The organism is Streptomyces sp. NPDC003697 (assembly GCF_053587115.1).
The window spans coordinates 1-57,671 of record NZ_JBSFNN010000018.1; the positions used below are offsets into that span (position 1 = coordinate 1).

Annotated in this window: 46 protein-coding genes and 3 pseudogenes (1 of these 49 running past the window's edge); 14 read left to right on the forward strand and 35 right to left on the reverse strand. The window is 69.2% G+C overall.

Annotated elements, in window-relative coordinates; all coding sequences use genetic code 11:
* Positions 1-635 precede the first annotated feature (635 nt).
* From ACWDNY_RS10150 to ACWDNY_RS10165, 4 genes are read right to left on the reverse strand one after another with little or no spacing between them, the layout of a single operon-like run.
* Complete coding sequence (locus ACWDNY_RS10150) at positions 636-1,472, reverse strand: phosphoadenosine phosphosulfate reductase family protein (protein WP_451645271.1); 837 nt, start codon at positions 1,470-1,472, stop codon at positions 636-638.
* 2 nt (positions 1,473-1,474) lie between these two features.
* A complete protein-coding gene (locus ACWDNY_RS10155; RefSeq protein WP_451645272.1) occupies positions 1,475-5,110 on the reverse strand; it encodes an ATP-binding protein in 3,636 nt (1,211 codons plus the stop codon).
* Positions 5,107-6,213, reverse strand: a complete 1,107-nt coding sequence (locus tag ACWDNY_RS10160) for a DUF4007 family protein (protein WP_451645273.1) — start codon at positions 6,211-6,213, stop codon at positions 5,107-5,109. Before ACWDNY_RS10160 ends, ACWDNY_RS10155 begins: the two co-directional genes overlap by 4 nt.
* A 51-nt stretch (positions 6,214-6,264) precedes the next feature.
* Entirely contained in the window at positions 6,265-7,425 is a 1,161-nt protein-coding gene (locus ACWDNY_RS10165) for a cysteine desulfurase family protein (RefSeq protein ID WP_451645274.1), read from the reverse strand.
* A gap of 511 nt (positions 7,426-7,936) precedes the next feature.
* Here ACWDNY_RS10165 and ACWDNY_RS10170 point away from each other — a divergent pair.
* A complete protein-coding gene (locus ACWDNY_RS10170; RefSeq protein ID WP_451645275.1) occupies positions 7,937-10,249 on the forward strand; it encodes a GmrSD restriction endonuclease domain-containing protein in 2,313 nt (770 codons plus the stop codon).
* Positions 10,250-10,551: 302 nt separating this feature from the next.
* Here ACWDNY_RS10170 and ACWDNY_RS10175 read toward each other — a convergent pair.
* From ACWDNY_RS10175 to ACWDNY_RS10195, 5 genes and pseudogenes are all read right to left on the reverse strand, one after another.
* A pseudogene (locus ACWDNY_RS10175) lies at positions 10,552-11,032 on the reverse strand (helix-turn-helix domain-containing protein); the annotation flags it as partial.
* Between the two features lie 100 nt (positions 11,033-11,132).
* Positions 11,133-11,638, reverse strand: a pseudogene (locus ACWDNY_RS10180) (DUF6584 family protein).
* 248 nt (positions 11,639-11,886) lie between these two features.
* Positions 11,887-12,882 carry an NUDIX hydrolase gene (locus ACWDNY_RS10185; RefSeq protein WP_451645276.1) on the reverse strand — a complete coding sequence of 332 codons (996 nt, stop codon included), beginning with the start codon at positions 12,880-12,882 and terminating at the stop codon, positions 11,887-11,889.
* Positions 12,879-18,950 (reverse strand): P-loop NTPase, encoded by a 6,072-nt coding sequence (locus ACWDNY_RS10190; protein ID WP_451645277.1) that lies wholly within the window; start codon positions 18,948-18,950, stop codon positions 12,879-12,881. Before ACWDNY_RS10190 ends, ACWDNY_RS10185 begins: the two co-directional genes overlap by 4 nt.
* 212 nt (positions 18,951-19,162) lie before the next feature.
* Positions 19,163-19,953, reverse strand: a pseudogene (locus ACWDNY_RS10195) (transposase family protein).
* 81 nt (positions 19,954-20,034) lie between these two features.
* Between ACWDNY_RS10195 and ACWDNY_RS10200 the strand changes: the two are divergent.
* A complete protein-coding gene (locus tag ACWDNY_RS10200) occupies positions 20,035-20,547 on the forward strand; it encodes a very short patch repair endonuclease (RefSeq protein ID WP_451645278.1) in 513 nt (170 codons plus the stop codon).
* 90 nt (positions 20,548-20,637) lie between these two features.
* Here ACWDNY_RS10200 and ACWDNY_RS10205 read toward each other — a convergent pair whose 3' ends face one another.
* The 3 genes from ACWDNY_RS10205 to ACWDNY_RS10215 all read right to left on the reverse strand — a co-directional run bounded on the left by ACWDNY_RS10205 (position 20,638) and on the right by ACWDNY_RS10215 (position 22,120).
* Positions 20,638-20,934 (reverse strand): tyrosine-type recombinase/integrase, encoded by a 297-nt coding sequence (locus ACWDNY_RS10205; RefSeq protein ID WP_451645279.1) that lies wholly within the window; start codon positions 20,932-20,934, stop codon positions 20,638-20,640.
* 90 nt (positions 20,935-21,024) lie between these two features.
* Entirely contained in the window at positions 21,025-21,231 is a 207-nt protein-coding gene (locus ACWDNY_RS10210) for a hypothetical protein (protein ID WP_451645280.1), read from the reverse strand.
* A 409-nt stretch (positions 21,232-21,640) separates the two neighbouring features.
* Positions 21,641-22,120 (reverse strand): GNAT family N-acetyltransferase, encoded by a 480-nt coding sequence (locus tag ACWDNY_RS10215; RefSeq protein WP_451645281.1) that lies wholly within the window; start codon positions 22,118-22,120, stop codon positions 21,641-21,643.
* Positions 22,121-22,272: 152 nt separating this feature from the next.
* Between ACWDNY_RS10215 and ACWDNY_RS10220 the strand changes: the two genes are divergently transcribed.
* Positions 22,273-23,076: an exodeoxyribonuclease III gene (locus ACWDNY_RS10220; RefSeq protein WP_451645282.1), complete on the forward strand. Its 804-nt coding sequence runs from the start codon at positions 22,273-22,275 to the stop codon at positions 23,074-23,076.
* A 149-nt stretch (positions 23,077-23,225) separates the two neighbouring features.
* Here ACWDNY_RS10220 and ACWDNY_RS10225 read toward each other — a convergent pair whose 3' ends face one another.
* On the reverse strand, positions 23,226-23,903 hold the full coding sequence (locus ACWDNY_RS10225) for a MerR family transcriptional regulator (protein WP_451645349.1): 678 nt from the start codon (positions 23,901-23,903) through the stop codon (positions 23,226-23,228).
* Positions 23,904-24,100: 197 nt separating this feature from the next.
* Here ACWDNY_RS10225 and ACWDNY_RS10230 point away from each other — a divergent pair, with 197 nt between their 5' ends.
* From ACWDNY_RS10230 to ACWDNY_RS10250, 5 genes are all read left to right on the forward strand, one after another.
* Positions 24,101-25,624 (forward strand): flavin-containing monooxygenase, encoded by a 1,524-nt coding sequence (locus tag ACWDNY_RS10230; protein ID WP_451645283.1) that lies wholly within the window; start codon positions 24,101-24,103, stop codon positions 25,622-25,624.
* 41 nt (positions 25,625-25,665) lie between these two features.
* The gene (locus ACWDNY_RS10235) at positions 25,666-26,616 is read left to right on the forward strand and encodes an alpha/beta fold hydrolase (RefSeq protein WP_451645350.1); all 951 of its coding nucleotides are present in this window, start codon (positions 25,666-25,668) and stop codon (positions 26,614-26,616) included.
* Complete coding sequence (locus ACWDNY_RS10240) at positions 26,613-27,497, forward strand: SDR family oxidoreductase (RefSeq protein WP_451645284.1); 885 nt, start codon at positions 26,613-26,615, stop codon at positions 27,495-27,497. Before ACWDNY_RS10235 ends, ACWDNY_RS10240 begins: the two co-directional genes overlap by 4 nt.
* Positions 27,498-27,573: 76 nt before the next feature.
* Complete coding sequence (locus ACWDNY_RS10245) at positions 27,574-27,801, forward strand: hypothetical protein (RefSeq protein WP_451645285.1); 228 nt, start codon at positions 27,574-27,576, stop codon at positions 27,799-27,801.
* A gap of 179 nt (positions 27,802-27,980) precedes the next feature.
* Complete coding sequence (locus tag ACWDNY_RS10250; RefSeq protein WP_451645286.1) at positions 27,981-28,268, forward strand: hypothetical protein; 288 nt, start codon at positions 27,981-27,983, stop codon at positions 28,266-28,268.
* 72 nt (positions 28,269-28,340) lie between these two features.
* Here the strand turns inward: ACWDNY_RS10250 and ACWDNY_RS10255 are convergent, their stop codons facing one another.
* Positions 28,341-31,610, reverse strand: coding sequence for a S41 family peptidase (locus ACWDNY_RS10255; protein WP_451645287.1), 3,270 nt, complete (start codon positions 31,608-31,610; stop codon positions 28,341-28,343).
* A gap of 178 nt (positions 31,611-31,788) precedes the next feature.
* On the opposite strand from ACWDNY_RS10255, the gene ACWDNY_RS10260 reads away from it, so the two are divergent.
* The 4 genes from ACWDNY_RS10260 (at position 31,789) to ACWDNY_RS10275 (ending at position 36,222) form a co-directional block, all read left to right on the forward strand.
* The gene (locus tag ACWDNY_RS10260; protein ID WP_451645288.1) at positions 31,789-32,421 is read left to right on the forward strand and encodes a TetR/AcrR family transcriptional regulator; all 633 of its coding nucleotides are present in this window, start codon (positions 31,789-31,791) and stop codon (positions 32,419-32,421) included.
* Positions 32,422-32,544: 123 nt separating this feature from the next.
* Positions 32,545-34,749, forward strand: a complete 2,205-nt coding sequence (locus tag ACWDNY_RS10265; RefSeq protein ID WP_451645289.1) for an MMPL family transporter — start codon at positions 32,545-32,547, stop codon at positions 34,747-34,749.
* A gap of 210 nt (positions 34,750-34,959) precedes the next feature.
* Complete coding sequence (locus ACWDNY_RS10270) at positions 34,960-35,805, forward strand: EamA family transporter (protein WP_451645290.1); 846 nt, start codon at positions 34,960-34,962, stop codon at positions 35,803-35,805.
* Positions 35,806-35,946: 141 nt separating this feature from the next.
* Entirely contained in the window at positions 35,947-36,222 is a 276-nt protein-coding gene (locus tag ACWDNY_RS10275; protein ID WP_451645291.1) for a DUF1876 domain-containing protein, read from the forward strand.
* 51 nt (positions 36,223-36,273) lie between these two features.
* On the opposite strand, the gene ACWDNY_RS10280 is transcribed toward ACWDNY_RS10275, so the two are convergent.
* The 4 genes from ACWDNY_RS10280 to ACWDNY_RS10295 form a co-directional block, all read right to left on the reverse strand.
* The gene (locus ACWDNY_RS10280) at positions 36,274-37,509 is read right to left on the reverse strand and encodes a serine hydrolase domain-containing protein (RefSeq protein ID WP_451645292.1); all 1,236 of its coding nucleotides are present in this window, start codon (positions 37,507-37,509) and stop codon (positions 36,274-36,276) included.
* Between the two features lie 84 nt (positions 37,510-37,593).
* Complete coding sequence (locus ACWDNY_RS10285; RefSeq protein WP_451645293.1) at positions 37,594-38,391, reverse strand: energy-coupling factor ABC transporter ATP-binding protein; 798 nt, start codon at positions 38,389-38,391, stop codon at positions 37,594-37,596.
* The gene (gene cbiQ, locus ACWDNY_RS10290) at positions 38,379-39,164 is read right to left on the reverse strand and encodes a cobalt ECF transporter T component CbiQ (RefSeq protein ID WP_451645294.1); all 786 of its coding nucleotides are present in this window, start codon (positions 39,162-39,164) and stop codon (positions 38,379-38,381) included. Before cbiQ ends, ACWDNY_RS10285 begins: the two co-directional genes overlap by 13 nt.
* Before the next feature lies 1 nt (position 39,165).
* Positions 39,166-40,251: an energy-coupling factor ABC transporter permease gene (locus tag ACWDNY_RS10295; RefSeq protein ID WP_451645295.1), complete on the reverse strand. Its 1,086-nt coding sequence runs from the start codon at positions 40,249-40,251 to the stop codon at positions 39,166-39,168.
* 219 nt (positions 40,252-40,470) lie between these two features.
* On the opposite strand from ACWDNY_RS10295, the gene ACWDNY_RS10300 reads away from it, so the two are divergent.
* Positions 40,471-40,824 (forward strand): SsgA family sporulation/cell division regulator, encoded by a 354-nt coding sequence (locus tag ACWDNY_RS10300; protein WP_451645296.1) that lies wholly within the window; start codon positions 40,471-40,473, stop codon positions 40,822-40,824.
* A gap of 18 nt (positions 40,825-40,842) precedes the next feature.
* Here ACWDNY_RS10300 and ACWDNY_RS10305 read toward each other — a convergent pair whose 3' ends face one another.
* From ACWDNY_RS10305 to ACWDNY_RS10340, 8 genes are all read right to left on the reverse strand, one after another.
* Entirely contained in the window at positions 40,843-42,510 is a 1,668-nt protein-coding gene (locus ACWDNY_RS10305) for a penicillin-binding transpeptidase domain-containing protein (protein WP_451645297.1), read from the reverse strand.
* Positions 42,511-42,700: 190 nt separating this feature from the next.
* Entirely contained in the window at positions 42,701-44,323 is a 1,623-nt protein-coding gene (locus ACWDNY_RS10310; RefSeq protein ID WP_451645298.1) for a penicillin-binding transpeptidase domain-containing protein, read from the reverse strand.
* Positions 44,324-44,473: 150 nt separating this feature from the next.
* A complete protein-coding gene (locus tag ACWDNY_RS10315) occupies positions 44,474-44,725 on the reverse strand; it encodes a hypothetical protein (RefSeq protein WP_451645299.1) in 252 nt (83 codons plus the stop codon).
* A gap of 210 nt (positions 44,726-44,935) precedes the next feature.
* Positions 44,936-46,201, reverse strand: coding sequence for a tyrosine-type recombinase/integrase (locus ACWDNY_RS10320; RefSeq protein ID WP_451645300.1), 1,266 nt, complete (start codon positions 46,199-46,201; stop codon positions 44,936-44,938).
* Between the two features lie 82 nt (positions 46,202-46,283).
* On the reverse strand, positions 46,284-46,529 hold the full coding sequence (locus ACWDNY_RS10325; protein ID WP_451645301.1) for a helix-turn-helix domain-containing protein: 246 nt from the start codon (positions 46,527-46,529) through the stop codon (positions 46,284-46,286).
* 515 nt (positions 46,530-47,044) lie between these two features.
* Positions 47,045-48,520, reverse strand: a complete 1,476-nt coding sequence (locus ACWDNY_RS10330; protein ID WP_451645302.1) for an ATP-binding protein — start codon at positions 48,518-48,520, stop codon at positions 47,045-47,047.
* A 2-nt stretch (positions 48,521-48,522) separates the two neighbouring features.
* Entirely contained in the window at positions 48,523-49,362 is an 840-nt protein-coding gene (locus tag ACWDNY_RS10335; protein WP_451645303.1) for a DNA primase, read from the reverse strand.
* Positions 49,359-50,171, reverse strand: coding sequence for a deazapurine DNA modification protein DpdA family protein (locus tag ACWDNY_RS10340; protein ID WP_451645304.1), 813 nt, complete (start codon positions 50,169-50,171; stop codon positions 49,359-49,361). The genes ACWDNY_RS10335 and ACWDNY_RS10340 overlap by 4 nt, the downstream gene beginning before the upstream one ends.
* Positions 50,172-50,359: 188 nt before the next feature.
* On the opposite strand from ACWDNY_RS10340, the gene ACWDNY_RS10345 reads away from it, so the two are divergent.
* The gene (locus ACWDNY_RS10345; RefSeq protein WP_451645305.1) at positions 50,360-51,373 is read left to right on the forward strand and encodes a hypothetical protein; all 1,014 of its coding nucleotides are present in this window, start codon (positions 50,360-50,362) and stop codon (positions 51,371-51,373) included.
* An 8-nt stretch (positions 51,374-51,381) separates the two neighbouring features.
* Here ACWDNY_RS10345 and ACWDNY_RS10350 read toward each other — a convergent pair whose 3' ends face one another.
* The 9 genes from ACWDNY_RS10350 to ACWDNY_RS10390 all read right to left on the reverse strand — a co-directional run.
* A complete protein-coding gene (locus ACWDNY_RS10350; protein WP_451645306.1) occupies positions 51,382-51,834 on the reverse strand; it encodes a hypothetical protein in 453 nt (150 codons plus the stop codon).
* A gap of 15 nt (positions 51,835-51,849) precedes the next feature.
* Complete coding sequence (locus ACWDNY_RS10355) at positions 51,850-52,044, reverse strand: hypothetical protein (protein WP_451645307.1); 195 nt, start codon at positions 52,042-52,044, stop codon at positions 51,850-51,852.
* A complete protein-coding gene (locus ACWDNY_RS10360) occupies positions 52,041-52,310 on the reverse strand; it encodes a hypothetical protein (RefSeq protein ID WP_451645308.1) in 270 nt (89 codons plus the stop codon). The genes ACWDNY_RS10355 and ACWDNY_RS10360 overlap by 4 nt, the downstream gene beginning before the upstream one ends.
* A 140-nt stretch (positions 52,311-52,450) precedes the next feature.
* Positions 52,451-54,601, reverse strand: coding sequence for a cell division protein FtsK (locus tag ACWDNY_RS10365; RefSeq protein WP_451645309.1), 2,151 nt, complete (start codon positions 54,599-54,601; stop codon positions 52,451-52,453).
* Between the two features lie 88 nt (positions 54,602-54,689).
* Positions 54,690-55,505, reverse strand: coding sequence for a phosphoadenosine phosphosulfate reductase (locus tag ACWDNY_RS10370; RefSeq protein WP_451645310.1), 816 nt, complete (start codon positions 55,503-55,505; stop codon positions 54,690-54,692).
* The gene (locus tag ACWDNY_RS10375; protein ID WP_451645311.1) at positions 55,502-56,116 is read right to left on the reverse strand and encodes a GGDEF domain-containing protein; all 615 of its coding nucleotides are present in this window, start codon (positions 56,114-56,116) and stop codon (positions 55,502-55,504) included. The genes ACWDNY_RS10370 and ACWDNY_RS10375 overlap by 4 nt, the downstream gene beginning before the upstream one ends.
* Complete coding sequence (locus tag ACWDNY_RS10380) at positions 56,113-56,973, reverse strand: protein spdB (RefSeq protein WP_451645312.1); 861 nt, start codon at positions 56,971-56,973, stop codon at positions 56,113-56,115. The genes ACWDNY_RS10375 and ACWDNY_RS10380 overlap by 4 nt, the downstream gene beginning before the upstream one ends.
* Complete coding sequence (locus ACWDNY_RS10385; protein ID WP_451645313.1) at positions 56,970-57,314, reverse strand: hypothetical protein; 345 nt, start codon at positions 57,312-57,314, stop codon at positions 56,970-56,972. The genes ACWDNY_RS10380 and ACWDNY_RS10385 overlap by 4 nt, the downstream gene beginning before the upstream one ends.
* On the reverse strand, positions 57,311-57,671 hold the 3' portion of the coding sequence (locus ACWDNY_RS10390) for a Pycsar system effector family protein (RefSeq protein WP_451645314.1). Its footprint extends 89 nt past the window's final position; 361 of the gene's 450 nt are visible here — the last part of the coding sequence; the start codon falls outside the window, past its right edge — the gene reads right to left on this strand; it ends in the stop codon at positions 57,311-57,313. Before ACWDNY_RS10390 ends, ACWDNY_RS10385 begins: the two co-directional genes overlap by 4 nt.

Here is a 57,671-nt window from a genome sequence, read left to right on the forward strand (position 1 = left end):
GCCGCCAACACCGGGGAATGATCAACATCAACTGACGCAGCGGGGGTCGCTTTTCACCCGTCGGATGTGGGTCACGATTCACGCGTCGCCGACACGGGGCCGCAGGACGCTCGATGCGAGCGATTGAGAGGCGACGCTCCGTCCGGACGGCAGGCGAATCGTGCATTGGCGGTACTGCCAGACGGCACCCCACGACTGACCCCCATCGCAACGGATGGCCGGCAAAGCGGTGGGCGGATAGGCGGATGGCTGCTTCCGCATAGGTCTCCCGAGCGTGCACCGTGCACTCGGGCAACGCCCATGCCGAGGCGCCACGCGAACACCCGAGGAGGGCCACACGTTCCTCGTCATCGATGACCACCAACGTCGCCAGGCGGCGAAAGGCAGGACTGGGCAGAAGCATGTACGCAGCATGACGCGTGGCTATACAAATAGCCGCACGTCTGGTCCGTACGGCGGAACGCGGTAGGACGCAACTGATGGCAGTATTGACGGCACTGGGCAAGCCCAAGCCCTGGCCCCTGCTGGCTGCGGGGTCGGGACAGGCTGCAGAGCAGGAAGCCGGTGCTCGCTAGTAGAGGACATGACGGCGCCCCGGGTGCGAATGCACCCGGGGCGCCGTCACTCAGTCAGGACTAGAGATGGCAGACCGCGCACGCAGGCGAGTCATCGTCCTCGTCGTGCGCGTCGGAGAGGATCTCCAACAAGGGACGGTTGGGCTTCATGCGCTTCGCGGCCCGTTCCATCGCATCCCTGTGCTTGGCCTCGATCTCCTCGCGACGTCCTATGAGTTCGGCGAGGGACTCGCTCTGGGACCAGGTGTACTTGCGTCCCGCGGTCGCAGCGTGCTGGTGCTTGACCTTCTCCTCGTACTCGACGGCCTTCTGGAAGAGGTCGGGGTGGCGGTCCTTGAGGCCCACCCACTCGTGCTTGCGCTGGAAGAAGCAGAAGTAGCAACCGGAGCGAGTGCGCCACTCGTAGTAGTCGGGGAGGCCGATGCCGGCCTCGTCCAGGATCCGGTCGACGCCCTCGCGGTCGATGCCGTCCTCACGGAAGGGGAAGACCGCAGTGATGTTGGGCTTGGTGCTGACGTAACCGAGACGGTTCTCGTCGGCACGGATGGCGACGTACGAGACGGCCTCGTCGTCGCCGATCCATTCCTCGAGCGGCCTTATCTTCAGGTTCTTCGTGCACCAGCGCATCTGCGGGCTGGGCAGGGTGCCCTGGTAGACCTCCAGCCAGTGGTCGAAGTCCCGGGAGGAGTTGAGCCGTTGGATGGGCTTACCGAGGGCTCCTTCAAGTCGGTTGAGGTACTCGTAGGTCTCGGGCAACTCGGCGCCGGTGTCGCAGAAGAAGTACTCCATGTCCGGCACGCGGTCACGCATGTAGATCGCGAGGGCCGAGGAGTCCTTGCCCCCCGAGATCCCGAGGACGTGGCGCTTCTTGCTGCTGGAGCCGTCGGTGGCGGTCACGGCTACTCCTTCCTGTCGAATGAGGCGCCGTCCTGGCCGGACAGGCGCTCTGCCAGGGCGGCGAGCAGGATGCGCGCGCCGTCGGGGCCCAGTGCTTCCTCAGCTTGCCTGATGACACTGACAACGAGCTCGCCCACGGCATTCCGCGAATCCCTCGGGACGTGGATGAGGGTCCGCTCCTCGGTCCCCTGGGGAGTGGTGAGGGTCAGCAGGTGGGTGTCGATCTGACGCTGCCGCGGCAGCTCACTGTCGCGGGGGCCCTCGGCACCCTGCCTGGTCGCCTCTTCCTCCACGACGTTGTAGAGGTGGCTCACGCGGTCCAGCGCACGCGCCCTGTCCCGTACGACGCGGGGGAAAGCATCGGCGTCACGATCGGTCCAGTCCCCCAGGGCCTGGTTGACGAGCTGGACCACGACCGTGCCGAGCCAGTCGTCGTCCGGGAGCATCTCGTTGACCACCCGCGTCACGAAGCCGTGGAGGCTCACTTCGAGGGAGGCGTCGGCGAAGCCGCGCATGCGCTCTGCCAGACCGGCGCGCAGCTCCCCCGTGCCGGACGCGGGGATCCGGAACTCCTTCGCCAGCGTTTCGACCGCGTAGCCCCGCAGGCTCGCACTGGCACCGGTGAGCTCGTTGAGCGCGGCGGTGAGGCGCGCGACGTAAGCCTCCGCCGCCTCGGGGTCCTTCGGGGTGCTCGGAGTGATCCCCTCGAAACCGAGTGCTCGGGGAAGCTCTTCGAAGACCAGCCTGTCTGGGTCGGTCGCCCTGGACAACACTTCACGGATGGCAAGCGTGTCGGCGCCGAGCCGCCGGGTCTTTCGCGAGTACTGGTCCAGCACCATCACCCGTTCCAACATCCCACGCGTGACCGCGAGCAACGCGGGATTCCGGTTGGCGCGGCTGCGGGGGATGTCGACACCGAGTGATTTCACCAGGCTGTCGAGAACGAGCCGGCGCTGACCCCGGCCGACCGGAGTCGCCTTTACGGTGAAGCGTTCCGGATAGGGGACGTTGAGGCGCTCCATGATGGCGGCGGTGAGGCGGGGGCAGTAGTTGCCCTCCTCGAAGAGCGCTACGTCGTTGCCGCGCAGGATCAGCCCTGCCACCACCAGAATCGGGACGACACCGGCCTTCACGCCGTAGGGAGGGGCCATGAGCCGCTCGTAAATGTCCACGATGCTGATCGGTTCCGTGGCCGCGCTCAGGGCCTCTTCGAGTGCTTCCCACACCGGAACGGCACTCGCGTTCACATCGGCGCTGGGACGGGACATCCCGTGCGTGTGGAGGCTTCCGCCGGAACTCTGACCGCCGCTGACCTCTCCCGCCGCCCGGTGCAGCCCGAGGTGTTCGACCACACCGTCGTAGAGGGCCCGCTCCGCGGGGAACTTGTCCGCGGGCCAGCCGAGCCGCGGCAACCCGGTCTTCTCGATCATCGCGGTGAGGACTTCGCGGCGGGTGCGGACGGCGTTGCTGGTGAGCTGGTGGCGGCCGACCATTTCGTTCCGCACGTGCGGGGTCTGGTGGTAGACCACGTTGCACGCCGCGGAGACGAGCCCTGCGTAACTGCGGGCCTTGAGCTCCATGGCAGGAGGACTGTCGGTCTCCTCACCGCTCTTCCACAGGTACCAGCTCGATTCGTCACTGCCCGGCCGGAACGCCTCGGCGAGCATGGCGGTGATGCGCTGGGAGAACTCTCCGGCTCGCTCGCTGACCTCTCGGCGGGCGACGTGGTCCAGTTCCTCCTCGCCCATGAGGTCCTGGAGTGCCACGAGCGTGGTACCGGCCTCCAGCACTGCCTCGGGGTTCTTGGTGACCCCGACGACAACAGGAAGAGGAGAATCGACGCGCGGGCTGCTCTCCAGGGCGCCCAGGTGGAAGACGAGCATGCCGTCAGCTGCGTCCTGGACGATCCTCGGCCCGCGCAGCTTCTCGGTCTGGTGGCTCACAGCGGTCACGAAGTGCCGCTGCATCCCGGTGAGCTGGCTGTGTGCGCCGGCCGCGACCGCGTTCGGCAGGACGTTCGTCCCGAGGTGCTTGTTGAAGTAACGCACCACGTCGTCGGGTCGCAGCTGTGTGGCGATCTCTCGCACCCGGGCGTCGATGTCGACATCGGTACCCTGCCAGATCCGGTACTCGTTGCTGTACTCACGGTGAACGACGAGCCCGTCCTTCACGAGCTTGTCCAGCCGTTCCCTCAGCTCTCCGAACCGCTCGGTGTCGGCGACGTCGAGCGGATCGTTCAACGCGAACTGGATCATCGCGGGAGTGGCGCGGAGCAAGCCGTCGGCGTCGATGAGGTTCAGGACGCCGATTGCCTTGAGCAGTTCTTGGTCCGCTTCAGGAAGACCGTGTGCTTCCTCGAGGCGGGCGTTGATCTCCAGCCATCGACTGGCCTTGGAGGAGGCGAGGATCGTGGTGCGGCCTGCGGAGAAGAAGAAGTCGTAGAGCTGCGGGATCCTGATCGTCGTGGCCTGCTCCGGAGCCTCCTCGGAGAAGGCGTCGAGACTGCGACGCACCGTGTACGGCTCGTCGTTGACCAGGAAGCCGCTCAGGCTGCGGTCGTTCTGGCCGATCTGCGAGGCCATGAGGGGGCCGGCCACTGCGGTGAGCGGATGCAGCGGGTAGAGGTTGGCGAACGACTCGGCCGAGATGTCGACCACTGAGTGCAGTGAGTGATGCCGCCAGATGGTGTGCGCCGCCTCCGCCTGGGCTTCGATCAGCCTGCGACCCCGGCCCGGCACCTCGGTGTGGGACAGCTTCCGCTGGAGGAGGTAGACCGCGTCACCGAGGTTGGGGGCGAAGGTGACGTCCTCGAAGCGCCCCTGGATCTTGGCCCACTCCTGCGTCTGGACCGAGCTGGCCCGTGAAGCGTAGTCAGTGAAGGCCAAGTGCTGCAGGGTGAAAATGAACAGCGGCAGCCCGCTGGGGCCGGTGCCCCTCTCTGCGAGCACCTGCAGGAGGAAGGCGTCGCTCTTGGCGCTGCTGTTGTCACTGGTGGAGACGATGTACTCGAGTGACTTGCCGAACTCGTCGATGATCAGCAGGAGCGGTGCCTTGCTGCACAGCAGGGTGACCGCGTCGAGCAGATTGTCGGTGGGATCATCCGTCTCAGCGGCGCAGGCAGCCATGACGGCGGCGACGTCCTTCGGAACGTGCTGCTTCCACTTGCGCTCCACCGCAGTCTGAAGTGCCCGGTAGATCGTGGTGGCCAGCGGTTCCCGGCGTGCCGTGGTGACGGCCCCAAGGAAACCCTCGCCGGTGAACGCCTCACGGTTCTCGACGATCTCCTGGGCCAACGCGTTGTTCGTGGCGGCCACGGCCTCCTGCGCAGCGGCGCTGCGTTCGGCATCGTGGCCGAGGAGGGCGTCAATCAGGTTGGAGAGGGTCGACTTGCCAGAGCCGTACGGTCCGGTGAAGGACCAAGCTCGCGCCCTCTTGGGGTCCCGGAGTGCGGTGGCCACCCGGTCGAGCACGTCAAGGGCACGGGTCCCCACGTACGGGGCGTGCAGGTCCGGGTCCCGGACGTCGCGTTCCAGATTGGTGGAGCGGAACTCCGTGCCGACGAAGCTGATGCCCTCAGGGATGTGCGCCCCCGAGCCCTTCGGTGCGGTGCGGTGCGGGGTCGTGGCGGCCGTGGTCACGTGAGCTCCTCGAGCATGTCAGCCTGCTGGGGGATCTGTCCCCGCACGGCGGAGGCATCGTCCGTGGTCTTCATCAGACCGGGGTTCTGACGCGCCCACTCCTCCGGAGTGGGGAACCCGTCGCGTTCGCGCACACGGCCGTACTGCTCGTCGAGGATGTCCCAGGCGAGGCTCTCCGGGTTGTCCGCGAAGCGGAGGCTGCTCTGGCCCAGGGACTCGACGATCTCAAGCTTGGGGTGGCTCTCGACGAAGGCTTCGATCGACCTCAAGAGCTCCGGTTCGCGCATGTGGAAGGCGCGACCAGGGCCCCCGGGCTCGCTGGCGAGGCGGGCAAGGGAGATGGAGTCCGGCTTGCGGGTGAAGCGGGCCGCGTAGTCGAGGCAGGCGTACAGGAGGACGCGCGGCGGGAGGCTGGGGCGGATACCGCTGGTGAAGCGGTACGTGCGTTCCTTGCCGCGGCCTCCCTGGTACTCGAGCAGGCCGAGTTCCTTGAAGGGGCAGAGGAGGGAGTCCTCGAAACTGCCGGGCGAGAGAGGGTTCGCCTCGGAGTCCGGCGCGTACATCTTGATGATGCAGTCCACATCACGGGCGATCGACTCGGCAGCCGGCCAGTCCTTACGCTCGAAGCTGCTGTGCACCTCCCGGGTAATGAGGGCGGTCATCTCCTCGTACGTGACGCGGGCGAGCGGCGCGAGGTGGAACATCACGTACCAGCTCGGTGCGAGGCAGGGGGCGTCCTTGTCGCCGGAGACCAGCCACCAGTGCAGCAGCCACAGGCTTCCGGTGTCCTCGAGGTAGGGATCTGCCCCGTCCTCGTCCAGCAGCCACCGGGCACGCCACGTAGGAGCAGCAGCGTATGACCGCGCCTGCGCTTCCCCACTGCGGTACTCGTGGGTCAGTTTGAATGTCTGCGACCAGTAGCGCATGGAGTAGACCATGTTCTTGCCCACACCCAGGCGGACCAGGGCGTCCGGGGCGTGGAAGAGCATCTCGTCCTTCTTGACGTGCAGGTATGCCTTGTGCAGCCATCCGAAGCGCGGGGGAAAGCTCTCATGCCTGTTGAATTTGAGTCCGACGACGTCGGAGAGGCGGCCTTCTGGCATTGCAGTCGAGTCCTTCAGTTCAAAGTGTGCGTGCGAAGTCTTGAAGTGCGATCAAGAGCCGGCGGTGGCCTCCATGACCGCCCGTACTTGGGAGGCAGCTCGTACCGTGGCATCAATGGCGCGAAGGATCTCTTGCTCTGTTGTCGCGTGGCCCAGCGAAAAGCGGACGGTGGAGTCAGCTGCGTCTCGGCTCAGCCCCATGGCGAGCAGTACATGGCTCGGACTCGGTGCCCCCGCGGAACAGGCGCTGCCGTCAGATGCGGCTACGTGGGGCATCGAGGCGAGGAGGGCATCGGCAGGGGCGCCGGGGATGGTGATGCTCGAAACGCCGGGCAGCCTCGGGGCGCGGGAGCCGTTGACATGGCTTCCAGGGATCTGCGCCAGGAGCTTGCTCTCCAGGAGACCGCGTAGCTTGGCGATGCGGGGCGCCTCGTCGTCGAGCATTCGGTGCGCAGCTTCGGCGGCCGCACCCAGGCCGACGATGCCGGGCACGTTGAGGGTGCCTGCGCGCCAGCCGCGTTCGTGGCCCCCGCCGAAGATCAGCGGACGCTGAAGCAGTGGAGTACCGCGTCGAATGAACAACGCGCCAACACCCTGCGGCCCTCCGAACTTGTGAGCAGACAGCGACAGTAGGTCGGCAGCAAGATCACTTAGGTCGAGAGGAAGCCGGCCGACGAACTGCGTTGCGTCCGTGTGGACCAGCGCGCCGGCTGTGTGGGCAGCCTCGATGAGGGGGGCGAGGTCGGTGATCACACCAGTCTCGTTGTTGGCCAGCATGATGGAGACGAGAGCAGCCCCATGCTGCCGAATGGCAGCCCTGAACTCATCTGGATCGATCTGTCCATCTCTGTCTACGGGCACAGTGATGAGAGCCTCCGAAGCACCACTGGCGAGCGCTCGAGCGGTCTCCAAGACTGCTGGATGCTCGACGGCAGAGGTGACGATCAAACCATGCTGTGCGTAAGCGGCTTGCAGGGCAAGGTTGTTGGCTTCCGTCGCACCGGACGTGAAGATGAGCTCGCCGGGCGAGCAACTCAGCAAGTCAGCGAGTTGCCGACGGGCTCGGTCAACCTTGCTTGCGGCGTCACGGCCATGTTGGTGGATGCTGGAAGCATTGCCCACTGTGTGAAGTGTGTCACATGTAACCCTGAGTGCTTCTGGACGCATGGGAGCGGTCGCGTTGTAGTCGAGGTAGACAGGTGTCTCGCTCATCGCCGCTTCCACGTTTGCCCCCTAGAGGTGTTTTGCTCTCTTTGTCGCTCCTGGTGCTTACTCTCGGCCGGTAGCTCGTGATCCACCAGGAGCGCTCTGAGATCCTAACGAACGTCCGGGGCGAGTGGAGCAGGCGCACACAAGACATCTGTTCCGTGCGTGCGAGCGTCCTCACCTGAGCCGTGAAGCCTCCCCGGTGGGAGCGCTCTGCGTAGATGCGCCTCGAGCGAAGTCTGAAACCTGCAGATGGACTCCCGCTTGCCAGAACTCCGCTCTACGCTTGATCAAGCGTCGTGGCCTATGCACTCCTGTGGTCACGGCGCGGGTGCCGCGTAGGGGGGATTTGCTGTCGAAGAACCGAATGACTCGCACGTCGGAGCGCATCCGTGGCGAGCATGCGATCACAGAGGGTGAGGCTCTGCCTAGCCCTTCCTTTGGTGGCCAATCGCAACGGTGATGCAAGGCTATGTGAAAACGCGGCGCGGCCGCTTTAGATCACGGGAGATGATGAATGGAAACGCGCGAGATCTTCGATGCTGCGCCGCGGGCAGTAGCAGAGTTTCTCAGTGAAACTGGGCAGGGGCTCTATATTCCTCCGTATCAGCGGGCATACAGCTGGGAATCAGCGAAAGTCAAACGCCTTATTGCTGATGTCTCCCACGGTCTTGAACAGACAACTGAGCTCGAAGACTCGATCTGTTTCCTCGGAACCGTTATCGCCCTCCGTGACCTTCAGTACACCACGGTCGAGCCTATCGATCGGCCAATGGTGCCCCCTAAGGTAATGACGATCATTGATGGGCAGCAGCGACTTACAACACTACTTCTGCTGACTACGGTGCTCCACGAGGAAATCAGTGTTCGTGCTAGGCGGCTTCCGAAGAATAGCGGGGAGGCGCGAGATTGGTGCTATAACCAAGCGATCGACGTCACCAGTCGGCTGACGGACACTTTTGAGGAGGACATGCGATACGGGGAGGGGGACTTTCGCTATTATCCTCGCATGGTTCGCTCTTACCATGACGTGTGGTCTCGGCAGGCAGATCGTGCGAAATATGACTCGCCTATCGGGTATTACCTCCATCAGTACGGCCGTTATGCGCGAGATGGAGAGTCGACCAAGGACTACAAGCATGTCTCCTTCGTGGAGGGGGAAGCAACCGATGCCAATGCCCAGGCGCATAGAGGGCTAGAGGCCATCCGCTCCTTCGTGCGGCGCACTCTCCGCAACGCTGTATCGGCATCGCGGAACGCGAGGGAAGATGAGACTGAAATTCTTTCGGCTGGTGCAATCTGCGCGTCCTCGAAGTTGCAGGAAGCCCTGTTCAACAGCCCATTCCCTGAGTCGGTAATTGAGGACGCGAACGATGATCAGCGAATCGGCTCCCTGCTTCGCTTGATTGTCTTCGCCAACTACCTGCTCAACCGCGTTACCGTCGCTGTGGTTACAGCGAAGCGTGAAGACTATGGGTTTGACATGTTCGAAGCGCTGAACACAACGGGGCAGCCCCTCACCGCCATTGAGACGTTCAAACCAAAGGCCATTCAAAATGAAGGGCTTAATAGTTGGAACGGGTCGGAATCATACAACTACTTCGACACCGTGGAGAAGTATCTCGATCGGTCTTCATCGGCTGATCAGCGACAGACTGCAACCAGTAACATTCTCATCCCGTTCGCTCTGTTGCACGATGGTTCACGCCTCAGTAAGCGGCTAAGCGATCAACGTCGATACCTGCGCAACGCCTTCGATAAGGAAGCGGACCAGGCCGGTCGTCGTATTTTCCTTCACTCGTTGGCCGAAGTTACACGGTTCGTGTCAGGGCCATGGGCATCCCCCGGTAGTCTCCCTGAGCACAGTGACGACGAGCTCCACCTGCAGGCAGAGCTTTGCTTGCAGGTGCTCCGCGAGGTCAAACACGACATCGTGATCGCTCCGCTCACTCGCTACTTTGCTGCTCACCAGCTCAGCACTGGGGAGCAAATCGACAAGCGGGCGCATGAGTACCTCACCGCTGTACGTGCTATTGGCGCCTTCTTTGCCCTATGGAGGGGTGCGTTTGGGGGAACTCACGGCATAGACAACATCTATCGCAAGCTCATGGCACACGATCCCCAGGCCAGCGGGCCCAGGTTTGCACGCTTCGGTCAGGAACTGACCACTGTGCCTCCCGTAGAAGACATGCTTAGTTTTCTGCGCCAGCAACTTCAAAGCGAAGGGATCGCGGAGAAAGAGCAGTGGGTGGCAAAAGCTGCGGCCACGCCCGTTTACTCAAGCTCTCGGCACCTCACCAAGCTGCTGCTTTTGGCTGCTTCCAATGACTCTGCTCCGGATGATGAGCAGCAAGGTCTGATTGTTCAGGGAAGGGGCGGCCTGCTCAGCACGCTCAACCTTGACCGTTGGAACGATGCCAGCTTCTCCTCAATAGAGCACATCGCACCTCAGAACGCCAGCGTTAACGGCTGGGATCCTAAGATTTACGAGGATTCGGCGACTATTCATGTCCTGGGCAACCTGACACTCCTACCTAAGGTCGAAAACTCCTCTGCGAGTGACCGGTCGTGGGAGCTAAAGCGGCTCATGTTCAGGGCTCTCTCGGCGAGGACGGTGGAAGAAGCAGAGAAGACGCTTGCGCTGGCCTCTCGTGAAGGGATCTCGCTAGGCGATGGTGCTGAGGCAATTATCCGCCGAGCGCGCCACCTTCCGCTTGTCTCCTCCCTCGCCCAACGAGAGGAAGACTGGACGGAGAAATTCATCCGCGAGCGTTCGGAACGACTGTGTAGCCTTGCTTGGGATTCCCTAGCTCCGTGGCTTGGTATTTGAAACCGCGCGTGCTGAGTGCCAGAGAAATTGGGGCTCTGGCACTCAGCTATGGGATTGTTCGGGGCTGGGAATAATGTCATCCCAAAGAAATCTTATACGTGACGGTACCTCATACATAATCCGTCGTAGCGGGGCGCTTGCAGTGACGTATGCATGTGGTGTTCCTCGTTGCCAATGACCGGTAATGGGTCTCGGTAAACTGCACCAATCGACGAATTTCGCTGAAGGTGACCGACCTCCAGACTCTCAATAGAACCTGACCTGGGGAAACCCTTGCCAGAGTCGTGGACACGCGTCAACCCCCACGCCTTGCAGTCGTTGCGGTTGCCGGGCAGGGGCCGACCGACGGCGACGACCAGCCGGGTGTCGGCGTCGATGACGACCTGGTGGTTGGTGGAGTACCGGTAGTTCTTCGACTGCTCGGCGATGGTGTGGTCGCGGGTGGGGACCAGGGTGCCTTCCATGATGAGCACGGTGTCCTTGCGGAACCGCTTGCGGGGCCGCAGCGCGAGCGACGGGCCGAGGTGGTCGATGACGCGGTCCGCGGCCGACTTCGACACCCCGAACAGCGGCGCCAGCTGCCGCGGGGTGAGGTTCGTGCGCCAGTACGCGGCGATCAGCACGACCCGGTCCTCCAGCGGCAGGCTCCACGGCCGGCCGCTGGAGGACCGGGTCGGCGCCCTCGCGCCGCAGCGCAGTGATCAGCTTGCCGAACCGCCGCGGGCTCAGCCCAGTGAACGGAGCTGTCCAGGACGGCTCCGACGCCGTGAGCACACCAGACACAGCAAGATCATTTCACCCGTCGTCGGGTGTCCCGGTCACGGCAGTTCTGGACAGTTCACCGAACCTCGAACGGCGCCCCCACAGGCCCCGGCGACCTGAATCAGTCGAACAGGGCAACGAGTCCGTTCACCCAGATCGCGAGGAACGCAAGGACCGCCACCAGGCATCCACCCCCTGCCAGGAAGCCTGCGAAGGCGCTCTTCCTGCTGTCGGCCTTCTCGCCAGATGGCACCGTGTCCCAGGCGACGGGGTGTCCCATGGCACGGAGCAGGCTGCCCGTACCGCTGCCAGTTGCTCTCCGGCAAAGGCTGTTCGGGCAAGCGACTCCGGGCCCTGCCAGGCAAGTGCCCGCATGCGCTGCGGAGCTGTGCGGTATCTCGCCTCGAAGGCGGAGGTCTCAGCCACGTCCCGGTCCTGTTCGAGGTACATCCAGCGGCCCGCCTCTGCAGGCTCTCCGTACAGGCGGTACACCTCGGCCAGGCGCCGGCGAAACATCAGGTCGCTCGGAAAGGACGACACCAACCCGCGCAGGCGCTGGCGCGCGACGGGGACCCGGCCGGCGGACAAGTCTGCATCGACCCGAGCAGGGGTGTCCCTCAGAGGCATGAACGCATGATCGGGTACCACAGTGACCACCGTCGACCAGGTTTTGTCGCTCAGCACCCGCTCTCCCGCAATGACATCGACTGGCCTTCACTGAGACGGGACACCAACAGTTACGGGACAGCCCTTAAGGTTGCTACCCATCTTTGTTCGTGACCGCGACAACCGGAAACTTGTGCGAAGCTTACGGAGTATCTCATGACTGTTGGAAAAGACCCTGATCGGCTGTATCTACTGACGCTTTTGATTCCTCAAAGGAACAGCGGTATGAGTGATGCCACCAGTCCGATTATCCCCACCGCTAGGCCCGCTGCCTCCCAGGGACGCTCCCGGATTATCTCCCGAATGGTACGAGATATGGGCTCCGAGATGCTCAGCGGGAGGCCCTGGAGGCCGCCGGGAAGCGTGGCGTCGAGGTGGGAGAGGGCAGTGATGTTGAGTGTGGCACGGCCGATGCGGTAGGCAGGATCGAGGAGTCGGTCAGCCGGGGCCCAGCGTGCCCCGGGCCCCAATAGAAGGCGGTCCGCATCGGTTTTTAGGTGGAAGAACGTGACGTGGTAGGCGGTGACGGCTCCGTATGTGCGGGAGGGTTGAACGGCCTCAATCACGCCGATCTCGGTGAGGACGTCCTGGTCGGGGCGGTGGACATAGCCTGCCAGCTCCTCCTCGAGTTCCCGAATAGCCGCAGCCCGGTGGTTGGCGTCTGAGGAGCGGACATGGCCTCCGGGAAGCTGGTACTGGCGGGCTCGCTCGTCATACTGGAGTAGGTATTGGTCCCGCGTGCCCCGGCTCTGGTGCCGGGTCTTGATGACTACTTGGACAACGTCCACCTGACGCAGCGGCACGGCGTCGGAGTTTAGGGTCAGCCGACGGCTCTCCGCCAGGTAAAGGAACTGCGGCCCCGCGAGCACCTGACTGTCGCTGTAAGGCGGAGCTTCGGCACCCGCGCGCTCCCAGTTGTCGAGGATCACGTCGCCGGTGCGCAGGTAGGCGGCCAGGCTGCCGAGAAAGTAGGCGGCCTGGGGACTGATGACCGTCGCAGTCGGGGTGCCGTCCGACGCAGTCTCCTCACGCAGCACGCCGAACGCGGCCAACAAGGCCAGCACGGTGGGCGCCAATATGTCCGCCTCTGTGGGGGTGAGACCAGACCGATCTCCTAGCTCCCGCACCGTGATGGGGGCGGACTCGTATTGCTGCGCCAGGCACTCCAGCACGGCGGCCATCCGCGTCCGTGCCGCTTCGGTCACCGCATCCTCCTTGCCCGGTTGTGGGTGGCGTTGGGCTGACGCAGGCACAGCACCTCAGGCCGTACCTCAACGACCTCCCAGCCGTGGTGCTCAACCAGAGCCCTGAGCCTCCGATCGGCGATAACTTTGCGGTAGGTCTCCGTCCCCCAGCGCTTCCTGAGGAGGCCGCCCACCAAGGTCAGGGCCGCTTCCTTGCCCTGCACAGCCAGCACGCCGACGACTTCCTCGATGTCCTTGGCGATGTCCAGTTCGACGACGGGCCGGTGTTGGCTGGGAGATGCCGGATCCCTTCGGTCCGTGCCAGTGGCCCTGACTACCACCTCGTAGCCAGGGCGTTCGTTCCGTACCTCCCAGCCTGGCTGGCGCTGCACCCAACGCTTGAGGGATGCTCCCACGGTCCTGTCGTAGTCCGCCCCCAGTCGCTCACGCAGCACGGCGCCCAACTCGGCGAGGATGGGTGGTTTGCCCCGGCTTTTAAGCACGTGGATGGCTTCCGCGAGGGGCCCTCTCGTCGGCTTTCGTCGTACGCGGTCCGGACGCGGTGGCCTGCTTACCAGCTCCCAGCCGGACTCCTTGAGGATCCGGGACCGTAGTGACCGACCGCCGTGCGGTCCGACCACCGCGTTGAAGTTTTGGCCGAGAGCGGAGCGTAGCGCGTCCATCACCACGCCGAACTCGGGTTCCGCGCCAGCCCCGCGCTCCCGCAGTCCGTCGACGGCTGCAGCGAGTGCCTGCTCGAACTCGATTGACGTCGGGTCAACGCGCACCTTGGCGGCTAGGTCCGCTGGTTCGGACAAGCTCGACCGGCCGAACACTGGCCGGGTTGCCAGGATCAGCTCGGCGCGGGGCCCATTGTCCTCGAGGCGCAACCAGTCCAGCTCTCTCCACAGGCTGGACAGACTACCGAGGCCCAGTCTCTTGGCTAGCGGCAGAGCACCCTTGAATCGGCTTTCTAGGAAATCGATAACCTCCTCTTCCGGTACCTTCAGCACCCCGCGGGCTACACGGCTATCCATCTCGTCCCGCAGCTCACTCTCGACCCGCTCTCGTAGCTCGCGTTCAGGGACCAGCTCGTCATCGACCAGAGTGGCGGTTAGCGGCAGCAGCTCCGCTTGGCGGCCCACGACCCCGCCGCGCCGGTCCAGCTCCCGCTCGATCCAGAGCAGCTGTCCTGGTGTGGGAATGCCACCGGGCGGTTCCACAATGTCCTCGAAGTGCAGGTTCGCGTACTGGCCGTCCCCGTACACCAGGAGAACGCTGCGCTTGGCCTCGGATACCTGAAACACCCGGGCCGGCATCCTATGTCTCCGCCGTAGCACCAGGCTGCCCTGACCCGCGGGCCGTTCAGCGCGCTGCGGCACCGACCTGCGTCCGCTCGCGTCGGCCAGACGGATTTCGGGATCGTCTCCGTCACCGATGAAGTACACCTGGTTAGATCGTTCCAGAACGGCTTCAATGTCGGTGGGGTCGTACCGGAAGCGTGCCCTGGCCCTCTCGACCAGCATGGACAGCTTGGGTGTCTGGTCCACCTCCTGCCAGGCCCGTAGTAGGGAGAGGCAGAAGGCCAGTATTTGGTCGCCGTGGACCTGCGCGGCTCGGGCCGCTAGCGTCTCGGTGGGCACTTGGTCCGGCTGAGCCGCGGACTCTACGGCGGTCGCTGGTGTCAGGATTTGCGGGATCACGTCACGGGCCGACACCGCGTCCGAAAGGTGGCCACGCTTTACTTCCCAGGCCTGCAGTCCCTCCGGGCTGAGCCCCAGGAAAAAGTTGACCTGCTTGTTCTGGTCGCTGTCCGGTAGGAATTCCCCTCGGTTGGGGACGAAGCGGGCGGTTACTTTGCCGTCGAGCAGGATCGTGCCCACCCAGTGGCTGCGCATCACGTCGATCAGGCCGTTGACCCGCTGAAGGGATTCCGTGTTCTTCCAGAACGACTTCTTTCGATCCCACTCCCCGAGGTCGGTGTCCGCGATCATCGGATACCACTGTGGTCCCTTTGCCAACCACAGGTAGGACCGATTAGAGCGGCCAAACACCAGCTCCGCGCTCTGCTGCTGCTCGTAGAGGAACGGTTCTACGTGGTTGCTGCGCCCGTTGAACCAAAGGTGAAAGAAGAGGCAGTAGCGGTAGTAGTGGGCGCGCCATGAGGGGAAGCGGTCTAACCACGTCTCGAGCTGGGACAGAGCCTCATCGATGTCGAACTCGGGAAGCAGCTTGTATGCCTCGAACCACAGCCGGTAGTCCTCCTCCCGGCAGTCGTGGCGGGACAAGTTGCGCTGTGCCAGCTCCACGATGCGGCGCAGCTCGGCGTGGCCGAGGTTGCGCCAGCGTCGATCCCCTCTGAGGTAATAGGCCTGGGCCAGGGCCCGTTGCACCATGGGACTCGACCGCCGTCCGGCGGCGGCCAGTTCCCAAGTTTCGACGACTGCGTCCAGGTCCCCGTGCAGCTTCCGAATATCCGCATGGCAGCGCACCAGGTAGCTGTCTTGGCCGTCCAGGGTCCCGTACGTCTGAGTTGCCTCGTGCAGTAGTGCGGTCGCCTCGCTTACCTTGTCCTTCACCCAATCGCCGGCTGCGGTGTCCAGCTCGGCGATCGAACTGACACGGGCTGCCGCCGTGAAAGTCTGTGCCACAGTGGTGATCGTCTGGACGTGTGTGATGTATCCGTGGAGGCTCTCCGGGTTGAGCTCGCGTGAAGTCTCGAAGCATTCCACAGTCCGTGCGTAGTGCTCCTCGACTGCCCTCATCACGGCCATAACTCCGTGCCGCTTGGCCTTCCTCAACTCCTGCTTCAGAATGCTCCGACGGGTGAGGCCAAGGGTGTGGTGGTGGATGAAGTCGTGCTCTGCGAGCTGGACGGCCTTCGCGACGTACTCCTCGGCCTTGTCATACTCCCGATCCAGGCGGTACATCTGGTGCCGCCCCAGGTGGTTCCAAAAGTGTGGCTCGTCTGGCACATGCCGAGTTAGGGACTTGAGTACCTCGTGCGCCGAGTTCTCGTCGAGACCCTCGATGAGAGGAGCAAAGTTGCCCCGGTCCTCAACGCCCTCCACCGTGCTTCCCTGCCGATCTACAAACATTTGCCGAAGCAGTACTCGGACCGGCTCAGAGGACACGTTGGTGGTATGAGCGAGGGCCTCGATAAAGTCGATCGACTTATCCTTGAGGTAGTATCGCCAGTTTTCATCGTTGAGGAGCCGGACGAGGACTTGCTCGGCGATCAGCTGATGTTGGAGACGCACCCGGCCCGAGCGCACCGCTACGAGCCGTGCAGCTTCAGGCCCCAGCACATCGGCAACTTCCAGGTACGGGGTAGCTGACGAGTGGCGCATCAGCTTGACGACCAATTCTCGCTGAAGCCCTGTATTGGAGAAAATCGTCACTAGCGCGAGGTACACCATCACCTCGCTCGCCCGACCTCGGGCATTTTCCAGGTGCGCGCTCACGTAGTCGTCGAGCTTCGTGAACTTCCGCTCGAATGTTACGAGCCCGTAGAAGAAGGGTGTGCGGTACCGCTCATATTGTGCCCGAGAGAGCCGACGTAGCTCGTCGATCCGGGATCGTTCAACGACGAGCTCGCTGTAGCGGCTTTCGAATGCTTGGCTCTCCTCTGCGTCGAGGAACTCGTCCACATGCAGGGCACCTCCCACAGCGCCGCCTACCCCACGCCGCACATAGAGGAGGGTCACCCTCGCACCTCGTTTTGCCAACTCTTGGTAGAGAGCCTCGCGGTCCGACTCACTAAGATCACCGGACTCGGCCACTAGGAGCACCGATGCCTGGGTTCTCGTGTGCAGAAGGTGGAGCCGGTCGGCGATGAGGGGGATGCGAGCGCGGTCGATAGGGACCCCGTGCGGCAGGATAGCCACCGGGTACTCGTGGTGCAGGTCCCAGGCAGCACGCAGTGACACGGTTGTGCCGCCGGCGCCAGGCCGGTGGTGCAGCAGGACCGTGCGGTTGCGGTGCTGCTCCAGATTGTCCCGCAGGGTCTTAAGTAGGCTCTCGGTGACAGTGCGGGACACGTCTCGGCCAAGGTCCAAATCGGCCCAACTGATCAGGCCACCGCGCCAGAACTCGTCGTTGTGGAGGCCCCCGGTGGGTGACACGGTCAACTCGATCCCGTCGTGCAGGACGACAAGGTGTTCTCGGAGCTTCTGCATGGTCTCGGGGGAGATCGCAGCCGTGCTCTTATCGATCGCCGGAACCGTGTAGTCGACCTGCTGCGGGGTTGTACCGAGGGTCTCGGTGAGCCGAGTGAGTAGTGTAGTTAGCGAGAGCGGGAACAGGGTCGTCTCCACGCTGGTGGCTAGCTCGGACCGACCGACGTGCAGGAAGGTGCCGTGACCTTGAAGCATTTCGTCCATGGCTTCGACCACCTTCAGCAGCCGGTCCCGCTCCGTCCCGGCACCGCTCTCGCGGCCGTTGCCTTCGAGAACGACCACGAAGACCGGCGTATCGCCGACGGACTCCCGGAATGACAGCGCCGACTGCCGTATGCCCGCGAGGCGCTTATATCCCCAGGTACGCAGATCATCAGGTGGTTCGTTGCGCTGCACGGACCCGACGGCCAGCATCCAGGCGGTGCCGCGGGCGTAGTCGACCGGCGGCTGGTCACGGGTAAATAGATGGACCGCGCGCTCTGCGTCAAGGACCGGGCCGGCCAGCTCGCGGAGGCCGTCGCGGTCCGACCACGGGTCCAGGTCGACAATCAGTGACCAGGGAATCCGGCCGAGGGCAGCCACCGATTTGTCAGCGGGCATTCGCTCCGCGATCAGCACATAGCGAGCGGCGTGTGGTGCGAAGCCCGTGGCTGTGTCCCACAGCGACTGCCACAGCTCCTCCTCGGCCTCCTCCCGCTGCCGCAATTCAGTTTTCTCGGAGGTGCCGGGCGTTGGTGTGGAGTCGTCGATGTTGGCAACCCGGGTATAGCGCAAGGCGTACCACCCGGCGTACGCGAGGCAGATTCGCGCCCGTGCGCTGTCCCGGGCGAAGCGTCGTGCCCACAGTAACCCGGCGATTACACGGACCAACAGAAACTGGTAGTTGAGCTGGTCTACCCGGCCTGGCTGCTCGGCGATCCACCCCTGGATACCCTGGCGCGACTTCTGCAGGAAACCCATCAGCCAATCGGTGTCGTCTGGAACCGACCGGGGCGTGGCGTCCTCGACGCTGTCTAGGCAGCGCGCGAGAACGCTTTCGCGCATCTCCGGGATGAGGTTGACCAGGACACTAACCTCAAGATAGGCGAGGTCAAAACCGACAGCTCCGGATCGCGCCCGGGCGGGATCGACGATCCAGTAGCCGGTATCGGTGTCAGCCCGCTCGTCGACCGGGACGAGTAGGTTCCCTGTATTGAGGTCACCATGGCACTGACCGTGCATGATGTGGGCCCGTCCGCCGGACTTGTCTGGACCAAAGATCTCACGGGGGTCGAGGAAGGCGTGGCCGCTGCTATGCACAACCGTACGGCCGTCGGGGAAGAACACCTCAGCGCTGTCGAGGCACTCAGTGGCTTGGTCGCGGCCCACTAGATCGACCAGCAGGTCGTACGGGGTAAGCACCCTAATGTCGCTTGGGTTGGACCAAGCGGTTAGCAGTTCCTGGGAGAGATGACGCGCGGTGAGTCTGAGGCCTGTGGAACGGGTGCGGGGCGATACGTACTGGTGCAAGCCGCCGCCGGCCATCTCGTACAAGGTGACCACCAGACGGTCGGCGCCTTCGCCCATGGCATAGATTTTCAGCAAGCGAGGGATGTGAGCGTCGGCGAAGGCAGGGTTTACGCGGCGTAGCTCGTCATGAGCAGCCAGTTCGGTGGGCTGGGTCTGCCTGTCGTCGTCCGGGCCGACCCGCAGGACGTAGACTCCCGAACCCAGGCCACCCGTGTCACCGCTGAGGTCGATACCGACGACTCCGGCCCCTGACCGGCCTTGCGGCATGGGGATGTAGAGCCGCTTGGCCTTGGGTGCCCAGAGCTGCAGAGCCCTTTCGGCTGCTTCCTGTTGAGCCGCGGATGCCAATCCCACCCCGCTGCCCACCCTTCCCCCGACGATAGAGGCGAACGTCGCTCCCACTTGTACCACTGAAGTTTTCACAGCGGGGTAGTTTCGAAAACCTGTTGAGGGCAAGCATGGCGTGGGGTAATCGCTGCTGGACTGGCTGAGAGCTTGCCTCCGTCTCGTTTACACCGGCGATGTCTGAGGATCATGTCAGGAGGCACGGACAGCGACTCCTGAGTCAATGGGCGCTCTCAGTGAGTCGACGTCAGGACACTGAGGCTTTTTCATCATCGGTCTGAGCTGGCCAAATGCAGGGTGAGGACGGCTGGACGAGACAGGTGATCCGGGTGGTCGAGCGCCGGAGCTTGCGAAGGAGCCGCCAAGACTTGAGGGTGGCCATGGCCTGCTCGACGAGGGCGCGGATCTTCGTGTGAGACCGGTTCACCGCCTGCTGACCAGTGGAAAGGGGCTCCCACCGCCCCCAGCACGGGGTGCGGAGCGTGCCGCCGGCACCCCGGTGGCCCTTGTCGGCCCAGCACGTGATGCCGGCCCCGGCGAGGGCCTCGACGATGCCGTGTTCGCGAGCCGCGCGGACGTCGTGGACGGCGCCGGGCAAGGCTGGTGACGCCCACAACAGCCGGCCGAAGGGATCGGCGAGGACCTGCACGTTCATCCCGTGCCTCTTGTGCTTCCCCGAGTAGTAGGGCCGGTCCGCGGCGATCCGGTCGATCGGCAGCAGGGCCCCGTCCAGCAGCACGAACGCCTTCGACGATGCTGTCCGGACCGCCTCTGCAAGGGTCCGCGCGAGGGCGGCCAGGACCTCGACGGCCTCGGTGATGTACCGGTACGCGGTCGTGGTCCCAATGCCGAACCCGGCCACGAGCTGAGCATACGGGTGGCCGTTGCGGAGATGGGCGAGCGTGAGCAGGGCCTTCCGGCCGACACTCAGGCGCCGCCAGCGGGTACCGAGCTCCCGGCGGCGCTGACGGAGCTTGGCGGACAGGAAGCGCAGGGCAGAACTGGACACGTCCACGCCGGACGGGTAGACAAGCGCATGAAGCCTCTGGTGGAGACGGATTTCTTGGTCGAAAACCCATCTACCAGGGGCTTCACCTGTCTGTGAGCCCAACTACCCCACCTCACCGGAAGATTGAAAACAGTGAGTCGTCGAACCCACCGCAAGGACATTCCGGCCCCCAGGGACGCCAGCGCCCGGCGGCTGATGCTGGCGCAACGCAGCCGGGACACCGCGCCCGAGCTGGCCCTGAGGCGGGCGCTGCACGGGTCGGGCTTCCGGTACCGGGTGGACTTGCCGATCCCCGGCATGCGCAGGCGGCGCGCGGACGTCACGTTCGTGAAGTGGCGGACCGCGGTGTTCGTGCAGGGCTGCTTCTGGCACGCCTGCCCGCAGCACCTGCACGCGCCGGTGCACAACGGGGAGTGGTGGCGGCAGAAGGTGGAGGGCAACGTCCGGCGGGACGCGGACACCGACGCCCACCTGGTCCGTTTGGGGTGGGTGCCCCTGCGGCCCTGGGAGCACGAGGCCGTCGACACCGCCGTGGGCAAGGTGGTGAAGGCGCTCGCTTCCCGGGGGCACCCGCGGGCGCTGCGGATCCTGGGCGGGACCGTGCCGGCAAGCAGGTGGGCGCCTGTGGATGCCCCATGCAAGTAGCTGGGGAATGATCTTCCGGACGATGGGGAGAGCCTGTACGACGTCTCCGTCGGCGCAGGTCAGACCCACCCGCGAACGGTCCACCGCAGCTCAAAGCCCCAGTAGGGATCTCCCGACCGGGGCTTTGACGTGCCGTACAGCAGCGAAGTACAGCAACCACTTCGGATCTTGCTTCCCGAGATGCTTGCCCAGCTTCCGCAGCGCCCTGCGCGTCGCCTCGGACGGGGCGTGCGTGTACGCCTCCATGGTCACCGCGATCTTGCTGTGCCGAAGGATCTGCATGGCGACGCGAGGGTGGACGTCTAGGGCAGCAAGCAGCGAGCCGCAGGTGTGCCGGGTGTCGTGCAGTCGGATCTGGCGGACGCCGCCGCGGGCGGAGCGGTTCATGAAGGGCCAGTGCGGTGGATGCCCTCAGCCCCTTGTGATCGACCTGATAAGGAAGCGGCCGAAGTGCAAAGCGTCCGTGTACAGCCCGGATCAGTCTTCGGCGTCGTGGAAGTAGACCGTAAGACTCGGCCAATCGCCGTCCGCAGTGATCTCCGTATGCATGACGAGATCTTGAACCTCCACCGAGCCAAGGCCTTCGATGGAGTCTGCGACTCTACGGAGCAGCGCAGGCACGTCATCTTGCCCGATTCCCGCCGGGTTGGCCTGGGAGAAGTGTTTGACCGTCCACGATTCCATGTGCTCATGCTCGCATCGTCGGCCGTCATGCTGCCCCGTCCAGGCAGGACCGTCCTGGGTGCCGCACAGCAGTGAAGTACAGCAACCTCCGTGCCCCCGAACGACCGTCGCCAGACCCAAGCAGCCGACTGACGTGCCTGGCAGACCTCAGCGATCACCCCGCCCGTGTCACCGTGATCTTGCTGTGCCGAAGCGCCGCGTACCGTAGCGGGTGGTGACACCAGGTCCCCCCGCTCTGCGGTGCGGGAGCAGTCCCGGCGTTCCCAGAGGGGCGTGGAAGCGGCGGACCGGTCAGGCGTCGCGAGTGGCTGCCCACGGCCGCAACGCCGCTTCGCCGTCACCGGCCCGGGGCCGCCTCCGGCGAGGCCGCGCGGGTGGGTGTCGGCGGTGGCGGGCCCGGGGCGGTGGGTCAGCGCAGTGGCTTGGCGAAGCACATGCTCGACTCGTACTCCCGGTAGTAGCCGAACTTGGCGCACGGTGCGTAGCCGCTGGAGGTGTACAGGGCGATGGCCTCCGGCTGCTGGTCGCCGGTCTCCAGGACCATACGGAGCCGGCCGGCCGCGCGGGCGTCCTCCTCCAGCGCGGCGAGCATGCGCCGGGCCAGGCCGCGCCCGCGCATGTCCTCGACCACGTACATCCGCTTCAGCTCGGCGTCACCGTCCTCGTTGCCCTCGCCGTTCTTGTCCTGGGTGCGCCAGCCGCCGGTGGCGACGGGTGTGCCGTCGACGTCGTACGCGATCAGGTACACGCCGTTCGGCGGTGCGAAGTCCGCCGGGTCCAGGGGGGTGGCGTCACCGCCGTCGCCGTAGCGCAGGTGGTATTCCTCCTGCACCTGGTCGTTCAGCTTGATCGCGTCGGGGTGGTCGAAGGGAACGGGGCGGAATTCCATGTGACGAACCGTGTGTCCATGCGTAGGCGACGGGGTCGGAGGTCTCGCGGGAGACCCCTCCAGTGTGCCGGTAGGGTTCCCGGGTGCTGACTGTGACCTCGGACAAGGTGCCTGTCCTACGCGCCATGCCGACCGAGGTCTAGGAGAGTGTTGTGCTGACCGTGACCTCCGCCAATGTGAACGGGCTGCGGGCCGCCGCGAAGAAGGGCTTCGTGGAGTGGCTCGCGGACACCGCCGCCGACGTGCTGTGCCTGCAGGAGGTGCGCGCCGAGCCGCACCAGCTGCCCGAGCCCGTGCGCACGCCCGACGGCTGGCACGTCGTGCACGCCCCGGCCGCCGCGAAGGGGCGCGCGGGGGTCTCCCTCTACACCCGCCGCGAACCGGACCGGGTCCGGGTCGGCTTCGGGTCGTCCGAGTTCGACGGCAGCGGGCGGTACGTCGAGGCCGACCTGCCGGGTGTCACGGTGGCGAGCCTGTACCTGCCCTCCGGCGAGGCCGGCACCGCGCGGCAGGACGAGAAGGCCCGGTTCATGGGCGAGTTCCTCGCCTACCTCAAGGAGCTGCGCGAGCGGGCGGCCGCCGACGGGCGCGAGGTGCTCGTCTGCGGCGACTGGAACATCGCCCACCGGCAGGCGGACCTGCGGAACTGGCGCGGCAACACCAAGAACTCCGGCTTCCTGCCGGAGGAACGGGAGTGGCTGGGCACGGTCCTGTCCCCGACGGCCGGCGGCTACGTCGACGTGATCCGCGCCCTGCACCCGGACGTCGAGGGTCCGTACACGTGGTGGTCGTACCGGGGGCGGGCCTTCGACAACGACACGGGGTGGAGGATCGACTACCACGTCGCGACGCCCGGTCTGGCCGCCAGGGCGGTCAAGGGGTTCGTGGAGCGGGCGGCCACCCACGCGGAGCGGTGGTCGGACCACGCTCCGGTGACGATCGTCTACGACCTCTAGAGCCGCAGGCGGCGGACGGCAGGCGGCAGGCGGCCGCACACGGCAGGCCGCACAACGGCGGACGGCGGACGGCAGGCCGCAGCCGGCAGGCGCCCGCGTGGGCGGCGTGGTCGTGCCGGTCGGGGTGTTCGCGCGGCGGGCCGCCCGGCCTACGGGCGCCGGTGCTGTCGTTCCGCCGCCCGGGTGGGAGGCGCCGGGCGATGCGGCCGGGACTGCTTGCGCAGGTGGCGGTCCAGGGCCAGGGACAGTTCCGCCTCCACCACGCTCTTCGCCAGGGGCCGCATCCGCTCGATCGCCTGCTCCGGGGCGTGGCGCCCGACGAGGTCCGAGAACAACTCGGCCAGGGCCTCGGCGTGTTCGCGGACCCGCCGGCCGGCGTCCAGTACCTCGGCGAGGGGGATGCCCTCCTTGACCAGTGCGGCGGAGACGTCCAGCAGGCGGCGGCTGACGTGGACGATCTGGTCGCCGTCGGTGCCGAGGTAGCCGAGGTCCATGGCGGCGGCCAGGTTCTCGGCGGTGACCTCGCCGGCGAAGTGGTCGGCGAGTTCCTCGGGGGTCAGCCGGACCGGGGTCTCCTCGGTGGGGGCGCCGATGCCGAGCAGGTCGCCCACGTCGCGGCCGTGGTCGAAGGCCTCCGCCAGTTCGGCGATGCCGTTCAGGGTGTGACCGCGTTCCAGCAGTGCGGAGATGGTGCGCAGCCGCGCCAGATGGTGGTCGTCGTACCAGGCGATGCGGCCCTCGCGGCGGGGCGGCGGGATCAGCTTGCGCTCGCGGTAGAAGCGCAGGGTGCGCACCGTGATGCCGGCCAGCCGGGCCAGCTCCTCCATGCGGTACTCGCGTCGTCCACCGTCTGCTGCCACAGGGGAAGCCTATGGTGTACCGCCGGTAACTTCCTTGTGCAGACCCCTACCCATCGGTACGCACCTCCTCTACGCTCCCCATTGCGCCAGTGTTCACTGGCAGAGTCGGCGGGTCCGCGGACCCGCCGACTGAGCTGCTACGCAAGGCATGGAGGGGCACCGGGATGGCCGAGCACGAGCATGTACGGGTGGCGGTGATCGGGTCCGGGTTCGGCGGGCTCGGGGCGGCCGTGCGGCTGCGCCGCGAAGGGATCACCGACTTCGTCGTTCTGGAACGGGCCGGCAGCGTGGGGGGCACCTGGCGCGACAACAGCTATCCGGGATGCGCCTGCGACGTGCCGTCCCACCTGTACTCGTTCTCGTTCGCGCCCAACCCCGACTGGCCGCGCACCTTCTCCGGGCAGGAGCACATCCGCGCCTACCTGGAGCACGTCACGGACGTCTACCGGCTCCGCCCGCACATCCGCTTCCACGCCGAGGTCGAGAAGATGACCTGGGACGCCGAGAAGCTGCGCTGGGACATCGAGACGGCCGCCGGGAAGCTGTCCGCCGACGTCGTCGTCTCCGCCACCGGGCCGCTGTCCGACCCGAGGATCCCGGACATCCCGGGTCTGGACTCCTTCCCCGGGAAGGTGTTCCACTCCGCCCGCTGGGACCACGACTACGACCTGCGCGGCAAGCGGGTCGCCATGGTCGGCACCGGCGCCTCCGCCATCCAGATCGTGCCGTCGGTCCAGCCCGACGTGGCGCGACTGACGCTCTTCCAGCGCACCCCGCCGTGGGTGATGCCCCGCGTCGACCGCGCCATCACCGGACTGGAGCGCGCACTGCACCGCGCGCTGCCGTTCACCTCGCAGCTGCGCCGCGGACTGCTGTGGGGCATCCGCGAGGCGCAGGTCCAGGCGTTCACCAAGCACCCGGGCCAACTGGGCCTCGTCGAGGAGCTGGCCAAGCGCAACATGGCCCGCGCCGTCAAGGACCCGGCGCTGCGCGCCAAGCTGACCCCTGACTACCGCATCGGCTGCAAGCGGATCCTGCTGTCGAACACCTACTATCCCGCCCTCGCCCAGCCCAACGTGGACGTGGTCGCGAGCGGGCTCAGCGAGGTGCGCGGCTCGACCGTCGTCGGCGCCGACGGCAGCGAGGCCGAGGTCGACGCGATCATCTTCGGGACCGGCTTCCACGTCACCGACATGCCGATCGCCGAGCGGGTTGTCGGCGCGGACGGCCGGACCCTGGCGGAGACCTGGAAGGGCGGGATGGAGGCGCTGCGGGGCGCCGCCGCGGCCGGGTTCCCGAACTGGATGACGATCATCGGGCCCAACACCGGTCTCGGCAACTCCTCGATGATCCTGATGATCGAGTCCCAGCTGAACTACATGGCCGACTACCTGCGGCAGTTGCACGTCCTGGGCGGCCGCGCCGCCCTCGACGCCCGTCCCAGCGCCGTGCACGCCTGGAACCGCTCGGTGCAGGAGCGCATGCGGCGCACCGTGTGGAACACCGGCGGCTGCACCAGCTGGTACCTGGACGCGAGCGGCCGCAACACCACCATCTGGCCCGGTACGACCACGGAGTTCAGGCGGGCGACCCGGCGGGTGGACCTCGCCGAGTACGAGATCCTGCGGGCCCCGCGGGCCGGCTCCGGGACGACCGGGGCGCAGGCGCCCGTGGAGGTGGACGCGTGAGCCGCACCGCCTCCCCCCGGGCCGGCGGCGCCGCCCGCCTCGTGGCGGCCCACGTGACCTCCGGGCCGTACGCGCCCCCCGCCGCCGCCCGTGAACTGACCGCCGTCTCCGCCGACGGCGCCCGGCTGCACGTCGAGGTGCACGGCCCCGTCGACGATTCCGCCGCCCCGGCCGTCGTCCTCGCGCACGGCTGGACCTGCTCGACCGCCTTCTGGGCGGCGCAGATCCGGGAACTGGCCGCCGACCACCGCGTCATCGCCTACGACCAGCGCGGCCACGGACGCAGCCCCGCGAGCCCCGCGTGCAGCACCGAAGCGCTCGCCGACGACCTGGAGGCGGTGCTGAAGGCCACGCTCGCCCCCGGCGAGAAGGCCGTGATCGCCGGTCACTCCATGGGCGGCATGACCGTGCTGGCCGCGGCCGCGCGGCCCGCCTTCCGGGAACACGCGGCGGCCGTACTGCTGTGCAGCACGGGCACTTCGCGCCTGGTCGCCGAGTCGACCGTCGTGCCGATCCGGGCCGGGCGGCTGCGGACCTGGCTGACCGGGCACATCCTCGGCTCGCCGGCCCCGCTCGGACCGGTCACGCCGCTCGCCCTGCGGATCCTCAAGTACGGCACGATGGGCCCCGGTTCCGCGTCCCACATGGTCGAGGCCTGCGCGCGGATCGTGCACGCCTGCCCGCGCCGGGTGCGGCACGCCTGGTCGCGGGTGCTGCACCTGCTCGACCTCGACCACGGCGTACCGGAACTGCGGGTGCCCACGGCGGTGATCGTGGGCACGGCCGACCGGCTGACCCCGCCCGTGCACGCGCGGGCGCTGGCCGCCGCGCTCCCGGACTGCCTCGGCCTCACCGAGCTGCCCGGGGTCGGCCACATGACGCCGGTGGAGGCGCCCGGGACGGTCACCGGGAAGATCCGCGAACTGGCCGCCGCGTACGTGGCCACGGCACCGAAGAGCACGGACGGCGTACGGATCGAGGAGGGCGCATGAACAGGACGGGGCTGGAAGGGCGGGTCGCGGTCGTCACGGGGGCCGCGCGGGGAGTCGGCGAACTGCTCGCCCGCAAACTGTCCGCGCGCGGCGCGAGGATCGCGCTGGTCGGGCTGGAGCCGGAGGCGCTCAAGGACGTCCAGCGGCGGCTGCACGGCGAGGCCGACCACTGGCACGCCGACGTCACCGACCACGAGGCGATGAGCCGGGTCGCGGCGGAGGTCGAGGAGCGGTTCGGGAAGGTCGACATCGTGGTCGCCAACGCCGGTGTGGCGACGGGTGGTCCGTTCGCCGCGTCCGACCCAGGGTCCTGGCGGCGAGTGATCGAGGTCAACCTGATCGGGTCGGCGGTGACCGGCCGGGCGTTCCTGCCGGCGCTGACCAGGAGCCGGGGCTACCTGCTGCAGATCGCCTCCCTCGCCGCGATCACCCCGGCGCCGATGATGACGGCGTACTGCGCGTCCAAGTCGGGCGTGGAGGCGTACGCGCACAGCCTGCGTGCCGAAGTCGGCCACCAGGGCGTGCGGGTGGGGGTCGCCTACCTGTCGTGGACCGACACCGACATGGTGCGCGGGGCCGACCAGGACGACGTGATGCGGGAGTTGCGGCAGCGGCTGCCGTGGCCGTCCAACAAGACCTACCCGCTGGGCCCGGCGGTGGACCGGATCGTGGCCGGGATCGAGCGGCGGTCGAGCCATGTGTACGGGCAGTGGTGGCTGCGCGGGATGCAGGGTGTGCGGGGGTATCTCCCGGGCCTCATCGGGACGGTGGGGCAGCGCGAGATGCGGCGGTTCGCGAACCGGCTGACGGGCATGCGCACGGGGCTCGTCGGAGCCGGCGGGGAGGCCGACGAGCAGGAGCGCACTACGCTGCGTAACTGATCGACATGCGCCGAGTCACCGCCCGTGTGAATCTGGTCGTGCCCGATCCCCTCACCCACCTTGGGAGTGAACCCACATGGGCATGAAGGACAAGTACCAGGACCAGGCCGAGCAGCGGCAGCAGCAGGGCCGGGAGAAGGCCGGCCAGACGCGCGAGAAGGCCGGCCAGGCCCGCGAGAAGGCCGGGCAGCACGCGGGTCAGCCGCGTGAGCGTACGTCCCAGCAGCGCGACCGTGACCGCCAGGGCACGGACGGCTCGCGGGACGAGACGCAGGACCGGTTCGACGCGGACTTCGACGCCTGAGTCGCAGCCGCGCTCGGTTCGATCCCTGGAACGCGGGGTACCCCCTGGGTACCCCGCGTTCTCCGTGCGCCCGCCGGCCCTACGGCGGTGCGCCGCGATCAGCCCGCGGCATGTCGCGGTCCACGGACGGGTGAAGCGCGGGCCGCACAGCACGATCGGACGATCATTGGGGGAGGGCCGTGATCGAGGGAATCGCGGGTGCCATCGCGGTGGGCGTCGTCATCACTGCCGGCGTCGCCGGTGACCGCGCCTCGAAGAAGCGACAGAAGGCGTTCCGGGACCGGTACGGCTCCTTCGAGGGATTCCGGAACCAGGTCGACGCGGAACGCGTTCAGGGAGTCCGCAGGGAACGGGGAGACGTGGCGGCCGTCAAGGCGGTCCGCGACGGACACCCGTATGTCTCGCTCGCCATGGCGAAGCGCTACGTGGAGGAGTTGCCCGCCCAAGGTGGTGACCTGGTCCCGTAAGGGCGAAGCCGTCCGTCCGGCGCGGTTCTTCGGAGGAGCCCCGTGGGCACTACGGACGACCCGGCGGGCCCGTCACGGCCGCCCCGGCGCCGGGCGCGGGGGCAGGACCGGGCGGGACCGGTCGGGCACGTCCCGGTAGTCGGGTGGGGTGGCCGGGGGGTTGGTCTCCAGGAGTTCCAGGGCCAGTCCCACCGCGTCGTCGAGCTGCGCATGGCGGCCCTCCGCCCAGTCCAGCGGGGTGCGCAGGGACTCCAGGTCGGGGTCGACGCCGTGGTTCTCCACGGACCATCCGTAGGCTTCGAACCAGGCCGCGTTCATCGGCACCGTGATCACCGTGCCGTCGCCGAGGCGGTGCCGGCCGGTCATGCCGACCACGCCGCCCCAGGTGCGCTGCCCGACGACAGGCCCGAGCTTCAGCAGCTTGAAGGCCGCCGTGATCATGTCGCCGTCGGAGGCGGTCGCCTCGTCGGCAAGGGCCACCAACGGGCCCCGGGGGGCGTTGGAGGGGTACGACACCGGCTGGGCGTTGCGGGTCAGGTCCCAGCCGATGATGGTGCGGGACAGCTTCTCGACCACCAGTTCGCTGATGTGGCCGCCGGCGTTGCCGCGCACGTCGACGATGAGCGCGGGACGCGACACCTCCATGCGCAGGTCCCGGTTGAACTGCGCCCAGCCCGAGCCGCCCATGTCGGGGATGTGCAGGTAGCCGCAGCGGCCGCCGCTGAGTTCCCGGACGACCTCCCGGCGTTTGGCCACCCAGTCCTGGTAGCGCAGCGGCCGCTCGTCGGTCAGGGGGACGACGGCGACCCGGCGCGGGGGGCCGGCGCCCCCGGCGGGGGAGAACGTCAGCTCCACCGTCGTACCGCCCGAGCCGGCGAGCAGCGGGTACGGACCCGTCACCGGGTCCACCGGACGGCCGTCCACGTGGGTGAGGACCGCCCCCTCGCGGATGCCGGTGCCCGCGAGCGGTGAACGGGCCCTGGAGTCGGAGGAGTCGCCGGGCAGGATGCGCCGGACGATCCAGCCGTTCTCCCGGCGGGCGAAGTTGACGCCCAGCAGGCCCTGGGGGCGCTGGTAGTGCGGCGGCCCCTCGTTGCGGCGCGCGGCGGCGACGTACGCGTGGGAGGTGCCCAGTTCGCCGAGGACCTCGCGCAGCAGGTCCGCGAACTCGTCGGGGGAGGCGACCCGTTCGACCAGGGGACGGTACTGGGCCAGCACCGCGTCCCAGTCGATGCCGCACATCCCCGGGTCCCAGAAGTAGGCCCGGGTCAGCCGCCCGGCCTCCTCGTAGGACTGGCGCCACTCGGCGGCCGGGTCGACCACGTGCAGGATGCGGCGCAGGTCGATCCAGGTGATGGTGGCGGCGTCGCCGTCCTCGGTGGCGGGCATCGCGCGCAGTTCGGCCTCGTCGACGACGACCAGCCGGGTGCCGTCGCCGCTGACGGCGAACCAGTCGAGGTGGCCGACCAGTTCGGTCTTCTTCGCCTTGGCGAGGTTGAAGTGCTCCAGGGTGGGGCGCTCGGTGGGGTCGTCGGGGTTGGCGAACGTCTCGCCCAGCGCGCCGGAGATCGGCCAGCGCAGCCAGACCAGGCCGCCGCCCGCCACCGGGTGCAGCGCCGAGTACTTGGAGGCGCTGACCGGGAAGGGGGTCACCCGGTTCGCCAGGCCCTCGACCTCGACGGTCACCGCGCCGCTCTCGTCGGTCTCGCCGTCGGCGGGGTCCAGGCCGCCCGCGGCCGGCCGTCCCTCGGGGTTCAGGGCGAACGGGGAGGGGGTCGCCGACGACAGCGGGACCAGGTACGGGCGGCAGCCGAGGGGGAAGGACAGGTCACCGGTGTGCACGTCGTACACGGGGTCGAAGCCGCGCCAGGAGAGGAAGACCAGGTACCGGCCGTCCCGGGTGAAGACCGGGTTCTCGTCCTCGAAGCGGCCGTTGGTGACGTCGACGACGAGGCGGTCCTTGATGCGGGCCATCCTGATCTGCCGCAGGGAGCGGCCGATGCCGGGGTGCGACCAGGTCAGCCACGCGCCGTCCGGTGAGAACGCGAGGTCGCGCACCGGGCCGTTGACGGAGCGGACCAGTTCGGTGACCTCCCCGCCGGGACCGCCCTGCTCCCGCGTCACGTCCAGCAGGAGCAGCCGTCCGTCGTGGGCGGCGAGCGCGAGCCGTTCACCCGCGGGGTCCGAAGCCGTCTCCAGGACGCGGCCGAGGGCGCCGGAGGCCAGCCGGCGCCGTTCGCCGTCGCCGGTGGCGCGCGGCAGGTAGGTGACCTCGACGGCGTCCTCGCCGTCGGCGTCCGTCACGTAGGCGACCCGCCCGCTCGCACCGAGCATCTCCGGCAGCCGGACGCGCACGCCCGGGGTCTCGACGAGGGTGCGCGCGGGGCCGTCGCGGTGGGTCAGCCAGTACAGGGAGCCGCGGACGACGACCGCGCTGGCCCGGCCGGTCTCGTCGACGGAGATGCCGTCGACGTGCTGGGCGGCCGGTACCTGGTAGGGGCGGCGGCCCGCGAGCGGTCCGCTCGGTCGCACGTTCAGCCGGCGTGGGACGGAGTCCGGGGACAGGTCGTCGACGATCCACAGGTCGCCCGCGCACTGGTAGACGACACGGGTGCCGTCGCTGGCGGCGTGCCGGGCGTAGAAGGCGTCGTGGTCGGTGTGGCGGCGCAGGTCGGAGCCGTCGTGGGCGCAGGAGTACAGGTTGCCGACGCCCTCGTGGTCGGAGAGGAAGGCGATGCGGCCGCCCACGAACATCGGCGAGTGCAGATGGCCGCCGAGGCCGGCCAGCAGCCGCTGCCCGTGCAGCCACAGCCGGCCCGTGGCGCCGCCGCGGTACCGCTTCCAGCTCGCCGGTTCGTGCGGCGGGGTGCCGGTCAGCAGCAGGGTCCTGCGCTCGCCGTCGAAGTCGGCCACCTGGATGTCGGAGACCGGGCCCCAGGGCAGTTCGCGGCCGGGGGCACCGTTCGGGCAGATCTTGTAGGACCGGGTGACGTGGGAGAAGGGCTCGCCGTGGGAGGTCACGGCGAGGATGTTGGCGTCGCCGTGCTCGCCGGGCGGGCTCCAGCCGCACACCCGGGTGTCGGCGCTGCCCCAGTAGGTCAGCTGCCGGGCCGGTCCGCCGTCCACCGCGACGAGGTGGATCTCGGGCGCCAGGCTCCGCCAGCTCGTGTACGCGATGTGGCGGCCGTCGGGGGAGAAGCGGGGGTGGCCGGCCTTGGTGCGGTCCACGGTGAGCCGCCAGGCGCGGTCCTCCGACCCGTCGAGCCGCGCCAGCCAGAGGTCGTCCTCGACCACGAAGCACAGCAGATCGCCGTTGAGGTGCGGCAGACGCAGATAGCTCACCCACCCATGCTTTTCCCCCTGCCAGGACGGAGCAACTTATGGGAAACCGACGGACGTGACCCAGCACACGTACGAAACCGTTTCGTTTCGTTAAGTGGGTGCGCTAGATTCGTGGTGTGACAAGACAGTCCCGTGCGGGGCCCCTCCGGCGCCGGACGGGCAGCGGGGAGGCGAGGACATGGCGGAGGCATCCGGGGCCGCGGCATCGGCCGAGCCGGCGCCCGCACCGGCACGCCGCAGCCGCATCACGCCCGAGCGTGAGGCCGAGCTGTACGCGACCGTGCTCGACCTGCTCCGCGAAGTCGGCTACGACGCCCTGACCATGGACGCCGTAGCCGCGCGCACCCGGTCCAGCAAGGCCACGCTCTACCGCCAGTGGGGCGGCAAGGCCGAGCTGGTGGCGACCGCGATCCGGCACAGCAAGCCGGGCAGCATCGCCGACGTCGACACGGGGTCGCTGCGGGGCGACCTGCACGCCCTCGTGACCCGCGAGGACGACTGCGGCATGGAGCAGAACAGCGCGCTGATGCGCGGTCTGGCCATGGCGACCCACACCAACCCGGACCTGCTCAAAGCCTTCCGGGAGCAGCTGATCGAGCCGGAGACCGCGGAGTTCCGGCGCGTGCTGCAGCGGGCCGTCGACCGCGGCGAGGTCCGCGCCGACAACCCCGCACTGCGGTACGTGGTGCACATGATGATCGGTGCGTTCGCCACCCGCGCGATCATCGACGACCAGCCGCCGACCCAGGCGTTCCTGCGTTCGTACATCGACGCCGTCGTCCTCCCCGCCCTCGGCGTCCGCACCACCTGACCCGCACCACCCGAGACACACCCCCCTGACACGTCCCCAGGCCCTGTCGTCACCGCTCACGTCGCCGGGCTGACCACCCCTGCCCAGAAGAACCCCAACGACCTGACCGGGAGTACGCCCACTGTGGCCACGTTCCTGTACAAGACCGGCCGACTCGCCTTCCGGCGGCGGCACTTCGTCGTCCTGATATGGGTGGCACTGCTCACGCTCGCCGGCGTGGGCGCCGCCTCCGCGCCCACTGCGGGCGCGTCCTCCTTCTCCATCCCCGGCACCGAGGCGCAGCGCGCCTTCGACCTGCTGGACCAGCGCTTCCCCGGTATGAACGCCGACGGGGCGACCGCGCGGGTCGTCTTCGCGGCGCCGGAGGGCGAGAAGATCACCGACGCGGCGCACAGGGCGACCGTCCGCAGGACCGTCGAGGAGCTGGCGGACGGCTCCGAAGTCGTCTCCGCCGCCGACCCGTTCACCGCGCGCGCCGTGAGCCGGGACGGCACCATCGCGTACTCCCAGGTGAAGTACGAGGTCTCCGGCATGGAGCTGGAGGACTCCGCCAAGGACGCGCTGCGGCGGGCCGCGCAGGACGCGCGCGACGCGGGGCTGACCGTCGAGATCGGCGGTGACGCGCTCAGCGCGGTGCCCGAGACGGGAGCCACCGAGGTCGTCGGCATCGCCGTTGCCGCCGTCGTCCTCGTCGTCACCTTCGGCTCGCTGGTAGCGGCCGGGCTGCCGCTGCTGACCGCGCTGGTCGGCGTGGGCATCGGTGTCTCCACCATCACGGCCCTGGCCGGCGCCCTGGACCTCGGCTCCACGACGTCCACGCTCGCGACGATGATCGGCCTCGCGGTCGGCATCGACTACGCGCTGTTCCTCGTCTCCCGCTACCGCGCCGAACTGACCGACGGCCGCGACCGCGAGGAGGCGGCCGGACGCGCCGCCGGCACCGCCGGCTCGGCGGTGGTCTTCGCCGGCCTCACGGTCGTCATCGCCCTGGTGGGCCTGTCGGTCGTGAACATCCCGATGCTGACCAAGATGGGTCTCGCGGCGGCCGGCACCGTCGTCGTCGCGGTCCTGATCGCCCTGACGATGATCCCGGCGCTGCTGGGCTACGCGGGGCGCAGGGTGAGGCCCGCCGGTGACAAGAGCCGCCTGCTCGGCGGGAACCGGACGCCGGGGAGGGCCGGCCGGCCGAACATGGGCGCGCGCTGGGCCAGTTTCGTCGTGCGCCGCCCGGTCGCGGTGCTGGTGCTCGGCGTCGTCGCACTGGGCGCCGCGGCCCTGCCCGCGTCCTCGCTGGAGCTGGGTCTGCCCGACGACGGCTCCCAGCCGGTGTCCACCACCCAGCGCCGGGCCTACGACCTGCTCTCCAAGGGCTTCGGGCCCGGCTCCAACGGCCCGCTGATGCTGGTCGTCGACGCGAAGACGAGCGACGACCCGAAGGGCGCGGTCACGACGGTCGCCGACCACGTCAAGGACCTCAAGGACGTGGTCACGGTGACGCCCGCGACCTACAACAAGGCCGGCGACACCGCGGTGATCACCGTCGTCCCCGGCTCCGAGCCGTCGTCGGCGACGACCGAGGACCTGGTGCACTCCATCCGCGGCGCGGGCCGGGGCATCACGGCCGAGACGGGCGCGAAGGTTCTGGTCACCGGCTCCACGGCGATGAACATCGACGTCTCGCAGAAGCTGAACGACGCGCTCTTCCCCTACCTCGCGCTGGTGGTGGGCCTGGCGTTCCTGCTGCTGATCGCGGTCTTCCGGTCGGTGCTGGTGCCGCTGAAGGCGGCGCTCGGCTTCCTGCTGTCGGTGATGGCGGCGCTCGGCGCGGTGGTCGCGGTCTTCCAGTGGGGCTGGCTGTCCGGCCTCCTGGGCGTCGAGCAGACCGGCCCGGTCATGTCGATGATGCCGATCTTCATGGTGGGCGTCGTCTTCGGACTCGCCATGGACTACGAGGTGTTCCTCGTGACGCGGATGCGGGAGGCGTACGTCCACGGGGAGAAGCCGGCCCAGGCGGTCGTGACCGGTTTCCGCCACGGCGCGCGGGTCGTCACGGCGGCCGCCGTCATCATGATCGCCGTCTTCTCCGGCTTCATCGGCTCCAGCGAGTCCATGGTGAAGATGATCGGGTTCGGCCTCGCGATCGCGGTGTTCTTCGACGCCTTCGTCGTGCGGATGGCGCTCGTCCCGGCCGTGCTCGCGCTGCTGGGCAAGCGGGCCTGGTGGCTGCCGCGGTGGCTGGACCGCGCCCTGCCCGACGTGGACGTGGAGGGCGAGGGCCTGCGCACCGGGCCGGCCCGGGACGGCGACCAGGAGCTGGTGCGGGCCTGAGCCGGCACGGCTGAGCAGACGCGGGGAGGCCGGTGAGGGTGCCGTGAGGTCGGCGCACCCGCACCGGCCTCCCCGCGCGTCGGGGGACGTGGGGCGGGTGTCGTGACGCGCCGGGACAGCCCTTAGGGTGCCGGGCATGACGTTCATCGAGCCGAAGCCGCTCGTCGCCGTGGCCGGCGGCACCCTGGTGGACGTGCGCGAGCGCCTCTCGTGACGCCGGTCGTCGCCGCGGCCGTGCTGCTGGCCGCGGTCACCCACGCCGGCTGGAACGCCATCGCCCACCGGATCACTGACAAACTCGTCGGCTTCACCCTGATCACGGGCGGCGGGCTGCTGATCGGGCTGGCCATCGCGCCGTTCGCGGCCGTTCCGGCGGCCGCCGCCTGGCCGTTCCTGCTCGTCTCGGCGGCCATCCACATCGTGTACTACGCGCTGCTGATGACGTCGTTCCGGCTGGGCGACTTCGGGCAGGCCTACCCCCTCGCGCGCGGCACCGCGCCGCTGGTCGTCACCGCGCTCGCGGCCGTCTTCGCGCACGAGGTGCCCGACGGCTGGGCGGCCGCGGGCATCGCACTGTCCTGCGCCGGACTGAGCGGCGTGGCTCTGTGGGGGCTGCGCGGGCGCCGGCCCCCGTGGGCGGCGATCGGGGCGGCCGTGGCCACCGGGCTGGCCATCGCGGCGTACACGGTCGTCGACGGGCTCGGGGTGCGCGCCTCGGGCACGTCCGTCGGCTACATCGCCTGGCTGATGGCGATCCAGGGGGCGGCGGTCCCGGCGTACGCCGTCCTGCGCCGACGCGGTGAGACGGCCGCCGTCCTGCGGCCCTTCGCCGCGCTGGGGCTGCTGGGGGCCGCGCTGTCCGTGCTGGCGTACGCGCTGGTGCTGTGGGCGCAGACGAAGGCCGACCTGGCGCCGGTCGCGGCGCTGCGGGAGTCGTCGATCATCGTGGGCGCGGCGATCGGAGCGGTGTTCTTCAAGGAGCGGTTCGGGGCACCGAGGATCGTGGCCGCCGGGCTGCTCGTCGTCGGCATCGGGCTGATGCTGCACACGAGTTGACGCAGGGCGCGCTTCCGGCCCGCCCTGCGCTTCCGGGACCCGTGCGCAGGCGGCCGCACCGGCCGGGCGCACCGTCCCGCGTGGGTGCGCCGACGCCGCGGGAGGGGCACCCTGGAAACAGGTGTTCCGGAGGTGATCGTCATGATGCACGCCGCTGTGGGATGGCATGTCGAGATGGAGTTCGAGGAGGACGAGCAGCACACGCGGGCGGTGGCCCTCCTGCGTCTGCCGGACGGGAGGGAGATACGCTCGCACGGGCGCGCAAGCCGTCACAGCACGGACAGCAATCAGCCGCGGGTCGGCGAGGAGATCGCGGGAGCGCGCGCCCTGAACGAGCTCGCCATGGAGCTGCTGACCAAGGCGCACACGGAGATCGACCAGACCTCGGGCCGCACGTCGCACCCGATCCACGTCTGAGCGGTGTCCCCACCGGGACGGCGCGGGACGCCGCCCCGGACGGACGGCTCATCAAGCGAGAGCGGTCCGTACCGCCCGGACCAGGGCCTGCGCCCTCGGGTCCGCCGTCACGCCGGCGCGGAAGCCGTTGGTGACGTAGCCGAAGGCGATCCCCGACTCCGGGTCGGCGAAGCCGAGGGCGCCGCCCCGGCCCGGGTGGCCGAAGGAGCCGTCGCCGAGGAACGGGGACGCGCTGCCGTGCAGCATGGAGCCCAGACCGAAGCGGGTGTGGACCACCAGGACCCGGTCCGGGCCCGCCGCCTGCTCGGCGCGGGCCAGCTCCATGGTCCGTGGGGTGAACAGGCGCCTGCCGCCGTCCACGTCACCGATGAGGGACGCGTAGAAGCGGGCCAGGCCGTCGGCGGTGGCGATGCCGTTGGACGCGGGCAGGGCCGCCGCGCGGTAGGCGGGGTCGTTCTCGTCCGGCAGCGGGCTGATCGCGCCGAACGCGCGCCGGGTCAGCGACTCCGGGTCGGCGTACGCCTGCGCGACGGACCGCTTGGGCCGGGTCCGCAGCCCGCCCGGGGCCGTGGGGGCTGCCTCCAGCCGGCCCACCCGTCCCGCGCGCCGGGCCTCGCCCTCCGGCAGCCCGACCCACAGGTCCGCCCCGAGCGGCCCGGCGATCTCGCGCTCGATCCACTCGCCGATCGTGCGGCCGGTGACCCGCCGGACCAGTCCGTCCGTCAGCCAGCTGAACGTCTGCGCGTGGTAGCCGTGGTCCGTGCCCGGCTCCCACGCCGGTGCCTGTGCCGCGACCGCCTCCGCGCCGAGGACCGGGTCGAGGGCCTGCTCCGGCGTCAGCGGCCGGTCCAGCACCGGCACGCCCGCGCGGTGCGCGAGGAGGTCGCGCACGAGGGTCTGCTCCTTGCCCGCCGTCTTGTACTCGGGCCAGTAGGCGCCCACCGGCGCGTCCAGGTCGAGCTCACCGCGCTGGTGCAGCAGCAGGACGACGGCGGCGGCCACGCCCTTCGTCGCGGACCGCACGATCTGCGCGGTGCCGCGTTCCCACGGCGCCGGCGTGGACGTACCGCCCGCGGCCGTCCCGTCCATGTCCCGGGCGCCGCCCCACAGGTCGACGACCCGGTGCCCGTCCCGGTACACGGCCACGGCCGCGCCCCGCTCGCCCAGCACCGCGAAGTTGCGGGCGAACGCCTCCCTGACCGGCTCGAAACCCCCGGCGACGGTGCCGTGCACACTGACCCCGCCGCTGCCGTCCACGCCCGCGCCCCTGCCTGCGTCCGCGTCCACGTCCGCCGTCCTTCCTGCCCGACCTGTACCAGGGGTGCAACGCGCGCTCCCGGTCCGCGATTCCTGTGCCCGGGCACGGACGGCTCACGCGCCCGCCGTCACCGACCGCGGGTCGAAGCCGAACGGCAGCTCCAGCCGGTGGGCGCGCATGAGGGTGTCGTCGGCGAGCAGTTCACCGGTCGGGCCGTCCGCGACGATCACACCATCGCTCAGCACCAGCGAACGCGGGCACAACTCCAGCGCGTACGGCAGGTCGTGCGTGACCATGAGGACCGTCACGTCCAACGTGCGCAGGATCTCGGCCAGTTCCCGGCGGGAGGCCGGGTCGAGGTTGGACGACGGCTCGTCCAGCACCAGGATCTCCGGCTCCATGGCGAGGACGGTCGCCACGGCCACCCGGCGGCGCTGGCCGAAGGAGAGGTGGTGCGGCGGGCGGTCGGCGAAGTCCTCCATGCCCACCCGCTCCAGCGCGGTGCGCACCCGCCGCTCCAGCTCCGGGCCCTTGAGCCCGGCCGCCGCGGGGCCGAACGCCACGTCCTCCCGCACGGTCGGCATGAACAGCTGGTCGTCCGGGTCCTGGAAGACGATGCCGACCTTGCGCCGGATCTCGGCCATGTGCTCCTTGCCGACGGGCAGCCCCGCCACCGTCACCGTGCCCGCCCCGCCGGTCAGGATGCCGTTGAGGTGCAGCACGAGGGTCGTCTTGCCGGCGCCGTTCGGGCCGAGCAGGGCGACCCGCTCGCCGCGCGGGACGCGGAAGTCCACGCCGAACAGGGCCTGGTGGCCGTCGGGGTAGGCGAAGGCGAGGCCCGAGACCTCGAGCGAGGGCGGTACGGCGGTCACCGGATCCGGTCCGGCGGTCGGAGCAGTCACAGGACCCATCCCAGCAGACAGACGACGAGGGCGGCGAAGGGGAGGGCGAGGGCGTACGACCACTGCGCCCGGGACGCGGTCACCTCGTCGATCACCGGCATCGAACCGGCGTACCCGCGGCTGACCATGGCCAGGTGCACCCGCTCGCCGCGCTCGTAGGAGCGGATGAACAGCGCGCCCGCGGACTTGGCGAGGATCCCCCAGTGCCGGATGCCGCGGGCCTCGAAGCCGCGCGACTGGCGGGCGATCCGCATCCTGCGCATCTCGTCGGTGATGACGTCGCCGTAGCGGATCATGAAGGAGGCGATCTGCACGAGCAGCGGCGGCAGTCTGAGGCGCTGCAGGCCGAGGAGCAGGGCGCGCAGTTCCGTGGTGGCCGCGAGCAGGACGGAGGCGGCGACGCCGAGGGTGCCCTTGGCGAGGACGTTCCAGGCACCCCACAGCCCGGACACGCTCAGGGACAGCCCGAGGACGTCCACGCGCTCGCCCTGGGCCACGAACGGCATGAGCACCGCGAACGCGACGAAGGGGACCTCGATCAGCAACCGCTTGAGCAGGAAGCCGGCGGGTACGCGCGCGGCGTACGCGACGGTCCCGAGCAGCACGGCGTAGAGCGCGAACGCCCACATCGCCTCCCGCGGGGTCGACACCACGACGACCACGAAGGCGAAGGCGGCGGCCAGTTTGGTGTGCGGCGGCAGCGCGTGCACGGGGGAGTGCGCGTGCCGGTACAGCCGGTGCGCCCCGCCGGCGCCGGCCGCGTGGGAGGTGCCCGCGCCCATGTCAGACGGCCTGCGAGGAGGGGTGGGAGGAGGACTCGGCGGAGGCACCGCGGCGCCTGCGGACGACCCGGAAGAGGGTGCCGCCCACCACGACGGTGGCGCCGACGCCGATCACGCCCGCGAGACCGCCGGACAGCCGTGCGTCGGAGACGTCCTTCACGCCGTAGTCCGCGAGGGGGGAGTCGGCGGCCGCGTGCGGCTCGGCCTTCCTGTCGATGCCCTGGTCGCGGGCGACCTTCTCCAGTCCGTCGGGGGCGGCGGAGGCGTAGAAGCTGACGAAGCCGGCGAGGACGAGCGAGGTGACCAGGCCCGTGATCCACACCTTGCGGTGGCGGGGGGCCCGGGCGGCGCCCGCGGCCCGGGGGAGGGCCGGCTCCGGCTCGGGGCGCGCGGCCGGGGCGTCGACCAGTTCGCCGTCGACCCGCAGCTTCAGCCGCTGCTGGATCCCGCGGGCCCCGTACACCAGGTCCGGCCGTACGGCGATGACGGCGCCGACCGTCAGGGCGGTGATCGCCGCCTCGCCGATGCCGATGAGGACGTGCACGCCGATCATGCCGGTCGCGACCTTGCCGATCGGCACGTCCGTGGTCCCGCCGACCGCGTAGATCAGCGTGAAGGCTACGGCGGCGGCCGGGACGGAGAGCAGGGCGGCGGTGAACGAGGCGACGGTGACCGAGCGCCGCCTGCGCGGCAGCACCTTCACCAGGCCGCGGAAGACGGCGTAGGACACGACCGTCGTGACGATGGCCATGTCGGTGATGTTGACGCCGAGCGCGGTCAGGCCGCCGTCGGCGAACAGGATCCCCTGCATGAGCAGGACCACCGAGACGCACAGGATGCCGGTGTAGGGGCCGACGAGTATCGCCGCCAGGGCACCGCCGAGCAGGTGCCCGCTGGTCCCCGCCGCGACGGGGAAGTTCAGCATCTGCACGGCGAAGATGAACGCGGCCACGAGGCCGGCCAGCGGCGCCGTCCGCTCGTCCAGTTCACGGCGGGCGCCGCGCAGTCCGACGGCGAGGGCGCCGACGGCTGCGACTCCGGCGGCGGCGGACACGGGGGCGTCGATGAATCCGTCAGGCACATGCACAGGTCGATGATAGTCGCTTGTTGCGAATCAGTTGCAAGAGCGAGGAGGTCGTGCGGGACCTTCCGGTCCCGGTGTGCGGCGGCGCTCGGAGCCGGAGGGTGCGTGCCCGACGATGGAGGGCGCCTACGGGAAAAGATGCATACCGGGAAATATGGGACATTGGGAATGAGGCGAATGCAGAACTTCCGGACCGGTGACTGAGCGTGGGAGGGTCGTCCGATGTCGGTAGTCGAACAGTACGCGCGAGTCCGCATCCTCACGGACCACGACATACAGCAGGACGAGGACGCCGTTCCGGTCGTCCTGCGCTACGACCCCGAGGCCGACTCGCGCTCGGTGCGCGTCCGCCTCCCCGGCCCCCACGAGTGGACCGTGCCCCGGTCGCTGCTGGAGGAGGGGCTGCGCGCCCCGGCCGGCATCGGCGAGGTCCGGGTGTGGCCGTGCGGCCGGGTGCAGGCCGTGGTCGAGTTCCACTCCCCGAGGGGCGTCTCGGTCGTGCAGTTCGAGACCCGGACGCTCCTCCGCTTCCTGCGGCGGACGTACGCGGCCGCCACCCCCGTCGCCCACCGCTGACCGGCACGGCCGGCGCCGTCAGCCGCCCGCCTTCAGCAGGGCCGCCACGATCGGGCCCGCGGTGTCACCGCCGTGGCCGCCCGCCTGGACGACGCCCGCGGCGGCGAGGTCACCGCGGTAGGCGGTGAACCAGCCGTTCGGCTTCTTCTGGTTGTCGACCTCGGCCGACCCCGTCTTGGCGCCGTAGTCCGGGCCGAGACCCGACATCGCCTCGGCGGCGGTGCCGGACGCGGCCGTGTACCTCATCAGTTCCCGCAGCTGGGAGAGCGTGGACGGGGACAGCGTGCGCGAGGCGGTGGCCAGGGTGCGGCCGTCGACGCTCGGGGCCACCAGGTACGGCTGGTGGAAGGCGCCCGAGGCGACCGTCGCGGCCACCGACGCCATGTTCAGCGGGTTCATGCGCACCCCGCCCTGGCCCATCAGGGACGCGGCCATCTGCGCCGCGCTCTGCACCGGCACCGCCCCGTCGAACGACGGCACACCGATGGACCAGTTGTCCATCGACAGCCCGAACACCTGCTGGGCCTGCCGGGTCAGGTCGTCGTTCGCCAGCTTCCCGGCCTGGCTGATGAAGGCGGTGTTGCAGGAGCGGGCGAAGCTCGCCTTGAACGTGCCGCCCTTGATCTCGAAGTCGTCGTCGTTGTGGAACTTCCACCCGCCGTAGGTGAACGTCTTCGGGCACGGATGTTCCTTGTCCGCCGACGCCAGCCCCTTGTCGATCAGCAGCGACGCGGTGATGACCTTCATGGTGGAGCCGGGGGCGAGGGAGCCCTGGAGGGCCGTGTTGAAGCCGTGGCCGCTGTTCGCCACCGCGAGGATCTCGCCGGTCGAGGCACGCGTCAGCACCACCGATGCCCGCGCCCGCTTGGCCACCTGCTGCTCGGCGGCCGCCTGCAGGGTGGGGCTCAGCGTCGTCCTCACCGTGCCCGGTGTGCCCTTGCTCAGCTCCAGCAGCGTCTTGTCCGGGAGTTCGGCCGCCTGCGACGCCTTGCCGCGCACCACGCGGAGTTCGACGCCGGCCGTACCGCCCGCCGTCTTGCCGTACTTCGCGCGCAACCCGTCCAGCACCGTGCCCAGCGACGGGTACGCCGCCGCGGTCAGCTCGCCGCCGTGCCGGTCCAGCGCCTTGACCGGCGGGGTCCCGGACTCGCCGGTGACGAGGGTGTCGCCGTCCCTCAGTTCGGGATGGACCACCGAGGCGTGCCAGTCGACGAGCGGCTTGCCGTCCGTGGTGCCGCGCACGACGGTCAGCGCGCCCGCGTACGCCAGGGGTCTGCTGAGGTCCTCGTACGTCACCGTGGCCTTGACGGAGAAGGGGACTCTGGCGCCGGCGGGGGTGCCCGGGGTCAGCGTGACGCCCGTCAGACGGGCGTCCCTGGTGTACCCGGTGAGCAGGGCCGCGGCCGCCGCGGAGTCGTTCGTCGCGGCCGCCGCCTCCGCGGTGCGGCCCTGCTGCCAGGCCGTCAGGAACCGCTCGGCGGTGGTGCGCACCTCGGTCGCCGACAGCGGGCCGGTCTTCACCGGCCGGTGGCCTGCGGCCGTCCGGGTCCCGTCGTCGGCCGCGGCGCCGCCGCCGTACAGCGCGTAGACACCGAACCCCGCGCCGCCGACCACGACGGCGATCATGCCGCCGACCACGGCGGGCGTCCTCTTCCGTCGCTCGGCGACACGCCTTCTTCTGCCCACTGGCCTTCGTTCCTCCGCGAATCCCCGGGGCCCCGCCGCCCTCGTTGCCCTCACGCTCCCCAACGCCGGAGCCCAGACTAGGCCCTGGCGCCCCCTTCCCGTCCGCCGGACGGCGATGCGGCGGCGGAACCGGGCTCGCCGCCTCCGCCCGCCACCGGGTCGCCGGCGGTGCCGTGGCACGTGGCCCGACTCAGTCGCCCGCGCGCAGCACGGCCGCCACGATCGGGCCCGCCGCGTCGCCGCCGTGGCCGCCCTCCTGCGTCATGGCCGCGGCGGCCACATCGTTGCGGTACCCGGCGAACCAGCTGTTGGACCGGGCCTGTCCGTCGACCTCCGCCGAGCCGGTCTTCGCGCCGATGCGTCCGGTCAGCCCGGACATCGCGACGGCCGCCGTCCCGCTGGTGGCGGTGCGGTTCATCATCTGCCGCAGCTGGGTCACCGTGCCCGCCGGCAGGCCCTTCGCCCGCGCCAGGGGGCGGCCGTCGAGGTCCTGCGGCACGATCACCGGCTGCCGGAAGCCGCCCGTCATCGCGGTGGCCGTCACCGACGCCATGTCCAGCGGGCTCATCTGCACCTGGCCCTGGCCGATCAGGTTGGCCGCCTTGTCCGGACCGCCCACGTCGGGAACCGACCCGTCGAAGGAGGGGATGCCGACCTTCCAGTTGTCCTTGCCGAGTCCGAAGCGCTCCTCGGCCTCACGCTGCAGGGAGTCCACCTTCAGGTCGTCCGTGAACTTGATGAAGGCGGTGTTGCAGGAGCGCGCGAAGCTCTCGGAGAGGGTGGCGCCCTCGTTCGGGCGCATGTCCTTGAGGTTGTGGAAGGTCTGGCCCTCCCACATCGCGTCCGGGGTGCAGGGCGCCGGTCCGCCGGCCGTCGTGATCCCGTTGTCGATGAGGGTGGCGGCGGTGACGATCTTCATGGTGGAGCCGGGGGCGAGCCGGCCGAGGAACGCCGCGTTCCAGGCGTCGTTGCGGTGGTTGGCGACCGCCAGCACCTCACCGGTGGACGCCTTGACGGCCACGACGGACGACTCGGCGTACCGCTGCACCGACCGCTCGGCCGCCGCCTGGGCGCCGGCGCTGAGGGTCGTGTGCAGCTCGCCCGGCCTTCCCTCGGCGAGCGTCATCAGCGGCGTCCCGGCGCTGCCCGGACTCGCGTGACGGACACTCAGCTCGACGGCGGGCGAGCCGCCCGCCTTGTCGCCGTAGAGGGCGCGCAGTTCGTCCAGGATCGGCCCGAGGGAGGGGTACTTCTCCTTCGTCAGGACGGCGCCGTGGCGGTCCAGGGCCCGGATCGGCGGCTTGGCCGACTCGGCCGTGACGAGCGTGTCGCCCTTCTTCAGGGAGGGGTGCACCAGGGCCGGGTCCCAGTCGACCAGCGGGCGGTGGGTGGTCTCGCCGCGCACCACGGTGAGCCGGCTGCGGTAGGCCAGCGGCTTGGACGTCCCCCCGTACGACACGGTCCCGCGTACGGAGAACGGCACGCTGGTGCCGGCAACGGCTCCCGGCGCGACCTTCACGTCCTCGATGTGCGCGGCCCGGCCGTAGGCCGTCAGCAACGCGCCGGCCTCCTCGGGGAAGTTGGTGTACGACGCGGCCGTCGACGGGTCCTGCCTCTCCCAGGCCGCGAAGAACTTCGCCGCCGTCTGCTCGACCTCGGCCGCGCTCGGCGGCCCGGTCTCCGCGGGCGCGGCCCCTCCGAGGCCCGCGTCGCTCTCGATCGCGGACACGGCGTTGAACGCCCCGTAGCCCACCCCGCCCACCACCACGGCGAACACACCGCCGACGACGGCGGCCTTCACCCCCTTGCGCATGACGCGCTCCCCTCCCGTTTCGGCCTCCGGCACTTTAGGTGGTCACCGGGACACCTGGGAGGGCTGTTTCCGGATGGTGTCCGAACGGAGATCAGCGGGCTGACCCTGACCCCGGCGCCCGGGCACATACGTGAACGGAGGGAGTCTGCCTCAGACGCCGCCGGGCTGGTCGGCCGGGTTCGGGCTTCCGTCGATCGGTGTGCGGGGCTGGGGGACCTGGTCGGCCGGTTGCTGACCTGTCTGCACCTGACGTGCCAGCGAGGCCAGCGCCTTGAAGTCGGGGAGCTTCCTGATGACGAAGATCCCCGCGATGGAGGAGGCGGGAAGGCCGCACAGCAGGACGCCGTATCCCGCTTCGTGCGCCTCGACCATGGTGTGGGCCACCCACGCGAAGGCGGCCACCGACCCGCCCGCCACCAAGGTCCCGGCCGTGGCGCGTGTGCCCCCGGCCGGCCGGAAGACCCCTAGACCCAGGTGTCCAGCCACATCCGTGACCGCCAGGAGCCGATCGGGATGGCGGTGCCGGTGTAGATCGGCCAGAAGTAGACGAAGTCCGCGCGGACCGGCCCCGTAGGGCCCCGACCAGCGCGTTTACCTCTGGTCGGGGCCGGATTAGGCGACTCGGGCCGTCTCTGGGCCGTGATCTTGAGGACTCGACGCCAGATACAGGTTATCGACCGCCTTCCGGGTGCGTCCCTCGCTGCTTGGCATCAGGTGTGTGTACGTCCGGAGCGTGAACCCCGGATCGCTGTGACCGAGGTACTGACTCAGCGCCCGGATGTTCTCGCCGGCGTCAAGCAGCACCGACGCGTAGAAGTGCCTGAGAGCGTGCATGCCGTGCTCCGGGGCGGACGCGTACCGCTCGCCCGCCTTCCGTGCGGGGATGATGCCGGCAGCGACGAGCGCGGGCTTCCAGTAGTGATCGTTGAAGTGGCTCACGCGCACGTGCCGCCCCTCGATTCCGCCGAAGATAAGCCGCTTCGTCGTGGGGGGACCGTCCGGCGTGCGCCAGGGGAGCGTCACGTCGATCGGCTGGAACTCCTTCGAGTGGTCCCGGAGCACGGTGGCCACGGCCTTGGGTAGCGGCACATCCCGGATCTTGCCGCCCTTCGGCAGGGCGTAGACGTACTTGCCACGAATGCGCTTGAGTTGATGGCCTACCGACAGCCAACCGCCCTCGTAGTCCAGTTCGTCTACGGCCAGACCGAAGATCTCACCCTGCCGCAGTCCGCAGCCTGCCCCGGCGTCCACGGCAGCCTGGTAGCGCTGGGGGAGGGCGGCGCGCACGCCGAAGACCTGCGCTGTCGTCCACGGGATGACGCGCGGCTTGCCGGGCTTCGGAAGTTGTACCGTGCGGGCCCGGCAGGGGTTCTTGCTGAGTAGCCCGTCGTCGACCGCCGCGCTGAGCGCTGCCGAGACGGTGCCCACGATGATGCGGCGGTGAGACTCCGCCGGCACGGTGGCTTCAAGACCGGCGATCCAGGTGCGGATGTGCTCGGGCTTGAAGGAACCGAGCGGGCGAGAGCCGATGTGGGGGTAGGCGTGCAGGCGGAGTCGACGCTCCGCGGCCTCACGGCTGTTGATCTCGCCGGTGTGCGTTTTGATCCATCGTTCGGCGTACTGCCGAAACGTGGTCTGCCCAGCGCGTGGGTCGACGTACTGACCGCGCGACATGTCCGCTTCGATGTGCGCGAGCCACTGTTTGGCGAGCCGCAGTTCCTTGTCGCGGAATGACTTGCTCTTCTCGGTGCCGTCCGGGCCGACGTACCGGGCGCGGTATCGGAGTCCCGTTCCGTGACGGTCGGTCTTGATTTTGACGGGCTTGCCGTCGGGGCCGGTGACGGTCTTGAACCAACGGTCTTGAATGTGGCCTGCCATGTGGGGCGTGGTCCCTTCTGGGCATGGGACGGGGAGGGCCACGGTGTGGCCCTCCCCGGGAGTTGTGTGATGCCAGGAGGCGTCAGGCAGCCTCGGCGGCGGCGTTCTTGCGGCTGGTGACGTAGGCGCGCACGTCTGCAGGGTCGTAGCGCAGGTGCTTGCCGATGCGGAAGCCGGGCGGGCCGATGCGCTTCTTGCGCCACTGGTAGACGGTCTCTTTCGGTACCTCGAAGATCTCGGCGATGTCGTCAGGGGTGAGGTACCGGTCGGGGAGACCTGCCCGAAGGGTGGCGCGGGGGTCCTCGTGGCCGGGGGCGGGCGCGCTCACTGAGTCCTCCAAGTTGGAGATGCGGTGCTCTGATCGCGGCTCATCCGCGATCAGAGAGTGAGACCTGCGGACAGACTTGGGTCCAAAGACCTTTCAGGTGCCCCTACCTGTCCGAGGTGTGGATTTCTGCGTCACAGCGTCATCAGCGTCATTCAGGGTCCTGACCTGCGAGTTTGTGTGACGTAGCGGTTTGAGGGTGCGTCACCGGTGCGTCATGGGCTGCGTCACCGGGTGACGCAGGTGACGCAGGATGACGCAGGCGCCGCCGTCTGCGTCACGGCTGTAGTGGCAGGTCAGGTGCCGTTTTTCGGCTTGCGCGACGCAGGTGACGCAGCGTCTTCCCTCTTAGGACAAAAGAGGGGGTGCCTGTTGTAGTGCGGGCGCGCCTCACAGCGTGAAGAAGGAGCCGCTGCGCGGCGCGACCCTTGGGCGGCGTTCCGCCGAACAGCAAGAAGAGCACGCCTCGGCAGTGCGGTTGGTGCTCTTCTTGCTTGTCCGGCGAGCGCGGGCGCGGGTCAGAACATCGGCTTGTGCTCGTGTGGGGGCGGGGTGGCCGTGCGGGTCATTTCGAGGTAGCGGCCCTCCCTGGTGCGGCCCGAGTCGATGAGGACACCCCGGGCGGCCAGGGTCGGCTGGAGGCGCTTGAGCCGGTCGGAGAGGACTTTGCCCGTGGTCGGCCAGCCTTTGGGCAGGGACCGGAGTTCGTCGCCGCTGTAGAGGCCGCTGAGGTGGTGCAGCCACTCGGTGGACGTCATGCGCTGCGCGCCACCCGGTTGCATGGTGTCGGCGTGCTTGAGGACGGTCTGGGCGAGGAGGTCGCCCTCGATGACGTCGTCGTTGAGGTCGTCCAGGCTGGCCCGGTAGGCGGCGAGAGCTCCCAGCCCGGTCGCTGCGTCGAGTTGCGCGCACAGGTGGGCGAAGTCGGCCATGCGCAGATCGGTGGGGGTCTCCGCCTCAGCCGCGCGGACTTTCACCGTGAGGTCCAGGAGGGAGCCGAGAACGACGGGCAGCACCTCCGCGTACTCCGCCCACAACTCCGCTTCGGTGCGCCGGACGCTGGGCCGCTCCAGCCGCAGCGGCAGGAGCCGTTCGGCGAGGTCGGGCCGGATCACGCCCACGTCGATGCCAGTCAGCAGCAGGGGCCGGCGGTAGCCGACGCGGAACACGTCCCCATCGGTGAACAGGGCGCGCTTGACGTTCTCGGCGCCGGTGACGATGCAGCACATGGCGTCGGACAGGTCCGGGGTCATGTGGGAGAGGTTGTCCAGCGCGGTGACCCACCCGGCAGCCACCGCGGCGATCAGGTTCTCCTCGTCCTTCGGGGCACGGCGCAGGTCGCCGCTCATGCCCTCGATGATGCGCACGAGCATGCGACCGCCGGTGGACTTGCCGGCACCCTGGGGGCCGGTGAGGAACGGGGCGGGGACGGGGACGGACGGAGCGAGGCAGCCGATGAGCCAGGCGATGGCCAGGCACTCGGTTTCCGCGGTTGCGAAGTTGCACAGCCGCATCAGCAGGTCGATGCCTTTGCCGTCGGTGTCCTTGACGGGAAGGGGCAGTTCTCCGGTGAGCTGGGTACGGCGCCAGCACACCTCGCGCGGGTCGGGGATGGCGATGTCCCAGCCGGTGGGGTGGATACGGACGGACTGGCCGTCATCGCGGCCCAGGTCCAGCCACGTCGCCCCGTCGAATCCGGGGGCGACGCGGATGTGGACGGGCTGCACGTCCTCGGTCAGCGCGAGCGCTTCGATCAAGTCCAAGGCCTCTTTGAGCGCGGTGCCGTTGAACACGCCGAGCCCGTCTTTGAACAGACCGACCATGAGTTCCTGCCGGTGGCTGCCCGTCGTGCCCTGGGAGCGCATCGGGCGGGCCACGGGGTGGCCGTTGCGCTGCGCGTAGACGGTTCCGTCGGCGGTGCGGAAGTACCGGAAGTGCGCTTGCGCGTAGTCGGCGATGATCTCGCGGGCCGGGGTCTTTTCGTCCTCGGACATGGTCACAGTCCCAACCTGGTGCGGGCGTTGGTCCACGCGTCGGTGCAGTGCCGGGGGGATTCGCCCTTGGCTTGCGCGGCGGTGAACAGCCGGGCGACGTGGGTGTCGGTGAGGCAGCCGCACCGGCCGTGGGTGGACAGCACGGCGAGGAAGGTGCGGTACACGGTCGAGTGGATGGCGCTGCGGGCCTCGGTGATGCGCTGCTCCGCCATTGCGATGCCACGGTGCAGGTAGGCGGGCGTCCGGTGGGGACACTCCCCGCCCCCGGTCAGTGCGGGCACGCTGACGGCCTGCGGTGCCGGCTGGAGCGTGGAAGGCCCCTTCACGGCCAGTGCGCGCACGGCGTCGGGCAGGTCGGCCATGGTGCCGATGCCGGGACCCAGCCAGCGGGCGTAGGCCATCGTGGACTTGATGTCGACGCTCGGCCGTACGGCGTTCACCGATCGCATAGCGCCCTGGTAGATCCAGTGCTCCCCGCGCGTAGTGGGCACGGTCCAGGTACGGGGCAGGGACTGCCGGGCCCATTCGATGGCCCCCGCGTCGTCCAGGTCGACCACGGTCAGCCCGGCCCCGCCGGGGTGGTAGGCGACCGCCACAGCCTGCCGCCACGCTGTGGCCCACGAAGGAGAGGTGAGCGCGTGCGGGTCGGTGGTGGCCGCTGCCCACCCGTGACAGGGCGCCGGGCACGTGCAGGGGCCGGGAGTCTTCATGTTCGGCCGCCCGCCACACGCGTTATCGACGCAGCGGTCGCAGTTCCCGAACGGCACCTTCCCCTTGCGGAGCGGCAGGACAGGCAGGCCGGTGGCCGCGAGTCGGGAAGCGGTGTGCAGGTGGTGGTTCATGCTGCGCTCCTGTCGGTGAGCAGCGTCTGGCGATGGGTGGGGATCGCGCTGATCACACGGGTGCGCCAGTTGAGGGCGTAGTCGATGCAGTTGGCGCAGTTCTTGTGCGTGTGGCCGGGCAGGGGCGGGCGGCGGCGGGCGTGGGAGCTCCAAGCGGCAGAGTCCGCAGAGGCGAGCAGGTGAGCGACGCGTTCCAGGCCGAGGATCTTGAAGCCGAAGCCATGCAGCTTGAAGCCGCGCGCGGCCATCGCGGTGACGATCGCCGCGCCCTCACGGGTGGACTGCAACCGGCACACCGACCCCAGCCCCACCACGGGCTCACGCCGTAGGTCGACGCCTTCCCTCGCGTACAGCTCCACGCACCGCTCGTACTCGGGGATGCTGCGGCCCTGCAGGACCGGGGCGATACGTAGGTCGGGGGCGAGGGACCGCAGCTCGAGGAAGTTGGCCACGGTGCGACGCTGGTGTTCCGCGACGCTGAGGTGGGTGCCGACGAAGTGCTGTCCGTGGAAGGTGCCGCCGTGGATGATGGCGTCCTCGCACATCCAGTCTTGCTGTGCTGCCCAGTCGTAGGGGCCGACGTGCTCCCAGATGCGGCGCAGGTCATCGACGTACTTGCGGGGTGTGCGGGTCCAAGTGCCCTTGTTCTTCAGCTCCATAAATCCGCCGGAGTCGATCGCGTAGGGCCCCTGGGCTTGGTCCCACTTGACGGCGCGGTCGAAGTGCTCGGACTTGAGGAACAGCGGCACGTCGGTCAGGCGCAGCCAGTGCCGCTTGTGGGTGGTCAGGTAGAAGCGCATCCCGCTCATGGCGGGAGGTCCCGGCGGTAAGGCTCGCGGGAGGGAGGTGGGTTGGGTCATGCTGGGTGTCTCCAGTCCTCTTGCTGGGTGCTGGGTGAAAAGGGCGACCCTGTTCCGCCAAGAACGCGGGGTCGCCCTTTGCCTGTCGCCGTTGAAAGGGGGCGCCGGGTGTTAATGGGGGCGGCTATGGTCGCGGCATGACGACGACGGTTGATCTTGTGCCGGGTTTGATTACGACGCGCGATGCGATCGCGGCTGCTTACGGCTGTGGCACGTTCCAGGGCATCGAGCCGGCCGACGAGGCGGGCAAGGTGTTCGTCTACTCCGACCCGTCCGCGGGTGAGGAGTACGGCTACACCTTCGACGGACGCGCGGAAGACGACGAGTTCGGGCCGCTGTACCTGTACACCGGTGCCGGCGCCAAGGCTGACCAGAAGCCGTCTGGCCGCAACGGGTCCCTGCTGAGCGCTGCTGAGAAGAACCGTGAGATCCATCTGTTCGTCGCGCACGGCAAGGTGCCCGGTAGCGGGGCGATGCGGCAGCGTTACATCGGCCAGATGGTGTTGGACCCCGTCAAGCCGTACGAGGTGCGGCGCGGCCCCGGCAAGGACAACGTGATGCGTAACGTGTTGGTCTTCCGCTTCCGGCCGGCCGAAGGCACGACGCCGGCGTGGACGGCGGCAGACCGTCTGCCGCCCGCCACACATACGGACATCGAGATCACGCAGCCCGTGGTCACGATGCCGGGCCCGGTGGTGCTGCCGCAGCAAAGCGGAGTCAAGGTCAAGAAGACCGAGCAGCACAGCACCACGGTGACGGTCGCGGACATCCCTGCCGGGCAGCGCAAGGTGCTGCGCCGCGAGGGTGAGTTGGTCGAGGAATTCCAGGAGTACCTGGCCGCGGCGGGACACAAGACCCACAGCTTCCAGATCACCATCAAGGGCGAGCCCGGCGCGCTGACGCCTGACCTGTACGACGCCACCGACCACGTGCTGTACGAGGCGAAGGGTCTGACGACCCGGATCAATGTCCGCATGGCCATCGGGCAACTCGCCGACTACCGCCGGCACATCCCTAACCGGGAGGGCCTGCGCGTCGCCGTGCTTCTGCCCAGCGAGCCAACCGCGGACATCATGGACCTCCTCAGCGCGGAAGGCGTGGCGCTGGTCTATCAGACCCAAGATGGTTTCGCTGGCTGGCCGCTCGCCTAAAACCGAACTCAGCCGCGGAAGTGGTTGCGCTTGATCACGGCTTTGCGGATGTTGACCGTGGTCCCGCCGCGGTGGCCGCTCGCGCTGAACAGCTGCACAGCGATCCATCCGCCGAAGACGACGGCGGCCAGGATGACGAGCTGGCCGATGAACGCGGTCAGTGCCGCGATGAACGAGGTGAGCAGGAGCAGCCCGCCGCACACGGCGAGGAATCCGACGCCCCCGAGGGCGACGTTTACGGCCGTGCGGGACACGGCCGGCTTGCTCGCGATCGGTTCGGGCTGAGCCGGTGCCACGGCGTAGCCAGTGATGACGCGGCCGTCCGGCAGGACGACGCTCGCCACGGTCGGAAGGAGGCCCGGCTGGACGGGGACGACCGGCGCGGCGTGCACGGCGGGGGTGATCGGGGTCGGGTGGTGGACCACGAGGGGCGCGGTGTGGTGACTGGTGGGGTCGTTCACGGCCGGATGTCCCTTTCAGTTGCCGAGGGTGGACAGGGCGTCGGCGGATGCCTGCACGAGGTTGTGGATCGGCTCGTAGGCGCCGGTTCCGGCGGCGAAGAACCCGAAGAGGAACAGCACGAGCGCGGCGCCGCCGCCGGCGGACTTGGTCTTGACCGCGAATGCGGAGGCGGCGCCGAACAGCAGCACGGCGGAGATGTTGAGGATCATCGGGACCCTTCCGGGGTGTCGGTGCCGGCGCGGTAGATGCGCGCCCAGCGGTTGTAGAGCCAGCGGCCGGTGCGGATGCGTTTGCCGGTGGCGTGGCAGCGGCGGCAGTCCTTGCCGCGCTTGAGGCGTCCCTTGCGGTCGGTCTTGAGGGCGTGGCCCATGCCATGGCAGCGGCGGCAGTCACCGAACGGCGACACAGCACACACGCTGCCGTAACCGACTGTGATGGTGAGCAGGCAGGTGATAGCGAGCAGGGCGGGGGTCATGTGGGGCCCTTCCTGGCGGTTTTTGGGGTTTGCGCAGGTGGGCCGCTATCCGCTAGCGGCCTGATCGGAGGCGGTTTGGGGCGCTAGCGGGGCCGCTAACGTTAGCGGGGGTTGCCGCTATCGTTAGCGGTCCCGGAGCCTTAGCCCGCGTCCCGCTTTCCGTCACGCTCCGCGATCGCGGTGGTGATGTGGGAGCGGTCGACGCCGCGCCGGTTGACGACCTTGCCGTTGACCCGGCGCCCGACCTGGATGGTGGACACGCCATGTGGCTTGAGGGCGGCGGCGAGCGCATCGGGGTCCCAGCCGTCGTAGACCTCGGGGCGCAGGTCCGCGAGCCGGGCCACGATGGTTTCCGACCACGCCTTGGCTTCCTCGGCGGGCACGACCGCGAGGATGTCCGCGAGCAGGTCATAGGCGGCGCCGGTCGGCTCGGGCGCTTCTCCGAGGGCGTGTCCGGCGAGCAGTCCGGCCTTCTCGCGGACGCGGCGGGCGCGGACTGCGATGGCTTCGGCGCCGCCGGCGTCGACGTAGACGGAGCGGACGATGCGGGCGTCGGAGCCTTCGCCCACGAAGTAGTGGATGCCTTTGTCTCCCCAGGCGAACATGGTCGCCCGCACCCCGCGCTTGTAGGCGGACGTGCCGAGCACCATGTCGTTCTCCAGCTGGCCCATCACCTTCAGGCACCACCGCGCGGAGGCGTTTGCGCTGATGCCGGTGGGCAGCGACTTGGCGTCCGGGCGCTGCGTGGCCAGCAGGACGACGATGCCGGTCGCGGGGCCGCGCTTGACCAGGTCGGTGATGATCTCCTCGAACTCCTTGCCGTGTTCGGGGTGCTCGAAGAGGACTTGGCATTCGTCCACGCCGACCACGATCGGGTGCAACCCGAGGGAGCGCTTGTCCGCGAGCGCGGACGTCACCTTGGACTCGGGGCAGATGTCCCGGGGCAGGGAGCGGATCACCTTCGTGCGGCGGCGCAGTTCCTCGCGCAGTGCCCGGAAGTCGTCCAGCGCGTATTGCACGGGTTCGTCGTCGTCGCCGGCGGCGTGTCGGTAGCCGACCGCGTTGCCCACCGGGTCAAGGTCGCCGGTGCCTTTCATGTCGTAGGTGTGCAGCTCAGCCCGCGGATCGAGAGCCGCGATCAGCAGCAGTAGCCGCAGCAGGAACGTCTTGCCCATGCGCGGGATGGCGCCGATGACGCCCGCGATGTACATGAGGGTGACTGCCACCCAGCGTCCGCGCTGGTCGGTGCCGTAGGCGACCGGCTTGAACAGGTCCACTTGCCCGGACTTCAGCAGCGGCCACGCCGGCTGAGATGCCCGGGACATGTCCTGATCTCCGACCCATAGCACCAGGTGCCCGGTGTGCTCGTCGGGGACCGCTTCGGGCCACACGCACCCGAGCGGGCGGCGCAGGCCGGAAGCGAGCCGCTCGCGGCGTTCGATGATGTCCGTCACGGTCACGCCGTAGGGCAGGTTGCCTTCTGCGCGCCAGCCGGGGCCGTCGCGGGTGATGGGGGCCGTGAACTCGAACCCGTCCCGGCCCTTGCCCTGCGCCTGGTTGATCGCGGGAATACCGAGTGCCCCAAGGGCCCTCAGGACGATGTCGGACGTGAGCTTGGTTGCTTTGGGCAGTTCCACCGCCCGGTGCACGACCGGGGCGTCCGCCTTGCGGCCGGCGGCTCCCAGGGCGAGCACGACCGCGCCCACCGAGACGGCTTGCAGCCAGCCGGGGGCCAGCACGTACAAGGCGAGCGCCAGCCCGAGACCGACGAACATCGCGAGCGCGGCGACCAGGGTCCGCAGCCGGACCCGCCCGTCACGCTGCCGAGACAGCTTCAGGTACTCGGCAGCGTCCTCGCGGCGCACGGCGGCGAGCCGGACCGGCTCGCCCTCACGGTCGGCCACCCACCGCAGCGTGCCCCCAACGAACTTCGCGGCGCCAGCAGGGCCCTGGAGGGCGAGCCGGACGGCGTAGATGGGGGCACGCAGCGCGTGGTATCCAGCGGCGTGGGCGTAGTGGCGGGCCACCCACGCTGCGGCGGTGCGCAACTCAGCCACGGACTTCAGCCAGATGGGCACGACCGGGCGACGGCGGGCGCCAGCGAGCCGGCCGAGGTAGCCGGGACCGGACGCCGCGGGCGCGGACTGGTCGACCATGACCGGCGTGCCCGGGTCGGCCGGTTCGCGGGCGACGCGGGCCTTGTCCAGGTCGACCACGTCGGCGCCCTGGTCGGCGGCCATCTCGGCTTCCAGGCGGTTGAACAATTCGTGGTCGTCGTCGGGATGCTTCACTGAGACTTCCTTCTCTCGCAGAGGGAAAGCGGGGCCCGGTCCGTCGCTGTAGGAGGTGAGCGGACCGGCCCCGCCGTATGCGGTGGTGTCAGGTCATGCACCAGCCGGAGTCACAGCCGCTGTCCCACTCGTCGAAGGGCAGGGTGTCGACTCCGTCGGGGATCGCGGCCCGTAGGGGCCGGTTGAACCGGGTCAGCCAGACGTGGTCTTTGCCGAGTTCGTCGCGGCGGCGGTTGAGGAGTTCTTCGAGCTGGCACGCGCGCTCGAACAGCTCGGGTTCGTCGCGGCGCATGTCGTGCCAGGTCTCGGGCCGGTGGAACGGGCAGAACCAGCACGACGACTTCGGCGGCACCGGCAGGCCGGCGGCGCGGATGATTCGGGCGCAATCGATGCGTCGGACGCCGCGTTCCAGCAGCGGGTATTCGATGCGCTCGTGTGGTTCGCAGCGCCGGTTGTTCGCCCGGTGGATCTCGTCCAGGCTGATGCCGATGCCGACGGTGGCCGGCGCGTCCTTAGTGGCGCCGCGCCGTTTGAGTTCGTCGGCGATCACCTTGATTTTGAACTGGGCAGTGCAGGAGCGGGTGCCGGGGGCCCCATTCGACATCCGCACCGGAATCTGCAGCGACCGCGAGCCCTCCCGGGTGAGGTCCTGATACAGGGTGCGGACCTCCCCGGAGCGCATCATCACCCGGTCCAGCACGACCAGCTCCAGGCCGTGCGCTTCGGCGTAAGGGATGGCGTACTGGCGCAGGTAGGCGAGGGTGCCGGGGTGCTCGGAGTCGTCCCCGACGTTCGCCATCAGGAAGGTGCGGTAGTCCAGCTCGCCGGTGGCCGCGAGGACCAAGGCGGCGGTGGACTGGACACCCCCGCCGAAGCTGAACGTCTTCACCGGGTCTGTATTCATGCCGCCCCCCGGCGTCCGGAACGGCGACCGGTGACCGACCCGAGCAACCAACCCAGGCGGGCCCTGCGGGGGCCGGACTGGCCGGACCGCTTGGCCGCGTACATGGCTTCATCGGCGCGGCGCAGCAGCGCGGACAGGTCCTCGCCCGGGTGGTCGGCGGCCCGCACCCACCCCAGTGACACCGTGGTGTGCACCTCCGGGGCGGCGTCGACCGGCCGGGCCAGGACGCGGGCGAGGACGTCCAGCCGCTCAGCGGCCGTGCCGTCACGGTCGGTGATCACGGCGGCGAACTCATCTCCGCCCAGCCGCCCGACGACACCGTCGGGGGTGCCGTGGGCGAGCCGGGCGGCGACCGTGGCGAGCAGCACATCGCCGGCCGCGTGGCCGTGGGTGTCGTTGATCTGCTTGAAGTGGTCGACGTCCGCCAGCACGACCACGGCGCGCGGGTCGCGCAGCAGGCGGCGGGCCCGCCGGGTGAACGCGTCCCGCGTCCACAACCCGGTGAGCGGATCACGTCGGGCGGTTGTCAGCCGTCCGTGCAGCCAACGGGCGTGCACCGCCCAGCCGATGGCGGGAGGCACGGCCGGTAATAGCGCGGCGAGGGTACTCACGCGGCCACCCGCTTCCACGCAGCCCGCAACCGGACCTCGGAGGCGGAGTGGCCGGCTGCACGGAAGCGAACAGCCATCTCCCGGTAGGACAGGGGCGGCGTCTGGCTGTGCCGGATGTCGTGAACCAGCGTGTCCAGCGCGTCATCCGACAGCGCGGGCGTCCCCGTCTCCAGCGCGGGCACCGGCTCGGTCGGGCCCCAGACGGGCAGTTCCCAGCGCGGTGTGACGCCGGGCGTGACGGGGGTCGTCACGCTGGTCAGCGCCCTGCCGGTCTCCTCGCCCCTGCGGGCGGTCTCCAGCGTCGACCAGGCACCCGCGAGTGTCCGTGAGGTCTTGGCTTGGACGCGGGCGACGCGGGCACCGGCTTCCGTCACGGCCGTCAGCCGCGTCTCCTCGGTGGCTGCTTCCGCCCGCAGCCGTGCGCGGGCCACGGCCGCTTCGTCGCGCGCCTCCTGCTGGATTCCCCGGATCGCGTCCAGCGCGAGCGGGGTGAGCGCGGTGCGCTCCCACAGGCTGTGCACGAACCACAGGGCCTTGGCCGCGATCGGCAGCCACGCCACGGCCAGCCACGCACCGGGGGAGTGGTCAGCGGTCAGCGCGTGTGCGACCAGGACGCCAGCGGCGAGCAGACCGAACGACCAGCCCACCGCCGTTACGATCTGGTTGTGGTCACCCTGCGCGGCGATGCGGCGTTCGTAGGCCAGGGTGGCCAACCAACCACCGTCGATGCCGAGACCGACGACCAGGGCGACCGGCCACGGCACCGCCGCCCCCAGCCACATCACGACCACCCAGAGGGTGAGCACCATCGACACGGCCGTCATCGCGACCGCCGGCAGAACCGTCTTCGCCCTCACAGCGCGCCCCCCGCCCGCCCGGCAAGGGCACGGTCGGTCTCCGGCTGGTCGGCGTAGGCAGTCAGGACGATGACGGCGCCGGCGAACGATCCCTCAGCCGCGAGCACGCGCGTGCGTCCGTCGCTCTGGGTGCGGGTGTCGACCGCTTCCGGGGCGATGCGCAGCGCGGTGCGCCACTGCTCGAACGCGGCCAGGCTCTCGCACGAGGTGTCGTGGAAGATGAGCCGCAGCCGGTCCGGGTAGAGCGTGGACAGGTCCACGTCGGGAGCGGGCAGGTGCGGGAAGTCCACGGCCAGCAGTCGCAGCGCCCGCAAGGGGACCGTCAGGTCGTCCAGCGTCATGCCGCACCCCCCATCGTAATCAGGGCGGCGAGGATGAGCAGGGCACCGCCGGCGGTGGTCAGGTCGACCGCACGGCGTAGGCAGGTGAACTTGGTGACCGCCAGCCGGGACAGCCCGGCAATGTCAGCGGCCATGTCCCGGTCCACGGCCGCCGTGATCTCCTCGGCCGTGAGCGTGGCCCACAGGGGAAAGCCGTGCCGGCCGGACAGGTTCGGCCGCACCGACCGCAGCAGCAGACCGGCGGCGCCGACCAGCAGCGCCATACCGGCGCCGCCAGCGACGTAGGCGGGGACGTTGAGGGGGAGGTCGCGGGCGACCGTCCAGGCGCTGGCGAGGACCGCGCCGACGAACGCCAGC

Excerpts from the sequence above, each read along its gene's own strand:
- ACWDNY_RS10160 (WP_451645273.1), bottom strand. The coding sequence starts at position 6,213 with ATGCCAGAAGGCCGCCTCTCCGACGTCGTCGGACTCAAATTCAACAGG.
- ACWDNY_RS10165 (WP_451645274.1), bottom strand. The coding sequence starts at position 7,425 with ATGAGCGAGACACCTGTCTACCTCGACTACAACGCGACCGCTCCCATG.
- ACWDNY_RS10170 (WP_451645275.1), top strand. The coding sequence starts at position 7,937 with ATGGAAACGCGCGAGATCTTCGATGCTGCGCCGCGGGCAGTAGCAGAG.
- ACWDNY_RS10205 (WP_451645279.1), bottom strand. The coding sequence starts at position 20,934 with ATGAACCGCTCCGCCCGCGGCGGCGTCCGCCAGATCCGACTGCACGAC.
- ACWDNY_RS10210 (WP_451645280.1), bottom strand. The coding sequence starts at position 21,231 with ATGGAATCGTGGACGGTCAAACACTTCTCCCAGGCCAACCCGGCGGGA.
- ACWDNY_RS10215 (WP_451645281.1), bottom strand. The coding sequence starts at position 22,120 with ATGGAATTCCGCCCCGTTCCCTTCGACCACCCCGACGCGATCAAGCTG.
- ACWDNY_RS10225 (WP_451645349.1), bottom strand. The coding sequence starts at position 23,903 with ATGGAGGAGCTGGCCCGGCTGGCCGGCATCACGGTGCGCACCCTGCGC.
- ACWDNY_RS10230 (WP_451645283.1), top strand. The coding sequence starts at position 24,101 with ATGGCCGAGCACGAGCATGTACGGGTGGCGGTGATCGGGTCCGGGTTC.
- ACWDNY_RS10240 (WP_451645284.1), top strand. The coding sequence starts at position 26,613 with ATGAACAGGACGGGGCTGGAAGGGCGGGTCGCGGTCGTCACGGGGGCC.
- ACWDNY_RS10245 (WP_451645285.1), top strand. The coding sequence starts at position 27,574 with ATGGGCATGAAGGACAAGTACCAGGACCAGGCCGAGCAGCGGCAGCAG.
- ACWDNY_RS10260 (WP_451645288.1), top strand. The coding sequence starts at position 31,789 with ATGGCGGAGGCATCCGGGGCCGCGGCATCGGCCGAGCCGGCGCCCGCA.
- ACWDNY_RS10275 (WP_451645291.1), top strand. The coding sequence starts at position 35,947 with ATGATGCACGCCGCTGTGGGATGGCATGTCGAGATGGAGTTCGAGGAG.
- ACWDNY_RS10285 (WP_451645293.1), bottom strand. The coding sequence starts at position 38,391 with ATGGGTCCTGTGACTGCTCCGACCGCCGGACCGGATCCGGTGACCGCC.
- cbiQ (WP_451645294.1), bottom strand. The coding sequence starts at position 39,164 with ATGGGCGCGGGCACCTCCCACGCGGCCGGCGCCGGCGGGGCGCACCGG.
- ACWDNY_RS10300 (WP_451645296.1), top strand. The coding sequence starts at position 40,471 with ATGTCGGTAGTCGAACAGTACGCGCGAGTCCGCATCCTCACGGACCAC.
- ACWDNY_RS10310 (WP_451645298.1), bottom strand. The coding sequence starts at position 44,323 with ATGCGCAAGGGGGTGAAGGCCGCCGTCGTCGGCGGTGTGTTCGCCGTG.
- ACWDNY_RS10320 (WP_451645300.1), bottom strand. The coding sequence starts at position 46,201 with ATGGCAGGCCACATTCAAGACCGTTGGTTCAAGACCGTCACCGGCCCC.
- ACWDNY_RS10330 (WP_451645302.1), bottom strand. The coding sequence starts at position 48,520 with ATGTCCGAGGACGAAAAGACCCCGGCCCGCGAGATCATCGCCGACTAC.
- ACWDNY_RS10335 (WP_451645303.1), bottom strand. The coding sequence starts at position 49,362 with ATGAACCACCACCTGCACACCGCTTCCCGACTCGCGGCCACCGGCCTG.
- ACWDNY_RS10340 (WP_451645304.1), bottom strand. The coding sequence starts at position 50,171 with ATGAGCGGGATGCGCTTCTACCTGACCACCCACAAGCGGCACTGGCTG.
- ACWDNY_RS10345 (WP_451645305.1), top strand. The coding sequence starts at position 50,360 with ATGACGACGACGGTTGATCTTGTGCCGGGTTTGATTACGACGCGCGAT.
- ACWDNY_RS10355 (WP_451645307.1), bottom strand. The coding sequence starts at position 52,044 with ATGATCCTCAACATCTCCGCCGTGCTGCTGTTCGGCGCCGCCTCCGCA.
- ACWDNY_RS10360 (WP_451645308.1), bottom strand. The coding sequence starts at position 52,310 with ATGACCCCCGCCCTGCTCGCTATCACCTGCCTGCTCACCATCACAGTC.
- ACWDNY_RS10370 (WP_451645310.1), bottom strand. The coding sequence starts at position 55,505 with ATGAATACAGACCCGGTGAAGACGTTCAGCTTCGGCGGGGGTGTCCAG.
- ACWDNY_RS10385 (WP_451645313.1), bottom strand. The coding sequence starts at position 57,314 with ATGACGCTGGACGACCTGACGGTCCCCTTGCGGGCGCTGCGACTGCTG.